This is a genomic window from Butyrivibrio sp. XBB1001 (assembly GCF_000424505.1).
Lineage (GTDB): Bacteria > Bacillota > Clostridia > Lachnospirales > Lachnospiraceae > Butyrivibrio.
Map to the genome: position 1 here is coordinate 1 of NZ_AUKA01000008.1, position 57671 is coordinate 57671.

The window sequence follows — 57671 nt, forward strand, 5'->3', positions numbered from 1 at the left end:
GCCTGGTCAACTTCGTATTGAGATAACGGAAAGCGCATATGTCGAAAACTCCGATACCATCATCAAAACAACAACCAAACTTCGTGAAGCAGGCTTTGAAGTTGAAATGGACGACTTTGGAAGTGGTTACTCATCACTGAATATGTTAAAAGAAGTTATCCTTGATCGCATAAAGCTTGATCTTCGATTTATTACCGGTTCAGGCGACCAAAAGATGGGTCGGACAATACTTAGCTACATGGTCCAGATGATCCATGCTATTGGAACTTCTATTATCGCAGAAGGTGTTGAGACACTGGAACAGGCTGATTTCCTCGGAAGTCTTGGATGTGAGGAAATGCAGGGATATTATTTCTACAAGCCTATGCCGGTAGATGAGTTTGAAGCATTAACAGCATATCCCTCAAAGAAACAAAGTCAATAGAAACTAATGCCAGGCAAGGGAACACCTCTCATGCCTGGCATTATTGTTATTTCGTTAAATAATCTGATCAAGGGGTACACAGTGCTTGTCGTTTATGTCACACACTTTTTTGACTCTGTTTCTGTACTTCTCTTCCATGAGTGGCGCAGTGTTTAGCCATGTCTTTACAACCTCCATAGCCATAAGACCGCCAATTATCTTGGCTCCAAGGCACAGGATGTTTGAATCCGTATGCTGGCGAGCTAATGTGGCACATAAAGGATCCTGGCATACGGCGGCATAACAGCCATTTATCTTGTTTGCAATAAGGGCGCTTCCATAGCCCACGCCATCACAGAAAATGCCTCTCTCGCACTCCCCTTTAGCAACTGCAAGCGCTGCAGGATATACAAAGTCAGAGAGATCACAGCTCTTTTCATCATAGGTCCCGAAGTCCTCAACTTCATAGCCTTCTTTTATGAGATAAGCCTTGATTTCGTTCTTCATTGCGGTGCCAGCGTGATCGTTTGCCATAGCAATCTTCATGGGTTAGCCCTCCTAAGCTTTTCTTTGATTATATCATGGGCTAAGCCTGGTATGTAGCTTGGCAGACTTCCAGGTATTAGATTCATGTTTTTAAAGTTGGTTTTAGGTTGAAGCTGTATTATATGGCTATAAGGATATACAGATCCTTACCCCACACATACTTTCATAACACTTTTGGGCTGCCTTCGTGGTAGCCCCACCTCTCAAAATTAGTCAGGAGAGCCAGGCTCTTATCATAAAAGAGAAATAAGACATCAGTTTTCGCTGATGCGGATATGTAAAAGCATATCGATGAAGCATAGAATAATACAAACAGAGCATTGTAAGGAAAATCAATGCCGATGATAAAAGAGGTTAAAGATATGGACAAGATCAGACAATTTGGTAATCAGATGCAGTACAGGATGGCACAGTTCATGTATGGCCGCAACGGGTTTGATACACTGGCGCGGACATGCAATGGAATAGCGATCTTTCTGTTGGTAATAAACCTGTTTGCTCAGAGCAGGATAGTATATCTCTTGTGGCTTGTATTCTTTTCTTATGCATGCTTTAGGGTATATTCAAGAAACATATCTAAAAGATATGCTGAGAATCAGAAGTTCCTTAATATGACTGAGGTTCCAAGAAGATATGTTAAGCTATTTAAACTTCAGTGGCATGACAGAAAAGTGAGCAGATATTACATCTGCAAGAACTGCCATCAGCAGATAAGAGTACCAAAAGGAAAGGGCAGGATTGAGATCAGATGCCCTAAGTGCAGCGAACGTTTCATTAAAAAGACCTGATCGGTCTGGAGGATAATGTTATGATGATGGATCCCTACAAGGTTCTTGGAGTAGCCCCGGGGGCTTCAGAAGAAGAGATCAAAAAAGCACACAGAACGCTTGCGAAAAAGTATCATCCGGACTTGAATCCCGGAAATGCAGCAGCTGCTGAAAAGATGAATGAGATAAATGCAGCTTACGATATTCTTACAAAACCGGGTGCTGAGAGATACAGACAGGCACAGACATATACGCAGGAGCGTACCTATGCCGAGAAAGAGGAGACTCCTTTCGAAGAGTACGGAACATACTGGCAGTGGGGTACTCAGGATCTTGGCAGAGGCTATAACAGACCGGAAGAGAGCTGGAATACCTGGAACAACTGGACCGGTTGGAACAGGACTCCGGTATATGGCACCTCCATTCTTGGAAAGATCTTCAGATGGTTTATCATCCTGCAGCTACTGTCAATGTTCTTCAGGATGTTCATGTTCTTTTAACGATAATGAAATGAAGTCAGCTGATATGCATTCTTTTATGTGTATCAGCTTTCTTTTGCGAAAAAAGAAAAATAAGGATAGGCTTTTCTGCTAACCGGATATGTATTACCAATATGGGCAGACATATAATCATCTCATAAGAACAAAACAACCAGATTCATTTATAAGAGGTGTGGGTTATGACTGAAAAGAGATTATATAAAAGTGCAGATAAAAAGATATCAGGTGTATGTGGTGGAATTGCTGAGTACTTCGGCATAGATCCTGCAATCGTAAGGATCATCTGGGCATGCACATTCCTGTTTACAGGCGCTGGGTTAATTGCATACATTGTTGCAGCAATAGTGATGAATGAAAATCCTGGATATGAGGAAGATCACAGCGAAGACAGGTACACATATTCTTATGACTCAGAAACTATCAAAGGCTTCAAGCCGGAAGTATAGTTCTGTTCATATATCAGGCCCTCTGGTCAGATGACCAGGGGGTTTTTTATGTTTTTAGGTAATTTATAGGTTTGTACGGTATTGTGAACTTGTCAGGGGACATGGGTCCGCCTGATCACACACATTCATAACACATGGGTCGCCCTTGATTGGGCGGCCACCTCCAGACTTTACGCCTCACTTATGTGGGGCTTTTTTCATGAAATGGCGGTGCTATATTGCGAAAGCACCGGAGCTTTTGCTTAGTGGCACCACTTTTTAAGGGCATGGAAGGCGCGGAAGGGGAGAAGTAGAGCGCACCTTTGAATTAAATGGGGAACCCCTCGCCCCCAGACCCGTTCCCCAAGCCCTTCCCGGCAAATTCGTATGGTGAAGGCGGGATGTTAGCGGCTTTTCTCTACTGTGCGGCAATATGCACGTATTCAATGGAAGGCGCAAGGTGGGATAATAATGTGCGCCTTTTATCCTATAAGGGAACCCCAGACACCCTCTCCCGTTCCCTTAGACCTTCCCAATTATTCTTCGTCCCAGTCGTATTTAAATTCGTAGCCGTCCTCTGGCTCGCCTATCTCATAGCCGAGTTCATCGGATAGCTTCTCTTTTAATTCCGCGAACCAGTCGTCCCATATTTCCTCTGGTACATCTCCATAGAACTGGATCCCTGAAGGCTCTACTGAGGCTTCTATGTTTATTCCTTCTCCTGTCCAGAGTGGAGTATCTGAAGTCTCGTCATAGTATTCCATGCTTCTATAGACCTCATCTATCTTTTCCCATACCCAGTCTGGTGCTGTATAGTGGATGTTCAGGTTTGCATTTACTATCATGGGGCCTCCTTACAATGGGTTTTTGTCATATTCTTATAATGCGTTTTTTATTCCTTCTCTTTTTACTCTAGCATACTATTTGACTTTCTCTATGTTCTTTCTTTTCTTGTGGTTCTATTATTTTCTCTAATATGCTTTCTTATAGATATTCTAATACATTCTTTTGCGGGGCTTTTTGCGTGGGCTTTTGCATTGGATTTGCTTACAAGAGATCTTTTTTCTGGATCATTTGTGTACCATTCCGAGCAGCTTCGCAGGTCTGCCCGAGCTCCCAGACCAATATGCCCCTGACTTCCACCAAGGAAGTCTGAATACGTGGCATACAAGGAATTATTATAGTCCCCTTCTCCAACGGGTTCCCGGGGGAACCCCCTCTTTTTTCGTGCGTATTTTCCTGGTGCTTTCCTGCCTTTCATGTATAAATGCACTTTCCCAGTCCACCGCCTATCGGTTTGCTGATGTGCATCGTAACAGTGTCAGTCCCACCAGCAAGGGCTGCCCTACGGCGTCTCGCTTACTTGTCCCTTGCAGGTGGTCCTGCCACTGTTCCTGAAGATGCACGCAAACCCGATAGATAGGCGATGAACTCAGAAAGCACATTTATTAACACATGAAAGGATGGAAAAAAGCACATGGAAAATATCGCACGAAAAAAGGATCGCTCCCCTCCAGAAAAGCTCAGAATCTTGAAAGCACATTTCAAGGGCTTTGAAAGCCTGAAAACAGAAAACCAAAATCAAAACATATATAAGGAGAAAATGACAATGATTACAAAGAACATGATTATCGAGGGACTTGAAAACAGAGGTTACATCGTGGATGCACACACTTGCATCAAGAATGGAATTGAGAAAGAGGGTCTTTGCATCAAGAAGAATGCAGATGATACAATCGCACCCACTGTTTACGCTGATGAACTTATCGAGAGAGCAGAACTTAGCGGAATGGGAGTTGAGCAGGTCATTGACAGTGTTGTTGCCATGATTTCAAGGGAGTTTACTTTTGACGTTGAGAAGATTAACGACGTGGAGTATTTCAAGACCAATGCACGCATCGGAGTGCAGAGAGAGGGCAGCGAGGACCTTGTAAAGAGACCCACACAGTTTGAGGGCATCGAGGAATACATCTACATTGCTGATGAACACGAGGGAGAGAGCTTTTCAATCAAGGTAAGACCGCAGATGCTCGATATGTGGAGGATTGACGAAGAGACCGCTTTTGTAAGGGCAGAGGAGAACACCCACAAGGACACAAAGATAACACCACTTGGCGATGTGATAAGGAACATGATGGGCGATGATTTTGCTGATGAATTTGGAGAGGAAGCAAACAGTGTTGCGCCGATGTATGTTATCAGCAACAAGAGCCAGGTCAAGGGAGCAAGTGCGATGCTCGATACAAAGGCAATCAAGGAACTTGCGGACAGAATAGGGGTTCACGAGTTTGTACTTCTTCCGAGCAGTATCCACGAGTGCATCTTGGTTCCCAAGTTTGAGGATATGAGCCTTGATGTATTCAATAACATGGTAACAGAAGTCAACGAAACGACTGTTGACCCCATGGACAAACTCGTTGACAGAGCATATCTTCTGACCGCATAAGGCTAAAAAGACATAAAGCAGGGAGAGGGGAAACCCTCTTTCCTTCGGAAAGGAGAACGAGGAAATGACAAACGAACAGATTATATTTAACAACCGCATGGAACTTATGAAAGAGGGTATAATAGGAACCACCGGCAAGAACATCGTTATCGAGGATGAAGAGGGAAGAAAGACCCTCACCAAAGAGCCGGAGCAGATACACACTTACATGGAATGGAAAAGGCGGGGTTACACCGTAAAGCACGGAGAAAAAGCCGTTTCCGAGATCCCCATTTGGAAGTGCATGGGAGGACATAAAGGAAAGGAGGGAGAAGAACAGGGGAAGATGTTCATGAAACAGGCTTTTTTCTTTAAGGCATCCCAGGTAGAGCCGACAGAAGAGAGCAAGGCAGTTTAATACGGAGAAAAAAATGCAGCGGGCGGGAATTTATCACAGAAATCCTTTTGGCACCTGGCTGCATTTTTTGGTGGGGGAGCCGAGCCTGCCCTTTCCCCCACGCCCCCTTCCCCACACGGATAGCTGGTCCGCGGATCGGGAGAATTTAGTGCGTCCCAGCTATCCGTGCATCGGGCGGCGATGGAGACGGGAGAACTAAGTTCGCCGCCCGAATAAAGTCAGGAACCCCCCGACACCCCGGCCAGAAAGAAGACTGATTGGCCGCGCCCGGTTCCCGACACCCTCCCCAGGCAACGCCCCGCGGGGGCTAAAAAGCAGAAGATAGCCAGTCTGCTAAAAGGGTATGATCAGATGCATCCTGGCTATCAGATGCGGCGGTCGGCGATTGAAAAGGGAGAATTAAGCTCGCCGCCCGAACAAAGTCAGGAACTCCCCCGACACCCTGGCCATAAAGAAGACTGATAGGCCACGCCCGGTTCCCGACACCTTCCCCAGGGAGCGTCCCATGGGGACTTAAAGAGCGGCTAAAATCCGATTGAATCAGATTTTAGCCGCTCAGTTTTCTTTTATATATACCACACAGGAACTATCAGGTTATTGCTGTCTACTGCTGACAGCTCAGGTCTCATGCATATGATCGCGCCAGAGCCTCTTGGTGTTGTTGCTTTGTCTAATACTGAGAAAGCACCTACCAGCTCAGTGCCGGGATTGACCGATCTTTTGACCTCTATTGGATGGAGCATTCCATCACTTTCAAGGATCATATCCACTTCTTTATTGTCTTTATCCCTGTAATACCAGAAGAGGCAGTCCTTGGCTGCGTTTTTATAGGATTTGATGATCTCCATTACAACGTAGTTTTCAAGGATATGTCCTGCCAAAGCGCCATTTGCAAGGATCTCTGGTGATGAATATTTTGTCAGGTAAGCCACAAGGCCGGTATCAAAGAAATACAGCTTTGGTGTCTTGATCGTTCTATGGAGCAGGTTGTTGCTGTATGGCCGAAGCAGTGTGATGATCTCTGACTTTTCCAGTACCTGGAGCCAGCGCTTTGCGGTATCATCGTTTATTCCGACGTCTCCTGCTATGGCATGTACATTAAGCACCTCGCCTATCCTTGATGCAGCTGACCTTATGAAGTCCTGAAATAAGAGCTTGTCTACTCCCTGGATCAGGTCGCTTACATCTCTTTCGATATATGTCTGGATGTAACTGCTGTAGTAAACATCCCTGTCAGTAAACTTTCCGCTGATAAGACCGGGCATTCCACCCATCCAGATGCGTTCATATATTTCATCTAGTGTTGCCGGAGCATGTGTCTTTTTACGCTTCTTGAGTTCGTTAAGATCGACAGAAAATGGTCTGGAGACATCTTTTCCATATGCCTCGTGCTGGGAAAGTGGAGGGAGCCTTAGTATCGCTACTCTTCCTGCTAATGACTCCTGTGCCAGGTCCATGAGCTTGAAGGCTTGAGACCCTGTCAGCCAGAATGATCCCGGGGCAGCACCCTTGTCTATTGCGATCTTGATATATGAAAAGAGCTCAGGAGCATACTGCACTTCATCGATCATGACAGGAGGTTCGTGGATCTGCAGAAACATTGCAGGATCTTTCTTGGCAAGAGCACGCTCTTCCAGATCATCTAATGTGACGATCTCCCTTTCTTCTCCATGTTCCTTCATGATGGTCTCGAACAAAGTGCTCTTCCCGACCTGTCTTGCACCTGTGATCAGGATGGCCGAGTACTCTTTGTTAAGCTCTATTATCTTGGATTTAAGATCTCTTTCGATATGTCTCATGATAAATCCTTTCGGCTAAAATATGATTCAATCATATTTTAGCCGAAAATGATTGCCATATCAATAGGGGTGGGATATTAACAATTTGTTCAATCTATGTTAAAGGCATGTTAATGCTCTTTTGATACCATGTCTTTAGACAGTTAAGCAAATACTTTTTCTTTTTCATAATCGGGCGGCGCCAGAAGGCACCGCCCACCTCCTTTTTATGGGGAGATGGGAACTGCTATCAGATAAGAGATGATATACGAACGTATATGAAAGTGATATGCATTTGTATATAAAAGATGAAAACGAAGATACCTGGGATGACAGGCATCTTCGTTTTTTGTTAGGTAAAAAGCACCGCTCCGGGGTGCGTAAGGTTTAAATTGGTTCAGAATATTATAACTGCAAATGCTGCAAACAGGCTGCTTACAATGGCAGATGCAGATGCGATCATAATGACCTTTTCTTTGACAGCAGAAGCGTCAAAGTATTTATCATGTATCCTTATGGTATTTATGACCTTTGGGGAATTCTTGTGATAGTAACATGTTGATGAGCTTGAACTGTACATGGGCATGTCCTCCATAGTACAAAGAAATAAACTTACCGTGTGACTCGAAACAGTGAAACTAAAATACAATATATTGTGTCATCTAAGAGTATTATATACTAGATATTCTAAAATTAGTGTTAACAATTCGAAAGAATTTATTAAACGTTTTAGCAGTGATAATGCAGGGTGGCATCGTCTTTTTTTACATGACCAGGCTGCTGTCGCGCCATTTTGATAAGATGGCTCAAATACTTTTTTGAAGGGAAATAGCTATGGAAGAGCGGCTGGTATGTGAGACTTGCGGATGTACTTTCTTTGACCAAGAGGATGAAGGATATTATTGCTCAGACTGTGAGCGGTTCTATTCATTCTACGAAGCATTCGAGTTAATGGACAGGCAGGCTTATAGGGAATATGAAGCTGCTATTGAGGAAAGTACTGTGCTCTTCTCGATCGCGTGGGTGTTTAGATGGGATACATAGCGTTTTACAGGAAATTCAGACCGCAAATTTATGACGAGGCTAAGGGCCAGGATCATATCGTTAAGGCACTTAGGAATCAGGTAAAACATGACGTGGTCTCTCATGCATATCTTTTTCATGGTACAAGGGGAACAGGCAAGACCACGATGGCCAGGATCTTTTCGAAGGCGATTAACTGTGAGAACCCAGTGGAGGGTAATCCTTGCGGAGGGTGCGAGTTTTGCAGATCTATCACGGATGGAAGTAGTGCAAATGTTATTGAGATAGATGCGGCTTCTAATAACAAGGTCAGCGACATCAAAAGGATCCTTGAGGATGTTTCGTATCCGCCAATAAATGGGAAATGGAAGATATACATCATTGATGAGGTCCATTCGCTTAAGGGACAGAGGGGAGAGGCTTTTGATATGCTTCTAAAGACCCTGGAAGAGCCTCCGGCGCATGCGGTTTTCATCATGGCAACGACAGATCCTCAAAAAGTTCCTGCGACCATTCTATCCAGGTGCCAGCGGTATGAATTTCGGAGGATCTCAGTTGACCTTATAAAGATGACGCTTCAGAGTGTGGCGGCCTCTGAAGGGATAGATGCTGAAAACAGGGCGCTGGAATACATTGCGAGAGTGGCAGATGGGTCTATGAGAGATGCGCTGAGTATATTGGAGCATTTCGTGACAATAGGCGAAGATAGGCAGCTTACGTACAACTTTGTGGTTAAGGCTTTGGCTAAGAGTGATATGGAGAAGATGCATAAGCTGTTTCAGGCGCTATATCACAAGGATCTGCGGACATCAATACTGATCTTGTCAGAAGCTAATAGCAACGGGATCAATCTTTTTGAGTTTGTAAACGACTTCGTCTGGTTCCTTAGAAGTATTATGATTGCGCAGGTGACGGAAAATCTTGAGGATTTCTTTGATGCACCGGAGGAAACAATAAGATCTGTAAAGGAACTTGCTAAGAGCGTTGATCAGTATACAGTTGATGGTCTGGTAAGGCATTTTTCGGACCTGTCTTCTAACATAGCCCGCTCAGACCAAAAGAGAGTAATGATAGAAGCTCTGTTTGTCCGTATCTGCAGGAAGGACGATAGGCAGTCTGTTGAGAACCGGATACGGCTTCTTGAGGAGCATGAAAAAGACATTAGAAATCAAATAAGCATATAGATCAGGCGGGCTCACGAGCCTGCCATTTTCATGCGCAAAAATTTCCACATGCCTTCTTTTATCATGAAATCACAAGAACAGAAAACATAAGAGTTTATCAAAGATAGGAGCAGATGATATGGAGAATGTTAAATTTGTTCGTTCTGAAGAAAAAGGTAGAATCTTATATCTTTATTTTAAGATTCATGATAGAGTAGCCGACTTTATCAGGAAGCATACACATTATTATGAGGCTCTGCTGAGTGATTTCTTGGATACAGACAACATATATAGATATTCACTGGATGGAACTGAGTGTTCTGATGAGCTTAGGGAGCTGCTGATAGAGACCATTGAAAAGATAAGTAATGAAGGCTCTGATGACTACTTCTGTAACCATCTGATTACCAACAATGGACGAGACGTGGCTCCCAGTAAGATACATGAGCTTATGCGCGAGAAATATGGCCTTGCAGACATTGATGCAGTTGAAGATACAGAAGACTATGATCAGGGTCAGGTAGATCTTGAATGGTGGACGGCCCATTTCTTTATTTCACTTAAAAACGTAATCTTTGATGATCCTTATCCATTTGAAGGAGATGATGAGGCTCAGCCTGAGGCGATGTGCCATGAGACACTATCTTTTTCTGAGGTTTCAGATTTTCTAAAGATACTTAAATCCATCGATAAGATAGTGGTTGTCGATGATGTAAGAAAGTATGGTCCTGAAGAATTATCGAGGCTTTGTGAAGAACTAAAGGAAGATGATAAAGAGAACTAATTGATTGTTATGGAAAGGAACAGGTGATGATATGCAGATATCTATGGGAATGACGATTTTATCGCAAAAAAAGATTGAAAGGTCTGAATTTGACAGACGAATGGAAGAGCATGCTAAGTGGCTTAAAAATAATGAGGAAGGAAAGCGTGCAGACTTTAGCGATGTTGACCTCAGTGAGATGGATCTGTCTGGGATGGATTTTTCATATGCAGACATGACGGGCGTTAATCTTGGAAGCTCCAATCTTACTGGAGCTAATTTGTCTAATGCAAACTTCTGGGGAGCATATATGCACAATGCAGATTTGACGAGGGCTGTAATTGATGGCACCACTTTCTACAATGTAAACTTAACGCTCTCTAAACTCAATGAGTGCAAAGGAGAAAAGACATGTTTTAGCTTTTCTTGCATGTGGGACTGTGAGATAAAGAATGCTGTTTTAAAGAAGGCAAATTTCTTTGCGGCAGAAATCTGTAATTGTGATTTTTCCGGATCGGATTTAGAAGAAGCGCGCTTTTGCTGTGCTGACTTTGATGATTCAACATTCGAGGATACGAGGCTCTGCAATGCCGATTTCGATTTCGCCAGAAGGACGTACTGGACCGATTTTACAAACTCTGATATGACGGGACTTAGCACCGCTGACATCGATTTGGATCCTGACAATTTGAAGGGAGTAAAGGGGCTTCACATGCCTATATTCTGCCCGGAAGAGGGATCATTTATTGCATGGAAAAAGTGTAGGGAAGGAAAGATTGTGAAGTTACTGATCCCTGAGCACGCAAAGAGGAAAGGAAGTACGTTTCATTCTTGCAGAGCATCTGAAGCAGTTGTCCTGGATATTTTTGACAAGGAAGGGAATCCTGTTGATGAAGCAGTAAGCCGTGTGGACAAAGAATTTAAGTATATCAAAGGAGCTACTGTTACAGCGAAGGAAGTTGATCCTAACCGACATGGCGATGTTTCAGGAATATACTTCGAATTATCACGCGCGGAGGCTGAGGCTCTTACTGATAAGGATGAGGATGAAGAAGATAACGACTAATTCTTTATCTGCGATGCATTGCTGACATGCTTCAAGATTCTTTATGATTTCTTAATTTGTCTATGTGGAAAAAATTGCCCATAATTATTAGTAGAATGGTAGCTGACAAAGAGATCCAAATCCCGGTAAAAAGGAGCTGACATGGGCACAAAACAATCAAAAAAACTGATGCTTTTTAACCTTTTGGACATACTAAGGAAATATACAGATGAGGATCACAGGTTAAGCCAGAAGGAAATAGAGGAGCGGCTTAAGGAAGAATACGACATGACGGCTGACAGGAAGTCTATTAAGACAAACCTGATGAAGCTTGAAGAATTTGGCTATGAGATCGCCTATAGCGAGTCGATTCGTATGGTCAAAAACCCAAAGACCGGAGAGCTGGAAGAGAATTATATTCTTAGTGACTTTTATCTTGTGAGGGATTTTGAAGACAGCGAGCTGCGCCTTCTTATTGATGGACTTCTTTTTTCCAAGCATCTGCCTTACAGCCAGTGTAAAGAGCTTGTTGAAAAGATCGAGAAGCTTTCAAATATCTATTTTAGGTCCAGGGTTAAGCATATTGCTACAATGCCAAAGGACAGGACAAATAATAAGCAGCTATTTTATAACATAGACGTCATTGATGAGGCTATCAACGAAAAGAAAAAGATAGCCTTCAAGTACGTGGAATATGGAACAGACCTTAAGCAGCATCCAAAGAAGGATGATAACGGGAAGGATCGGGTATATGTTGTAAGCCCCTACCAGATGGCTGCTAAAGAAGGGAAATACTATCTTATCTGCAATTATGACCAGTACGAGGATATATCTAACTACCGTGTGGATCGAATCGTAGATATTGAGAAGTTGGATGAGACGGCGAAGTCCTTTAGTAAGCTCAAAGGTGCGAACGGACAGGCCTTGGACCTTTCAAAGTATATGAAAGAGCATGTTTATATGTATAGCAGCGATACTTCCAGGGCAAAGCTCAGGATAGTCAATGCCATGATAAGCGATATTGTTGATATGTTTGGAAGTGATGTTCGTTTCTATGATCAGGATGATACTCATGTAAGCGTTGCAGTAAATGCCAATGAGACGTCGGTGCTGCAGTTTGCAAAGAACTATGCTCCGGATGTAGTTATTTTAGAGCCAAAAGAATTGAGAGATAGAGCGATTGAGGATTTGAAGAAAGGACTGAAAGGGTATGAGCAAAAATAATAAGGATGGTTTTTATACCTTAGATTTTGATGAGCATGGAATGCTGATACTTAATAGAAAAAATGCACAATTGATCAATGCGTGTATAGCGATTGATTCTAAATATGCTGAAGCCAGCAACGAGGAGAACAAGGAATCCTCGTGTGCTTATATCATAGAGAACCAAGATAATTTGTTGGATTTGAAAATAATGAAAGAGATATGCAGGCGATTGGATAAAGAAAACTCAACGCATCTGGCTGCTTCAGGCAGTAAAAAAGGCGATAATAAAGGTATTGATCAAACTACTGAGACTATTTGTAATATCCGCAATTTGAAGCAGAGGCTAAAGGATGGCGATGCAGAGTTGGTGACAACGATCTCTGAAGCCGTTCGTGCTTCTGATGGTAAAATACGTAATACATTTAGCTTTGCTTCTAAGTTTTGTACTTTTCTATGTAGGTACTTATTCGAAGGCCAAGAAGCAGACAATTATTCAATATATGACAGTGCTTTGGAATATGTAATCCCATATTATGCATTGGTTTACTTGAATGATTATGACCGCGAAATGGTTAAGAATAAGCATGTAATCAGGAGAACTTTTTTTGATAAGCGTAATTATGATGGTTACAGAAAACTCATAGATGATATACGAGAGAAAGCACACCCCGAGAATGAAGAAAAATTAAGCAGAAAAGATTTTGATAATGTACTTTGGTATTACTATAAAGGGCGGGAAAGAACGGTAAAAAATGTATTGCAGAATCTCCGCTAAGGAATGTAGAGTTTATGAGGGGGACGTACATGCAAGAAAACGGTGGACATTTTTTGTCCATGACGCTTTGTATTATGGGACGATGCAGTTTGCATCGTCCTTTTTTACTTCAACCAGACTGTTGTCGTGATGCTCTGATAGGATTAGCAAAACTGAAAACGATTATGGAATGGCGATTTTTATGTACAAAAAATTCCCCACAGGGACATTTATAATGTGACCATAAGATAGCAGAGAAGCACTAAAATGCAGGAGTTTACTATGAGCAAGGAAGGAATAAGAGGAGTGTTCTGGCTGGTAGAAGATGAGCTGGTTATTGTCAGATATGAAGAAGGAGTAACTGAAGGACTATCCAAATCAGGAAATAACTACAATCATGAGAGGCTTTGGGAGAGCGTTAAGCCAAAGGGATGCAATAAGAAATATGATTATTATCCACGTGGAAGAGTAGAGGTTTCAAATAAGGGAAAGCCCGTTGTTTATATGAGCCCTTACATAGGAAATGAACAGATACAAACTGTTCTGAAGACGCTTGGGATAGATGTCGAGCCCATTATACATATAGATGGCAGCAAGCATTACCATTGTCACTTTGATGAGGAGAACTGAAGGCGCTACAGCAGGAGGTAAAGAGATGGTTTTTTATGAGTTTTTATATAGCTATACAAGAAGGGAAATAGTTGAAGAAGCTGAAGAAAATGTATCTAAAGCACGTAAGAATAAGCGGAACGAATTTGCGGATTTTGTGAGTGATTTAAATTCGCAGCTCGGGCCAGAATGCGGCTTAGAGGGTAATATATCTATGCTTATTGTTGCTGTAAATGAAAATGAGCTGACCGTTCTTGCTGGTTGTAGCCTTGAAAATGTATCTTTGAAAAAATGTAAGGATTTTGTTAGCAAGACATTAGCGGATTCTGATAAAGCTATTGAAAATGTGTCATTTAAATCGCAGAAAGAAATATGCCCTTATGAGGTCAATGAACTGTATAGGAAGGCCGATCGTCAGGATTTGATACCATGGCAATGTAGGAACTTTACTGATGAACTTCTTATAGACTATTTCCATGGTGCAAACAATTTCAATGTCAAAGAAAAGTGTATCAGTAAAAAAATGACGTATAAGCAGGCTGTAAAGAAAGCAGAAGAGCTGATGGCAGATGATACGCTGATAGAGGAATTGAAGAGGATATATTCGAACGATAATTCCAGGAAGTACTGCGGCAATCCTGTTCATTACAAAATCATTGTTGGCGATTACCAGGCTGCAGAATCAATCAGCGAGCTACTTATCAGCGCACTTTGGTCAAACAACCGCGTTTTGGGTACAAGAATAGAAAAACTGACATCTATTGGTGAACGGGCATATCGAAATGAAGATGAACTGGATAAGATTTTTCAGGTTGCACAGGGAAATGCTGTTTCAATCGATATGTCAGGTGATGATGGAATGCATGGAGTATATGCATCTGCTTACGAGCAGGTTACGGAGCAGCTTAACTCTTTTGTAAAAGATTATGGACTGTATACATTGTGCTTCTTTATTGAAAACACATCTAACCCGGGCTTCTCTAATGCTATGATTTCTAAGGCGGTTGAGAATATAAGTATCATAGAGCTAAAAGAAGGAGCGGGAGATTACAATAAGTCCTTCAGATTCTTTCAAAAGCTTGCAAAAGAACATGATAGTGTTGTGACGGAAGAAGACTTTTATAGCGTACTTTCTAAGAAAAAGCTTTATACCGTTGCAGAAGTTTATAAGGCGTTCAATACCTGGTACGGAAGAAGCCTTAAGGAGCGGATTTATAAAGCCTATAAGGCTTGTGATGTGGTTAAGGTGGATAAAAAAGGACCTGAATCAGAACCATATAAAGAGCTTAAGGAAATGATAGGTCTTTCAGAAATCAAGAATGTTGTCGATCAGATAATCGATTCTGGAAAGGCCCGAAAGTTAAGGTCAAAGATGGGACTGGATACATATTCGAACTCTATGCATATGATATTTACTGGCAATCCTGGTAGCGCTAAGACTTCTGTAGCAAGACTTCTAGCCCAGATATTAAAGAAAGAAGGTGTCCTTGAGAGCGGAAATTATGTGGAAGTAGGACGTGCTGATCTTATTGCCAGGTATGTAGGATGGACAGCAAAGACTGTATGCGAGAAGTTTAGAGAAGCTAATGGAGGAATTCTCTTTATTGATGAAGCGTATTCTCTTGTTGATGGTTCAAATTCTTTTGGCGATGAGGCAATAAACACTATAGTACAAGAAATGGAAAACCACAGAGAAGATGTGATTGTGATTTTTGCTGGATATCCTGAAAAAATGAAAGAGTTCCTTGATAAGAATGAGGGCCTTAGAAGTAGGATTGCATTCCATCTTGACTTCCCGGATTATAAAGCTGATGAAATGTGGCAGATCCTGAAGCTAATGGCTGAAAAGAGAGGATTTATGCTTTCTGAAGACGTTGAACCAAAATCTATGGAGATATTTAAGGAAGCATGCTCCCACGAGGAGTTTGGTAATGGACGATTTGCCCGTAACCTATTAGAACAGGCAGAAATGCGTCAGTCACAGAGGCTCTTTAGGGAAAACAAGGGCAAGAAGATCTCCAAAGAGAAGATTATGCAGCTTAAAGCGGAGGACTTTGAAACAGTAGCTGGCAACCAGTTTAAAGAGAAAAAACAGGGAATTGGTTTTGCGGTATGATAGGTGGACATTTATTGTCCTCGATGTATAGTAGAGTATTATAAGGTTTTTTAGGGGGCATTATGTCAACGTACGCGGTGGCAGATATACATGGACAACTGAATACTTTTCTTGCTGGGCTTAAAGTGATTGGGTTTTCTCCAGAAGATAAGATATATGTCTTAGGTGATGCCGTAGACAGAGGCCCTGACGGGATAAAGGTTCTTCAGAGAATCATGGCAGAGCCTAACATGGACCTAATCATTGGAAACCATGAGTTCATGATGCTTAATTCTGTGGATTCCAGCGGCAAAAATGAGTGGAACGGAAGAGACTGGGACCTTTGGTTATTCTACAACGGTGGCGATAAGACGTTTTCACAGTACGAGACATTAAAGAAAGCCGAAAGAAAAGAACTATTGAAATGGCTTAATGACCGGTATGTCATGATGACAATGGAAGTGGAAGGCAGAAAAATTTGTCTTTCCCATTCATATTATAAGAATGGTCTTGAGAATCTGAAGTACAAAGAGATGAGCTACAAAGATGTTTGGAACATTGTCTGGACTTCAATATACCGTGATGATTATGAGACTCAGGGTGAGAACATCTATGGTGACTATGACTATACATTTGTCACAGGACATGTTCCGGTACAACGGATTCGCAAATGGATCGAGGTTGAGGAAGACTTTGGGTGTTTGAAGTCCTTTAGAAAAGGCAATCTTATCGATATTGATGGTGGATGCTCTTTCGGAGAAATCGAAGAAGTTGATAATGGACTGATCTTCTTGCGTCTTGAGGACATGGAGGAATTCCCGGTTTCATTTGTCAGTTGATTAAAGCCAGGTCTCCCTGGCTTTAATGGTTTAGCTTGGCTTATGAAGCAAAAACTCTGGAATCTGCAGTTGGACAGGCTTGGCTTTTGGCTTTGGTTGAATGTTTGAGATGGTTGGAATGTCCGAAGCCTGTTTGGCATTTTTGAGAAAATCCAGATTAGGGTTTATCTGAGGCAATGGCTCTTTAGGAGTGGAAAGCACCTTCGATGTAAACTCTTTTGGATCAGGAGTTGTAGTTTCCTGAGCAGTAGAAATCTGCTTCATTCCTGTGGCAATGACAGTGACAACTATATCTTCAGCTGTTGGGTCTCCGCTTACTGTGCCCCAGAAGATGTTAACGTTGTCGCCAGCCTGTTCTCTTATGTAGGAAACAGCCTTGTTGAGCGCAACAAGGTCAACTCTGCCGCTGGTGTTCAGGAGAATATTGGACGCGCCGGTTATTCTGGTGTCAAGAAGTTGAGAGCTGATGGCCTTTTCTACTGCTTCAACGATTGTTTCTTCTCCGGAAGCTATTCCAATGCCGAATAAGCCATAGCCTTTGTCTTTTAACGTGGAACGGAGATCATTAAAGTCGAGATTTATGGTTCCGTGATTGAAGATGATGTTAGTGATACCTTCAATTGTGTATCGTAGAACAGAATCGCACAGGGTAAAGGCCTCATCGAGAAAGAACTGCTTATCAGTGATTGTGAGGAGCTTATCGTTAGGGATTACCAGAAGGGTGTCGATGTTCTGCTCAAGCTTTTTTAGTCCGGTCTGAGCTGCATAGACTCTGGGCTTGCTTTCAAAAGAGAAAGGCATTGTAACTACAGCGACTGTAAGGATTCCCAGATTCTTGCATATCTGAGCTACGACAGGAATGGCGCCGGTCCCAGTACCGCCGCCCATTCCGCAGGTTAGGATTACCATATTTGCATCATGGACGAGCTCTGCGATATCTTCCTCGCTCTCTTTTGCGGCGGACTCCCCTACAGTAGGGTCGCCGCCGGCACCAAATCCCTGAGTGAGTTTTGTGCCGAGTTGAAGCCGTTTTGTTGCTGGGCATTTATCCAGAGTCATGGAATCAGTGTTAAGTGCTGCATATGTAACATAATCGGATGCCTTTTCAATCATCCTTGTTATGGCGTTGTTTCCCCCACCGCCAATGCCAATGACCATGACTTTTGGCATGGTTTTGCTGTTTGCAAAAGATTCTTTTATCTCAAGCATGTTTACCTCCCGTTTGCACAAGTGCAAGTTTGGCGTAATGGCGATTTGCATTTATGCAAGTAATATTATGATTTACAATATAGCGTTTATGCAAATCAATGTCAACAATAATTTGCATAAATGCAATTTTTGGTGTATGATGTACCACAGACGAGGTAACGCATATGCAGATTGGTGAAAGACTTAAAAACAAAAGAAAAGAACTGGGAATATCTGTAGAGAGCATTGCAGAGCAGCTTGGTGTGTCCTATACGACCATATATCGCTACGAAGCATCAAGTATAAGCAAGATTCCTGTGGAAACATTTGATAAGATTTGCAAGATCTTAGGTGTCACACCGGCTGAACTGATGGGGAACGAGGAAGCCACAGATGCTGACAAGGAAGAGATTGCGAAGCTGCCAAATCACTTTGAGAATCCGCAGGAAGCAATTGAATTTATATTAAAAACACCGACGCTTGCTGCGTTTGGTGGTTATGACCCTAACCAGATGGATGAGGAGACAATTGTCGAATTTGCAAATGAGCTACTGGGCCATTTAAAAGTTATGAGTCATAGATATCAGACAAAGGGGGCTCCGGGGGATGAGAAAGCAGGAAATCGTTGATTTTGCAAATGGACTGAGGAATACATATCATACCAATGATCCATTTGAGATAGCCAAGATCTGGGGAATAAGGATATTAGAGCGTGATCATGGATTCAAGGGCTTTAAAGCGCAGGCTGTTAAGTTTCGTGGGTACGCTCCATACATAGCTATAAACTCTAATTACACGGAGGCATCAAAAAAGATCTTATGTGCTCATGAACTGGGACATATCTTTTTACATGATGAGACACTGAACTACTTCGCTGATATTGGCGGAAAGATTAATATGCAGTCAGAATATGAGGCAAACCTCTTTGTGCTGGCTCTTTTGGAGGACCAGGCAAGACTGAAGGTGGATATGACAGAGATTCCGCCGTATCTACTTCAGAATATTGTAGAACAGAGCATAGAGCTGAAAAAGTGAATATTTGCAAAGTCCTATTCGGGGCATGCGACAAAAAAGTCGCATGCCCCTTGTTATTGTGTGGAAAAGGGAAGAAACAACCAGGAGGAGTGAAGTGCAGAAAAAGCAGCCACCGTACTTGAAATATGTTCAAACCAGTTACTGGAGTCAGATTGATAACAAGGATAGATTTGAGGATACGCTTGTTATTTGCATTAAGAGTCAGCCTATTTCTCTGTCAGAATTATTGAAGATGGACTACTGGGCCATTGCTTATTTCATGTTTTGGACAGAACGTTATGCTGCAGAGTTCGATAAGGCCGAGGATTTTTTTGAAAGAATAGCGAATGAGGTTTTACCTGAGTATGATCTTGGCTATTGCTGCTTATCTGGAGGCGGTGGGTCGCATGAACCCATAATGGAGATAGATTTTAAGAGGAACTACGTTTATTACAAAGAGTACAGACTGGTTATGGTTATAGAAAAACGATTTACGCTAGTTCCGTTTGGCAGAAAGAAGAACGATGAAGATCCCCAATGTATCTATGCAAACGAGAAAAAGCTTAGAACATATGAGGAATTGGAGGCATATATAAGGGAGTGGCTTGCGAAGATAAAGAAAGATACAGACCCCTGTAAATCTGATAAAGAAGGATGCAACCATGAGGATAAAGAGGAAAAAGCGTAAGGTTAGGCAATTTACAATTCATATCCTTGCCGTTCCGGCATTTTCTGAGGATATGTTTGATGTCCCGCATAAACAGTGTGCGATTATTCTCCTCACGACTAGAACTACGCCGTTTCTTGATAGAACCGACATACCTAAGTTGGTCATCGATATCATTGATGTTGAAGATGAGAAGGAATATGGGGCCTTCAGGAGATACCATGCTAAAAGAGTTATTTATTTTGTAAGGCATTTACCCAAAGAGGTTACCGATTTATATGTATCGTGTTCTAAAGGGGGCTCTCGGAGCCCCGGGTGTGCAGCCGCGATAATGTTAATGTCAGGGAGAAGCGACAAAGATGTTTGGCTGAATCCATTTTATACACCCAATGTGCTAGTGTTTAAGGTCCTGTGCCGTGAATTCGGATTATTCATGCCTGATATACTGGTGGCAATAAGGCAACATATGAATGAACAGGCCTATAGAAAAGCGCAAAAGTTCAAGAATGCAGGTAAATATGAACGGTGGCAGATTCTGTGGTGATATCTTCAGCGTGATTCTAAAAGATTCACGCTGAAATTATGATGGCTTGTCATTTTCAATTGTATTTGCAATAGAACGGAAGCGCTCTTTAGTCATAAGTACTTGTATATGGTGGTTGCCAGCAGCAATGCTTACCACACCTGCTTCGCTAAGCTGATTCATGATTCTTTCAGCTCTTCTATAGCTAATCTTGAGCATTCTTTGCAGCATTCCTATAGACGCTCTTTGCCTTTCTGTAACAAGGATTCCGGCCTGGACAAAATATTCATCTGGATCTGAATTGGTATATATTGCTAAGTCAAGATAGTAGTAGTCGCTTTCATCAAAATGTATTTTTTTTATCTCCTGTTCTATATCCTGGTCATAAGGTGAACAGAATGCTTCTTTTTTAAGAAAATCAATGACATTCTTAATCTCTGTATCTGATACATATGCGCTTTGGATTCTCATCAGATGATGACTAATTCCTTGTGAAAAAAGAATATCACCATTTCCTATGAGTTTCTCGGCACCATATTGATTTAAAATAGTTCTGGAATCATCTTTGTTGGACACGGCAAATGCTAGTTTGCATGAAATATTGGCTTTAATAAGGCCGGTAAGGACATCTACCGAAGGGCGTTGAGTTGCGATTATCAGATGGATGCCTGCTGCTTTTGCATGCTGAGTTAATCTACATATGGCGTCTTCGACTTCGTAGGCGGATAACATCATAAGGTCAGCTAACTCATCTATTACGATTAGTATTCTTGGTATTGTTTTAATACTTAAGTTGTTACTTGCTCGAATATGATCGTTATATGCATTAATGTTTTTAACTCCTGAATTAGCAAATAATGTGCATCTTCTGACCATTTCACACACTGCCCAGCGCAAAACGTCAATTGCTTTAACTGGATCTGTAACTACAGGAAGTAAGAGATGAGGAATTCCATTATAGACTGAAAACTCGGCTATCTTAGGATCAATCAGTACCATCCGTATATCTTCAGGACTCGTACTAAAAAGAATACTCATGATTATTGTATTTATCCATATAGACTCTCCTGATCCTGTGGAGCCACCAACGAGAAGATGCTGCATAGTAGAAATGTCTGAAAACACGGCATTTCCAGCGGGATCCTTTCCTAAGGCAACGGTAAGTTCTGATGTGGAGTTCTTATGCTCAAGCAATTCTAATAGCTCTCGAAGTGCAACTATATGCTTTTTTTGATTGGGGATTTCAAGACCAATAGCAGCCTTTCCAGGAACAGGGATTTCCATTCTTATGTTTTCCGTAGCCAGATGAAGTTTTAATTCATCCTCCAAACTTAGAATTTCACTGATTCTAACGTCAGGTTCTGGTTTTAACTCAAAGCGTGTGACGGTCGGGCCTTGACTCATCTCTAAAATCCCCATCGGTATATTGAATGCTTTGAGTATGTCTTGTAGTTTATTTGCAGTTTCTATCAGCTCTTGTTTACTAGTAGGATTACTAACTTCTTTTCCTTTTTCTAGAAGGTCAAGAGGGGGATAAATATATTCATTACTCATTGTTGATTCTCCTTATGAATGCTATATGAATGAATACTAATTTATAGCATGCGACAAAAAAGCCGCATGCCCCTTGTTATTGTATAGAAAACGACAGAAACACTTAAAACGTATAAAGAAAAGAGAGGAGACATTCCATGATAAAGATGACATCTGCATATGCGAACAAGCTTATTAAGAAACTAAAGGAAGACAAGGTATATTGGAGAGAACTGGAAAATGCTAGGCACAAGTACATTGTAGGACAGGGAGAAGAAGCAATAATCCCTGAGTATGATTTCCTTGAGGTTCATAGAACTATTGCGGAGATTGACGACAAGATCATTAAGATCAAGCATGCACTGAACGTATCTAATTCAATTAATACCGTTGAGGTTGAAGGAGAGAAATACACCATAGATATGCTTCTTGTGAAAATGGCGCAGATGACAGAAAGAAAAGCTGTGCTGGGGGCGATGAGAAAACTTACGCCTAAGACAAGAGTGACAGAATCTGGCTATGGTAGGTATAGCAAAACATACACATCGGATATCCAGTGTATTAACTTTGATATGGATGTGGTTAAGGCCGAATATGACAACATTGAGACCTTTATGAATGCGCTTCTGCTTACCCTTGATAAGTACAATCAGACTGTAGAATTTGAAGTCGATATTTAAGCATTTTTCCGGGCTGTAGTCATTGAAGTTTCTTTTACCCAGAATAGGGCTGTTTGTGTTAGGTTCAAATGTTAGTGACAATGATTATTCTGTTATTTGTTATCATGTATGGTTTATTGTTCAACAAACCCCTTCAGTATTTACAACTTCACTGCCTATGTGCCAAAAACTTCCTCCTCCGTGGAGGTGGCATGGAAGTTCGGTTATACATGCCAATTCTCATTACTGCATGGACAGCATTTGTCCGACAAGCATTCTATACTAATGCTTAGGAGACATGGATATATGAGGAAACTAATCAAATCAAAAGACAAATTTATTACCTGTCCATTAGAGAATCTGTCTCTAAGAGCAGTTTTAGGAGAGCACTTTGTTCTGGATGAAGGTGTGTACAAGGTTTCGGACCCGCTGTTTAAGATTGTCCCGGGTACTCCTGAAATTTTAGATGGAAACCTGACACCATTGGATATAGATCTTTTCATATATGGTGGTTACTCCTGGTACATTTCGTATTATGGAGAGATGGAATCATCTGAAAGTGGCTTTGAACCAAGAAAGATTTATGCAATCTCCGCGTTCTATGAAGAGGACGGGCATGGAAATAAGATGACATTTTTGGCGAGGAGAATTGTTGCTAAGGATGAAAAAGACAGGCAGGCCAACATTAATCTTAAGGACGATGTAAGTAGAGCCCTGTATGAGCATCTTTCATATCTGCGGGATAAGCGTGTTGGCTGGGTTGAGGCTGCGGGTGACTTGGAAAAGTGCGTCAGTATGGTATATCCGCTAATGGATATCATTGATCCTGAGGACCTGAAGTTTGAACGTGGCTTTGAGGAAATGCTTATTAGTTTGGATCAGTTTCATTATGATAGAACCTTAAGAAATGGCGACGTGACCTCTTGGCTTATTGCCTATGGGAATAGAGGCTGAAGAAGAGGACCTGGATATGAGTACAATCAAACGGGGAAATTCCTGCTTTGAAGAAACTACCCGGTATCAAAGGCTTCACGAAAAACCTACGAACAAGGTGAAGCGATGGATAAAAAATGCTAAACATGTTTATCAACGTGCCAGGTATGGTTTTTGCGAGGCGGATATCTGGGAGATGGACACATGGTTTTTGAAGACTGTACCTGCCATGCTTGAGCATCTTAAGGAATCGCATTTAGATTATCCTCAGAGAATCTATGAATACATGACTGTATCTGAAGATTATGATCCTAATGGTGAGTTGGCATTTCAGCGATGGGATGAGATTCTATCTGAAATAATCAGGCTTTTTGATGAGGTATACGCATATGGAGAAAAAGTATCTGCGACGCATCCGTTCCTTGGAGATGAGGAAAAAGAGAAGCAGCGAGAAGATATTAAAAACAAGGCATTTACATTGTTTTCTGAGTGGTTTTTTGATTTGTGGTGGTAGCATCTGATGTGTGGAATAGAGGTTTCATGCATGCTTCAGGTATGTGAGTGATGAAAAGTTTATTAGATGACGTGGTGGACACTTTTTGTCCATCACGTTTTTTATACTGTTCCGTACAAAAACCGAAAAAGCTCATACGAGAGGGATAAAAAATGACATATAAAGTGCTGGTAGATGGGAGAGAGCGTATTGTTTATGTTCACTGTAAGTCTTTTGACAATGCATGGAATATAAGGGCTAGAGTGGGCGTGATGCGGTATTTTTTAATCAACGAAGGCGCTAAAGATGTTGAGGTGCTTGATTATGATTTATCTGACAGTAGGCATGGAGAGCATCTTGATATTAGTTTTGAAACTCCTTGGGATGGCTTCTATGCCCTGCAAAAAGAGGAAGTTGCAAAAACTGAAGAAGAAAAAAGAGTATGCGATATGCTCTATGCGGGCAAAGGCTATATAGATTGCATGCTCGCATCTACTATGTCTCATGATGAATTTCGCGATTTCTATCAGAGGCTGGCGGATTGGGAAATTGCGCATTGCGGGAAATAGTTGTTGTGGATAAATGAACAATAGCACGTGAGGATTTTAATTGTTTTTTAATAATACAGAAAGACTATAAATAGTATGATTGTTGGTAGAAAGGATTGAGACATGAGCGTTAATAGCAATGATATCCTAAAAGGACTTAATCAAATATTTGATTTTCTTGGACCATACGGAGGGAGAATAACTATTGATGAGGACTGGGAATTTATCTGTAAGGTCTATATTGTAGATGGAATGTATGAGGTGAATATGTGGTCTTACGGTGGGGAAGAACACTGGAATCTTATAGATCCGTCTTTTAGGATAGAGGTGACTTTTGATGAAGATCGAAAGAAAATTGTAAGTGCTAAACCTATCGAATATTTCTCACAGTGGTTGGGTGGCGATCTTCTTATGAATGTGTATGATAACGCAGACAAGTATGAAGGTGACTGCGAAAGCATGGAGGAAGATATTAAAGAGCGGCTTTTAAGCTATATTGGAACGATAACCATAATAAGGCCATATCTAACAGATCCAAAGACAGTAGAGCGATATGAGGAATATGAAACCTCTTGAAATGGAGACCTATGACTGACATTAGAATTTATCAGGGCAATCAGATAGGCGGATGTGTTACCGTCATAACAGGAACTTATAAAGGTAAGACGCACAGGATAATGATTGATTACGGCTCATCTTTGGTTGGAAGCGAAACCAAGAAAGATTTTGAATACCCTTGGGATGATGAGCCTGTTGATGCTGTGTTTTTTACTCATTATCATGGCGACCATGTAGGAAGAATCATGGAGATTCCAGAGAACATTCCACTATATATGGGACCAATTGCGCAAAAGGCCATGATAAATATTCAGGAAGCGTTGGGGCATTCTGATAGGGTTCCGAATGCAGAAGAACACTTAAAAGAGGCAGAGTTACTGAAGAGCAAGCATGTAAGGTGCTTTCATTACAATGGTTCATACTACGATATTATCAGGGATATACCGGGTTTCTCTATTGAGCCCTATAGCGTGGACCATTCAGCATATGATGCCTACATGTTTTTAATAGAAACTAATGACGAGAGTAGAGACACTGGAAAATACGTAACTCTTCATACCGGGGATTTCCGTGGACATGGAAGACGAGGGCAGAAGATGATAGCTCTTATAAAGTCTTATGTTCACAAGTTTGGTAAGAGAAAAGTAGATGCGCTTGTAATAGAAGGAACTATGATGAGCAGGTCGAAAGAGAAGGTATTATCAGAGCCGCAGATGCAGTATAAGGCAGCCGAATACCTCAGTAGGCATAAGTATGCTTTTCTTGTGTGCTCGTCTACTAATGTTGACTCTCTTACAAGTTTTTACCAAGCGGCACAAATGGCGGCATATCCCGGAAAAAGATATATGTATGTATATAGCCCGTATTTCTTAAAACAACTGAGGCTATACAGTGATACTGCGGGGGCTTTTTCAGAAGTATACCGTTTTGAACATGTTGATTTGATCAATTTTAAGGCAGAATACAAATATGGACCATTTGATGATTCCATTACTCAGCTGGAAAGCATGAAGAAATATGGCTTTTTATTTGTTATCAAGCCTGAAGACTTCTGTGAGAAGTATGTAGATGCCTTTGTGGAGGCAAAAAAGGCAGGAGAGATAAAGGAAATGCCTGTTATCATCTATTCTATGTGGGATGGGTATATAGAAAAGGGCAATAAGGCAGCTAATCCTGAGTGGATCGATTTCTTCGAAAAGCAAGAACAAAAAGGAATTGAGGTTTATCATCTTCATACCAGTGGTCATGCGACACCCAGGATGCTTGCACAGGTTATAAATGCTGTTGATCCACAGGATGAGATAATCCCAATGCATACGGAGAAGCCAGAGGAGTTTAAAAATCTTCCGATTAAAGAACAACTCAAGGAAAGAATTCGGACATGAGGTAGCTGTTTAGCAATTTGCGTTATATCTGATAATTACGGCTAACAGTAAGAGCAAAATGAAACGATGATGAAAATAACAATGTTTTCTCGTCCTAGAAGGAGGCTTGATATGGGTATGGTAGAACGAAGAGAATTAAGTAATCATGAGAAAAATGTTTTGGAAAGCATGCCTGACCACAGATCCATTTCTGATCCATTAAAAACGGCTTTTGTTTCGGGAGGATTGTTTGAGTTTAGGAAATATGTTTTAGGTAAAAATCACGATACAAGTGACAAGCATAAAAGAATAGCAATATTACTAAGAGGAAATAATAATAGGATAATTTTGTATAAATATAATCATAAAATCTCAGAATTATCGGCTCGAGAAATACAAGGCAAGGTTATTTGTACTGTAAAGTTTGATTTTAATCATGCACGATATACAGATGATTGGTACAAGAAGTGGTGCACTCTTGAAAATCTAGGCTTTAGCATAGGCGAGAGCAAAACTGCTGAATATCTTCCGCAAGAGCTTACGGAAAAGGCAACAAATGGTCTTATTGCTAAGAAACTTATTAAAGTAACAAGAAACAAACATAGTGTGGTTAATGGTGGTGAAATCGGAACTATTAGTTGTTCAAGAGAGAGATTCGATGATAAGTTTGTTGAGAAATGTCTTGGTATTTTTGAAGAATTAGTCGAGGACTTTTTTGCAAGCGCAACAATGGATTATTTCAGAGAAGCAGTTTCTTTAAAGTATCCGGAAGCAAAAAACATATCAGGAAATGCAGCAAGTGTTTTTGTTGAGAAACGTTGGCAGCAAAGACTGCTATTCCATTTCAATAATCTGCAAGATGGCTATTACGCTTATGATTTAGAGTTTGCACAAAAGTTTCCAGATAAAGATTTTGTGGATAAACTTGCGCGAAAACTTGAAAATGATGAGTATAAAAAAGTTAAGGCAGCTGATATTAAAGCGGCGCTTGGTACGAATGAGCCAGACATGCTTGCTATAAGATATGAGGGAGGGAATCCTAAGGCTTTAGTTCTTATAGAAGTCAAGTCAACAGAAATTGCCTGCATGGGTGATTCTAGTGTTGAGAAGCATATGCAAGGAATGGCAGAATATGCCAAGCAGAGTATTTTCATATCCAAGAGAGTAACAGATGCTTATGAATCATTGAAGCAATATAAGGAAATGGGAATAATTGAATCAGGAGTTGAGATTAAAGGGCTTCCGGAGAATCCACCAGTAGAAAAGGTTCTATTGTTAACAAATTCTAATATATCAATCAATGAGTGCGGTAGCACAAAACCTAGTGCGTTGGATTATTATAAACAGAATAAGCAGTCGATTAAAAAATGGTCAGACGAATATAAGTGTGATGTGTGGATTACAGAGAGTAATTATTTTGATAACGACATAAAAATACAACCAGCCACCTATTAATGCTTTTAGAATAAAAATTTGGGTGACAACCCTGTTGTCGCCGGGCAATGATAATCTAAGTAAAACGATACAGAATTGAGGAAGCAGATATGATGACCATTAACGGGTTAAGCAAAAACTGGGCCAGACTGATCCAGTGTTTTGGGCTGACCGATGACCAGGTAAAAGAGGTCGAAAAGAATGTCCCAACTGGAAGCTGCGAAGTTATGAAGGTGGATTGTTTTACAGATATCATTGCAATGCCACAGATGGTGGCGATTGTTGTCTGGGATGAGATGTCTGAGATAGACAAAGGTTCTTTTGATGAGTTCTTTACTGAGATATCACCATTCCCCGAGACTCTGGTAGTGATTGGTAATGCAGATTTGAATTCAGAGCTGAAACGGCAGGTGCAAGAGTATGATTCCTATGAATCGTTGGCGCAGAACCTTAAATATGTTCTACTTGGAGCATATAAGAAGACCAAGAAGAACGAGAACTTTAGCTCTAACATAGCAAATGCATTATTCATCCTAAAAGAGATTAAGAACAGACCTTATATTACAACAAAACAACTTGCTGATGCCTTGGAGCTATCTCCCAGGACAGTTCAGCGTTATATTGAGACACTTCGAGTGGCCGGTGAGTGGATAGAATATGACACGTCCCATAAAGGCTGGAAGCTAGGGGCTTGTGAGTCGTTTTTCACAGAAGGCGTGTGGGAAGATTGATATGATTAAGTGATGAGGATGCAGCTATTGCTGCATCCTCATCATCGCTTAATCATTCTTACAAATTTGAATCACGTCTCGCCCATTGGATTCAGCATACTTTATTGTTTCAAGGGTGCCGCCTGGAGCTCCGGTGTATACCGCTATAACCCTTGACGAATGGTCGACCATCCACTCGTTTCTAGCATAGAAAGCCGCTCTTCCGGGCTTGTTTCTAACAAATACATGGTCATCTGCCAGTTTGAAAATATCATTATACCTCTCAATCCAGTTGCTTTCCCATTGCCTTTCCATTCCAGGGAACGCACATGCGGCAAAGAGCCTTATATTCTCGTGCTCTTTTTTCTTCTTAAGGACTATCTCTGCCGCCCAGATATCAACTCCTCTTTGCATACCGCTAATAAAATCGGTATATCCATTCTCAATCGCGGCATCTATCTGCTGGTCAAGCCAATTGACAACCTTCTCTTCACTGTATTGATTTAGGCGTTCCGGTCTATGACCGGTAAATGAACAAGCATGCTTTACATCTATTTCTTTCATCATCAGGTCCCTCCTTGTCAGAGAAGGGTATCAAACACTATGTGAAAAAATTTGTTCATGCCGCCAAGTATGATAAAACCGAGGTTCTATAAGTGGACCAAAAAATAACAACAGTAATGAATGTGAGTGGCCAGAAGTTGTCCACCTCATTTTCTATACTAAACAATGGGTTTTATCACCCTTTGTTTTGAGGAAGAATGCCGTATTTATGCGGCTTGGAGGGGTTATGGGTAGAAAGAAGGACAAGAGAAAATGGGATCCTGACGAGATTGAATTTGATCTCGATAAGCTCTCGGAATATATGAAAAATCTTAAGCCCGGGCAGTACGCTGATGTGGACGATATGGTTGCTCAGTGTGCGTCTACAGATTTTAATCTGGAAAAACTCTCCAGATATGTCAGTGGGATAAGGCCTGGGGAATACCTGGTGTTTGATAAGCTTGTTATTTCGTGTTCCGAGGATGGTTTTGAAATACAGGAGATTGATGTTGAGGGGGAAAATGATTCATGAATAAGCCTTTTCTGCAGGCATTTCCAACGCTTGCGTTGGATGCATCTACAAAAGACATCTTTAAAGATGTCGTCATAGATAAGATCTCATCAACCAGAAAGCAGGATTTTATTCGTATTTATATCTCCAGCAGCATTCTGATCGAGAAACCAGAGATATATAAGGTAGAAAAAGAAATTAAAGACCAGCTCTTTTCCGGGCTGTCCGTTACAGTAAAGATTTACGAGAAGTACAACCTGTCCTCACAGTATACTCCAGAGTATTTGTTTGAACTGTACCGTGACAGTATCTTTGTCGAGCTCAAAGCCTATGACCCCATAGAATACACACTGGTAAGAAAGGCTGACTTCTGGTTTGGCGAGGATTATAAGGTTGTCATTTACCTTGAAGATACTGTTATTGCCAGGAAAAAAGCTCAGGATATCGCTCGCGTCTTTGAAAAGATATTTAACGAGCGTTGTGGACTGGGAGCTTCTGTGAGCGTGGATTATAAAGAGGCTTCAGAAGAGACAACCAGAGTCAACTACTCAGAAGAGGTAGTGGTGAGGGCTGTTAAAACGGAGGAAGCGGCAGATAAAGAAAAGCCTGAGGCTGAACCCAAGGAAAAGAAAGACTCCAAGGCCAAAGGAAAGGGCTTTGGAAATGGGAAGGGCTCTTATAAGAACGGATCCTTTGTCAGATCCAAGCTTCCTGATGATCCCAACGTTATATATGGAAAGAACTTTGAGGATGAGGCTTCTGCGATTGAGAATATCCTCGGCGATGGAGATGAGGTAACTATTCGAGGCAAGGTTCTAAGCTATGAATGCAAGCCATATAAGCAGAATGAACGTGCGATTCTTATGTTTGTCGTATCGGATTTTACTGACAGCATAAAGGTCAAAATCTTTGTGGCGGCTGAAGCTGTGCCTGAGCTTGAGAAAAAGATTTATCCTGGAGCCTTCCTTAAAATCAAGGGAATGGCACTGATGGATAAGTTCGATCATGAAGTGTCTATGCAGAGCATTACCGGCATAAAGACGATTCCTGATTTCACAGAGAAAAGAGTAGATAACTCTGCGAAAAAGAGAGTTGAACTACACTGCCATACAAAAATGAGCGACATGGATGGTGTATCAAGCGCAGGCGATATCATAGCTCAGGCATATGCATGGGGGATGCCTGGTATAGCCATAACAGACCACGGTGTTGTTCAGGGACTGACAGAAGGATATCACTACATTCAGAAATATAAGGACAAGCATAAGGATTCTGATATTGACCAGTTCAAGATGATTCTAGGAGTTGAAGGCTACCTTGTTGATGACTTTTTCAAGATAGTTCTTAACAACAAGGGACAGCAGTTGAAGGGCAGTACCCTGGTCGTATTTGATCTCGAAACCATAGGATTGTCTCCTGTAAAGGGCAAGATAATCGAGATTGGGGCGGTGAAGATAAAAGAAGGAACAGTGATCGGGCGCTTTTCGCAGTTTGTTGATCCCAAGATTCCGATACCGCCCTACACAACCAGGCTTACCAGCATTACAGATGACATGGTTATTGGTGAACCTACAATAGAGCAGGCTTTGCCAAAGTTCTTGGATTTTTGCGGAGACTGCGTTCTTGTAGGCCACAATGTTTCTTTTGATATCGGTTTTATTAAGGAAAACTGTAAGCGACTTGGGATTGAGAATGAGTTCACTTGTATAGATACTATGGGCCTTTCCAGAGCTTTTTATCCGGAGCAGGCAAGACACAATCTTGATGCTGTGTGTAAAAAGCTTGAAGTTGTAAATGAGCACCACCACAGAGCAATAGCTGATGCTGAGTGCACTGCGCAGATATATGAAAAGTTTGAGCAGAAGCTTTTTGAAAGAGAAATCTTTGACCTGGAGAAGCTAAAAGAATTGGAGGAGCTTAGCCCAGAGGCCATAAAGAGACTGCCGTCTCATCACGTAATTCTATTGGCGACTGACGTTATCGGAAGGACTAACCTGTATACCCTTATCAGCAAATCCCACCTGGATTATTTCCATGGAAAACCGCGTATGCCAAAGAGCGAGATCATGAAGTACAGGGAGGAACTGATCATTGGATCCGCGTGTTGCGCAGGAGAGGTGTATGAAGCTGTTCTTGGAGGAAAACCAGAGGATGAGATTGCCAAGATAGTAGAATTTTACGATTACCTTGAGATTCAGCCGATTGCCAATAACCGTTTCATGATTGGCAGCGAGAAATTCGAAGGGATTACCTCAGAGGAAGATCTTAGAGATATTAACCGCGAGATAGTTGCACTTGGAGAAAAGTATGACAAGCCTGTTGTCGCAACCTGTGACGTACACTTCTTAAATCCGGAGGATGAGATATACAGGCGAGTCATCATGAAGATAAAGGGTATGGATGATGAGGAACCAGCACCGTTATACCTTCGCACCACAGAGGAGATGCTTAAGGAGTTCGAATATCTCGGGGAGGAAAAGGCCAGAGAAGTTGTAATAGAAAATTCTAATAGAATTGCTAATAGATGTAAAAATATAGCTCCCGTAAGGCCTGACAAATGTCCGCCTGTTATCGAGAACTCTGATGAGACCCTCAGGAAGATATGCTACGAAAAGATTCACGAAATCTATGGCGAGCAGCTTCCGCCAATAGTTGAAGAGAGACTGGAAAAAGAGCTTAAGTCCATTATAGGCAACGGCTATGCGGTTCTTTACATTATTGCTCAGAAGCTCGTATGGAAATCCTTGGAAGATGGATATCTCGTTGGATCCAGAGGATCAGTAGGGTCATCTTTTGTGGCCTTTGCAGCTGGAATCACTGAGGTTAACTCTTTGCCGCCGCACTATCTATGCCCCAACTGTAAATACAGTGACTTTGACAGTGAGGACGTTCTGAAGTACTCAGGAAACTCAGGTTGTGACATGCCTGATAAGATGTGTCCGAAGTGCGGTACCAAGATGAAGAAGGATGGCTTTGACATTCCATTTGAGACATTCCTGGGCTTTAAGGGAGACAAAGAGCCTGATATCGACCTTAACTTTTCCGGCGAATACCAGGCCAAAGCCCATAAGTACACGGAAGTTATCTTTGGAGAAGGCCAGACCTTCAGAGCCGGAACTATAGCATCTGTTGCGGACAAAACAGCCTATGGATATGTAAAGAAGTACTTTGAACTTGAGAACATCACAAAGAGGAACGCAGAGGTAGAGCGTATCGCTCAGGGATGTATTGGTGTGCGCCGAGGAACCGGCCAGCATCCGGGAGGCATTATCGTTCTTCCTGTGGGAGAGAACATACACAGTTTTACACCAATTCAGCACCCGGCTAATGATGTGCATACGCCTATAATCACTACACATTTTGACTACCACTCGATAGATCATAACCTGCTGAAGCTAGATATTCTTGGACATGATGATCCAACGATGATCAGGTTCCTGAATGATTGCACAGGACGAGATCCGCAGGAGGTGCCGCTTGACGATGAGAAGGTAATGTCTCTTTTCATGAATACAGAGGCGTTGGGTATTACTCCAAAGCAGATAAGCGGTACCAAGCTTGGCTGTTTGGGGCTTCCTGAGTTTGGAACAGACTTTGCCATGAACATGGTTATTGATGCTGCGCCTCAGTCCTTTTCCGATCTTATAAGGATTTCAGGTCTTTCTCATGGTACTGATGTATGGTTGGGCAATGCGAAAGACCTTATAGAAGCTGGTACAGCAACTCTTAGCTCCTGCATTTGTTGTAGAGACGATATCATGGTCTATCTGATCCATATGGGACTTGATAAGTCAGAGTCCTTCAAGATCATGGAGGCTGTGCGTAAAGGAAAAGTTGCTGCAGGTAAGGAGAACAACTGGGAGGATTGGAAGAAAGACATGCTGGATCACGGTGTCCCTGAATGGTACATCGAGTCCTGTCAGAAGATCCAGTACATGTTCCCTAAGGCTCATGCTGCGGCCTATGTAATGATGGCTTGGAGAATCGCTTATTTCAAGGTTTACATGCCGGAAGCATTTTATGCTGCATGGTTCTCAATAAGAGCGAAGGCAATAAATTACGAGAGGATGTTCCAGGGGCTTACGACCTTGAGGCGACATATGGCCGAGTACAGGGAAAAAGGGGATGAAATGACTGCCGCTGAGGAGGATGAACTTGCTGCTATGAGGCTGGCAGAGGAAATGTATGAAAGAGGAATTGAAGTAGAGCCTATCGATATCTATAGGGCTGATTCCAGGTCTTTTAAAGTATTCGGAAAAAAGATTATGCCGAGCCTTAAGAGTATCGACAAGCTTGGTGAAAAGGCTGCAGATCAGATAGTTGAGGCTGCGAAGAACGGTCCATTTACATCAAGGGATGACTTTAAGGCAAGAACCAAGTGCCCACAGGTTGTCATGGATACTATGCATCGCCTTGGTATGTTTGGAGATCTTCCAGAATCGAGCCAGCTCAGCATCTTTGATCTGATGGGGAAATAGGGAATTAGGAGAAGATCATGACTGATGATGTTTCAATAAGCAATCGAATAGAGGAAAAGTGGGATGAAATAAAGCAATTAGTCAGAAAGGAGTGTTGTCTCACCAACATATCCTATGGCACATGGATAGAGCCATTGGAGTTCTTGCGATATACAGATGGCGTGGCTTATGTTCTTCTTCCGCAGAACAATGCTATGGCAATGGACTATGTGAAAAACAGGTTCTACAGCTTTTTTGTTGAAGCTATGGCTGCTGCTGCGGAGCTGGACGGCCTGATAGATGAGTTGTCAGTGGAATTCACGTTTGACGCTGAAGAAGTAACAGCGAGAAACGAAGAAAAGATGTCTGAAGAGAAACTGGCACAGCTAAGGGCGAGCCTGAAACCCAAGTTTACCTTTGAAAGCTTCGTTGTTGGAGGTAGCAACAGGTTTGCTTATAGCGCTGCTGTGGCTGTAGCTGAAGACCCAGGGGCTATATACAATCCGCTGTTTTATATGGAGGACCAGGGCTTGGTAAGACACATCTTCTTCAAGCCATAGGTAATTACATCTGTAGAACGGCGCCTGAGCAGAAAGTCTTATATGTTACTTCTGAGGATTTCACCAATGAGGTTATTGAGTACATCAGGACAGGGCAGGTAGATGAACTGCATGAAAAATACAGGACGGTAGATGTACTGTTGATTGATGACGTTCAGTTCATAATTGGCAAGAAGGCTACGCAGCTTGAGTTTTTCCATACCTTTAATACTTTATATCAGGATGGGAAACAGATAGTTCTTTCCTCGGATCGTCATCCAAAAGAAATAGAGGCTCTGGATGAGAGATTCAGGTCGCGCTTTGAGATGGGATTGACTTCAGATATCCAAAAGCCCGACTACGAGACCAGAATGGCAATTTTGCGAAAGCTCCATGAGGGAAAAATTCTTGATATTGATGACAGCGTTTTTGAGTATATAGCAAATGGGGTTGTTTCTAATGTCAGGGAGCTTGAAGGTGCTTACACAAAGGTTGTTGCTTATTCAAGGCTTAATAAGCTGGAGCACATTGGAGAAGAAGAGGCAAAGCTCGCTCTCCGGGATGATATCGAGGTTGGAAGAGCAAGAAATATCCCTCCGTCAGTAATCATAAGCACTGTAGCAGAGCAGTATAACGTGAGTGTTGATCTTCTTAAATCCAAAAAGAGGAGTAATGATATTGTTCTTCCAAGGCAGCTTGCAATGTATTTAATCAGGGAATATACGGATACAACGCTCGCTGGCATAGGAAAAGAGTTGGGTGGAAGAGATCACTCAACAGTAAAGAACAGTATTGAGAGGATAACCGACATGCTCTCCACAGATGAAGATGTCAATCAAAAGATAGATGTTATCTGTATGAAGCTGAACCTCAACAAAAAGGAGTAGTTATGTATGCGAGAAATAGAGTGTATACATTTGAAAACTTTGACGTAGACAGAAGAAATAAGTTTGCGTTCGAGGCAGCTAAGGAAGTCACAAACGAACCAGGTGGCAGATTTAATCCTCTTTATCTGTATGGGAAAAGATATGACGGCAAGACACATCTGTTAAAGGCAATGGAGCGAGACCTTCGCGAGAAAAAGCCTCTTTTGGATGTCCTATATGTAAGAGGTGAAGATTTTGATAACGACCTGCTAAGCGCAATTTCTTCAAACCAATATGGGCTAGGAATCAAACTGTTCCGCGAAAAGTACCGAAATGTAGATGTGCTTCTGGTGGATGACATTGATTATTTTATGGAAAGACGAGTGGTCCTAAATGAACTCATAAATACCTTTGATTCCCTTTATTTACAAGGAAAACAAATAGTCTTTTCAGCAGACAGGAGGCCTACTGACCTGGGGGAGATGGACAATCTGTTCAGAGGAAAGCTTGAAATGGGACTGGTAATAGGGATAAGGAATTAAAAAATAGTATACGAGGGAGGAAGACAATGAAGGATGAAAATGTATTGAGGCGGGTTCCGCCGAATAATCAGGAAGCAGAGCAATCTGTAATTGGGGCAATGATACTTGACAGAGGCGCAATCAAAACAGCTGCTGAAATACTGATTGAAGATGATTTCTATTACAGACAGCTGGGAACGATGTTCTCTACGATGGTAGAGCTGGAGAAAGAGGAAAGCGCTGTTGATCCGGTTACTCTGCAAAACCGACTCAGAGAAAAGAATGTTTTTCCTGAGGTTTGTAGTGGCGAGTTTATCGCAGGGCTGGTAGAAAAAGTACCGACATCAGCCAATGTAAAGTATTACGCCAACATCGTAAAAAATAAGTCTATGCTACGTAAGTTGATTAAGGCATGTAATGATGCTGAGAACGCGTGCTATACAGAATCTGATAATGTGATTGGGGTTTTAAACGATGCTGAGAAAACAGTACTAGATGTAACTCAGAAGAGAAGCGCAGGGGATGTTGTCCCTATCGACCAGATTGTTATGGATGCGCTTAACCTTATGGAAAAGGCAAGTAAAATGCAGGGGCATGTTACCGGTGTTGCAACGGGCTTTACGGATCTGGATTATAAGACCACCGGGTTTCATTCGGCTGATCTAGTGCTTATAGCTGCTCGTCCTGCCATGGGAAAGACTGCTTTTGCCTTAAACATGGCAGAGTACATGGCGCTACATGATAACAGATGCGTTGCAATCTTTTCTTTGGAGATGCCAAGAGTACAGCTGGTCAACAGGCTTATTGCGATGGATTCCCGTGTTAATTCAGAAAATATTAAGAGTGGAAACATGTCCGATGGAGAATGGAGCAGTGTTGTTGATAGTGCCAATGTTATAAGTAAGTCCAAGCTCATTATAGATGATGCCCCAATAATCACTCTTCAGGATATTCAGGCAAAGTGTAGAAAATTCAAGGCACAATCCGGATTGGACGCTGTCTTTATCGACTATTTACAGCTTGTGAAATATAAGCAGGGTAGAAATGGCCCATCTTCAAGGCAGGAGGAGGTTGCAGAGATTTCAAAATCGCTAAAAGCGCTTGCCAGAGAGCTTGAAATACCGATTATTGCTCTTTCGCAGCTGAATCGTGATACAGAGAAGAGAACGGATCATATCCCGATGCTGTCTGACCTTAGAGAATCAGGATCTATCGAGCAGGATGCTGATATGGTGATGTTTATTCACAGGGAAGATGTCTATGATCACGACTGTGAAGAAAAGAACGTTGCCCAGATTATTATCGCGAAGCAGAGAAGCGGCCCTACAGGAACGGTAAAGCTGGCATGGCAACCAGAGTATACGAGGTTTGCAAATCTTGCAATGGAGAGAAAATAGTTTATCAATTTCGTGAAGGAGATAACATGCCACTTACTAACAACCAATACAACAGTATTATGCAGCAATATGAAGATTTGCGCATTCGCCACAGACGTGAGCGGGAGGAAAAGCTGCAAAAAATATATGAGACCGTCCCCGGATTTAAGGAGCTTGATGAACAGACTTCTACTGCCAGCGTGGAGTTTGGCAGACGAATCATATCTGGGGAGAAATTGAATAAGAGCTTCTTGGATTCAAAATTAAGTGCTTTAGCTGGTCAAAAGGCAGAACTTTTAAAGAAAGCTGGCTATACAGCAGACTACCTGGACTTCGAATACAAGTGCAAGGATTGTAAGGATACAGGATACATAGGGAATGAAAAATGCCATTGTTTTAAGCAGAAAATAATCGAGACTTTATATGACAAGTCAAATCTTCGATCACTGACCCAGGAATGCAATTTTGCAAATATGACTGATTCGTATTACAAGGGCGAGGATCTTGATAGATTCAGAGGCTTAAGAAAGGTTGCGGAAGAGTTTATTTCTTCCTTTAACACTGACTATCAGAACCTTTTCATATATGGCCCTGTTGGTACGGGCAAAAGCTTTATGACCATTTGCATTGCAGATGAGCTTTTAAAGAGAGGAAACTCAGTTATTTACTTTGGCGCCATTGGCTTATTTGAGCTTATTTCGGAATATGCATTTGATTTCAAAAACAAGGCCTGGTTAAGGGCGGTATATGATGATCTGTACGACTGCGACCTCCTTGTTATTGATGACCTTGGGACAGAGATAACAGGCAATTTCGTGAGCAGAGAACTTTTTTCTCTGCTTGAAGAACGGAAAAATCGCAAGAAATCAACAATCATTACCACAAATTACTCTCTTGAGGGTCTGCAGAGTATTTATTCTGACAGGATTTTTTCTAGGATCACTGGGAATTATAAGATACTCAAGCTTTCAGGACCGGATATCCGTAAGGAAAAGAAACTTGCCCAAAAAGACCAGGGAAGTGAGAAAAGAACGTAACAGATATTGTTCTTTTGAGGTTTTAATATGGACGATAATTACGTACAAATGTCTATATTTGATTTGGTACAGGACGGCTCGATGGAAGGAGACTCTTCCAACATGGAGCTGTCCTTCGGCATGCCCGAAACAGGTGATGTGGATCTTTCCATGGATTGGGAAAGCCTCATGGGAGCAGATGTTAAGCCTTTGGATAAGGGTGGAGAACCAGTTGATGATGCTCTGATCAAATGTCTTAATCAGCGCGGATATGTGGATCTTGACTATATTTCTGCTATTACAGGGAAGGATTGCAGTGATGTTATTGATGAGCTAGGGGATGCAATATATCAGGACCCGGAAATGGCCAAGGGAAATCCTTATAGCGGATGGGTAATGGCGGATGAGTATCTTTCGGGGAATGTTAGAAAAAAACTGTCACAGGCAATTTATGCAAATCAGAAGTATAACGGCCTTTTTAAGAAGAATGTGGATGCCTTGGAAAAGGTTCTTCCTCCATGTGTTTCAACAAGTGATATATATGTAACTTTAGGCTCACCATGGGTTCCCAAGTACATAATTGAAGATTTTTTCAGATATCTTGTCAACCCGAAGAGGGGCCAGAAGTTCGGCTGTACCGTAAAGCATGACATGATAACAGGAACATGGGAAATCAAGGTAAATTCGGGCACAGAGAATTATGTCCTTTTTGAGTTCCGGGAAAAATATGGAACGAAAAGGATGAAGGCCATTGATATCTTTAAGAGAACTCTTAACATGAGACCCATTGTTGTGATGGATGAAGTGCAAACGGATGCTACTAAGAGCAAGGTGAAAAAGATCGTAAATCAGGCAGAGACAGCATTTGCACTTGAGAAGCAAAACCTCATGATATCAAAGTTTCAAGAATGGGTCTGGAGCGACATAAAGAGAAGGGACGAGCTTACAAGAATCTATGATGAAAACTATGGATGTATAAGAAGCAGGCATTATGACGGTAGTTTTCTTACTCTTCCAGGGCTTTCTGAAGGTATAAGCCTGTATTCCTATCAGAAGAATGCCGTAGCAAGAATACTTTTCTCCAAAAACACTCTTTTGGCCCATGAAGTGGGATCAGGTAAGACGTTTATCATGATTACTGCCGGGATGGAGCTAAGAAGGCTAAAACTGCGAAAGGTTGAGGAGAAGATTCTTTATGTTGTTCCCAATAACCTTCTCGGACAGTGGAGCGCTATGTTTGCAATGCTTTATCCGGAAGCAGACGTCTTTACAGTTGGAGCGCCTCAGTTTACCCCGCAAAGACGAAATGAGACTTTAAGGATGATAAAGGACCATAGCTTTGATGCAGTCATTATGTCACATAGCTGCTTTTCAGAGATAGAGATGTCACAGCTATGTCAGAGGAAGCTTATAAACGATGAGCTTCAACGAATTGATAAAGATGTTGTGTGCATCGTCAATCAGACTAAGGCCTTATCACATTATGTTCAGGGACTGCGTGATAAGAGAAGCAAGTTGTCTGCTTCCTGTGATGACCCAGACACGGTTTACTTTGATGATCTTGGTATCACCAGACTCTTTGTAGATGAAGCGCATTATTTTAAAAATGTGCCGATAGCGACTAAGATCCAGAATGTGATGGGAATCAATAGCATTGGATCCGCTAAGTGCAAAGATATGCTGGATAAGGTTACCTTTATTCAGAGCGAGAACGATGGCGGTGGCATAGTATTTGCCACTGGAACACCTATTACCAACTCAATTACTGACGCCTTTATCATGCAGAAGTATCTGCAAAGCGCGCAGTTATCACTTCTTGGTCTTGAGAATTTTGACAGCTGGGTAGGTATGTTTGCAGAAAAGAATACTGCCTTTGAAATCGATGTAGACACAAGCACCTATCGACTGGCGACAAGGTTTTCAAAGTTTCACAACATCCCGGAGCTTACAAGTATGCTGGCAAATATCGCAGATTATCACGAAAATGATGATACCTCCGGTGTTCCTGATCATGACGGGTATAAGGATATTGTGATTCCAAGAACAAGTGAGTTTTCCGCCTATCTGCAGGATATTTCAAGAAGAGCAGATGATATTCGTCATGGAAGAATCAACCGGCAGGAAGACAATATGTTAAAGCTTACAGTTGATGGCAGGAAAGCTGCTTTGGATCTTAGACTTGTAGGGAATTATAACTTTACAGCCATGTCAAAGGTCTTTAGATGTGCTGAGATAGTCAGCAGAATCTATAAAGAGACTGCTCAAAGTAAGAGTGCACAACTCATTTTCTGCGACACTTCAACACCGGGACTTGGATTCAACATATATACAGAACTCAAAGGTTTGCTAGTACGAATGGGAGTTGATCCTAATGAGATTTCTTTTATTCACGATGCAAAGAGTGAGAAGAAAAGAGACTCTCTTTTTCAGGAAGTGCGGGATGGAAATGTCCGGGTCCTGATTGGTTCTACCTTTAAGCTGGGAATCGGTGTGAATGTTCAAGATAAGCTTATAGCACTACATCATCTTGATATACCTTGGCGTCCAGCAGATATGGTGCAGCGTGAGGGCCGAATCCTAAGGCAGGGAAATGAGAATAAGACAGTAGAGCTGTATAGATACATTACAGAAGGAAGCTTTGATGCATATTCCTGGCAGCTTCTTGAGACAAAGCAGAGATTTATCACTGATATATTATCGGGAATTGCAGATAAAAGGACTGGGGCCGACGTAGACGATACAGTACTCAGCTATGCAGAAGTGAAAGCCCTTGCTATAGGAAATCCGCTTGTCAAAAAGCGCGTAGAAACTGCGAATGAGCTTTCCAAGTACAAAATTCTCCAGAATAAGGCCATAACAAAGGCTCTTGAATATGAAAAGCTTAAGAGCGAACTTCCAGAAAGAATAAGGAGAAGCCGTGATTACCTGGAACAAGTAGAAGAGGATGCTGAGCACTTTGAACTAAGCAGGAGAGAGTATTCAGTTGAGGAGCGTAAGATAATTGCACAGCTTGTGTACGATGCAATAAACGTGGATGAGCCAAGAGAGAACGACGAGGTGATCTGTGATTATCAGGGATTTACACTTGTAGTTCCTTATGAGAGTTTTGTCCTAAATCCGCTTCTTGTTATAGAGTACGTGGGCAAGTATACCTTAAAGATTGGTAACAATGTCATCGGCTACATGCCGAGAATAGACAATTTCCTTCTGGGACTTGACATTGAGAGGCAAAAAGCCGTGGGCAGGTACAAGGCCAATCGGCAACAGCTTACTTATATAAAGAAGGAACTGAAGGCCCAGGAATCCTATTCTGAAAGGATTGAGGAACTGAAAAAGCAGCTTGATGAGCTGGACGAGAGACTAGGAGTGAAAGTATAACCAATGAGTAAAGAGCTAACACTAACAAATATACCATCCATGTCTGTTGGGAAAGTGGTGGATCAATTATCGGAGGCATATGTGACTGTAATAGAGAAGGATTTGCCTATAAAAACAATGCCATCAGTCATGCTTTGGGGACCACCCGGAGTTGGTAAATCTCAGGCTGTGAGGCAAATTGCAGGCAAAATTCAGGATAAAACCGGAAAGAAGACTGTTGTAACTGATGTCAGACTCCTTCTTTTTAATCCAATAGACTTAAGGGGCATACCTACTGCAAATGCTGAAAAGACTCTGGCCATATGGCTAAAACCTCAGATTTTTCAGATGGATGATAGTAGGGATATAGTAAATATCCTGTTTTTGGATGAAATATCGGCTGCACCGCAGTCTGTGCAGGCTGCAGCCTATCAGATAACACTGGATAGGGTTGTTGGCGAGCATAGACTTCCAGACAACTGTATAGTTATTGCCGCCGGAAACAGAACCACGGATAAATCTGTAGCGTTTAAGATGCCAAAGGCTCTTGCTAACAGATTGTTGCACTTGGAAGTTGATATAAGCTTTGAATCATGGAGATCCTGGGCGGTTAAAGCAGGGGTTCATCCTTGGGTTATAGGTTATCTGTCTTATAAAAAAGATGCTCTCATGAGTTTTGATGCTAAAGCGGAGGAACTTGCTTTTGCTACGCCACGTTCCTGGGAGATGGTGAGTAATGTCTTAAATGCAATGGACAGGGATTTTGACAGTAGTTTTCTGCTTGTGGCAGGCCTTGTGGGAATCGGTGCTGCTACTGAGTTCAGAGCCTGGGTAAATGTCTACAATGAATTACCTGATATAGAAGACATATTTAAGGGACGGACCCAAGATGTACCCAAAAGAACAGATGCACTATATGCCCTTACTTCAGCAATGACAGCATACGCGAGAGCGCATCGTGATGATTTGGACCAGATTAGGAATTCCATTGTTTATGCGGGCAGAATTCCTCCGGATTTTTCAGTAATCCTCATAAAAGACTATCTGGGTATTGAGGATGGCTATGACAGAAAGCTTATGAAAATTCCTGAGTTTACCATGTGGATGCAAAAGAAGGGAAGTCTTTTGAATGGAAATATCTGAGGATAAGATCAGGCTATATACTAAAAGACTTATGATGGCCAGAATGAAGCTTCTTATGAAGAATGGCTTCTATGGTCTTCTTCTCATGCATGTAAAGATGGGAATGAGCTTTGAACATGAGACTGCCTGGGTGGTAAAGGGGGAAAAGTTTTGCTTTAATCCAGAATTCCTGGAAAAACTAAATGATACTGAGCTTGAATATGTTCTTATGCATCTCACATTTCATCTTGCTCTTAAGCACCTTCAGAGACGTGAGGGATTTAATGAGGAAAGCTACGATGAGGCCGCTGATATAGTTGCTAACTCCAACATACTAAATAGTTACTCCGGGGACGAGGAATTTATCACACTCAGCGGTTTTGGAGGAGTGCAACCACATTTTACTCCTGAAGGAAATGAGGGAGCAGACTATACCGTTGAAGAGGTTTATCAGATGGTATATGTGAAAGAGCAAGCCGAAGCTCAAGATGACTCGGATGATGAAGATTCTGATGAAAAAGAAGAAGGCCAAGATAGTTCTGGGGAGGGGGACGGCAACGATAAGGATGATCAGGAAGAATCCGAGGATCAGGGTGAAGAAAGCGAGAAATCTGGGAAAAAAGAAGGTGATACGGGCAAGGCTAAAGGTAAGGAAACGGGCAGAAACCAAAGCCAAGATGATTCACAGAATGGATCTGGTAACGGAACAGATAAAGAGGAGAGGTCTTCAGGTGGTAAATCAAATAAACCTCCAAAAGGCTGGGATTATCATGACAAAGATGATTCTGAGGACCCGATATCAGATGCGGAGTGGGTTGGAAAGATTGAAAGCGTGATTAATGCCATAAAAGGTAACGAAAGGTGGGGCCAAAAGGCAGTTGGGAGCATTCCTGCTCTGATTGAACGCTATATTGAGGAATTTAAAAATCCCCAGATTGACTGGCGAACTGTTCTTGATGAGTTCGTCCAGGAAGAGGTTGTTGATTACTCTTTTTCTCCACCAGACAGAAGGTTTGATGACAGCCCATTCTTTTTACCTGATTTCAACGACACGGAATTCACTGTTAAGAAGATTCTTTTTATGATTGATACTTCAGGATCCATGTCGGACCAAGAGATTACACAGTGCTTTTCTGAGATTAAAGGAGCCATAGATCAGTACAATAATAAGCTTGAGGGCTGGCTTGGATTCTTTGACGCCGCGGTGGTAGATCCTATTCCGTTTATGGACGAGGAAGAGTTCATGATAATAAGGCCGCAGGGCGGAGGAGGAACCAGGTTTGACATTATTTTTGAGCATATAAGAGAAAAAATGGAGGATGATCTTCCGGTAAGCGTAGTAATACTGACTGATGGCTATGCACCTTATCCGGAAGAGGCAGAAACCATGGATATTCCAGTGCTTTGGATAATCACAAATGAAGATGTTACCCCACCTTGGGGTAGGATTGCCAGGATAAAATGCCAGGTAGTATAGTTGATATATTAGGAGGTATTTGTCATGGACAGTAACTATGATTTTCAGAAGTTTGCCGATTTTATGAATGATTGGGATATAATGGAGGAATTTAGCGATTCAGTACTGAAGGGACTGAGGTTTTCTGTGATTTTCCTTGAAGGAGAAGGAGCCTTTTGCGACTGGATGGTTAGCTTTACATCAAACAAGAAAATGCAGCTGGCTGAAGCAGAAGAGACCAGAAAAGAGAGCCTTAGAAGGATATTTGGTGGCTATGATATCGAGTACAATCCGGATGATTATTTCCTTGAAGTAGATGATGAAGAATTCATAGAAAACGCTGTGGATGAGTATAACGTTGCACCAACTGTAGAAGAGCTCATAGATACAACATTTGAGGCTCTTATAGATCTGGCGAAGAGCACAGCTTTTGATGATGATAATGCCAAGGATGTTGAAAAAAGGCTACTTGGTAAGAAGGCTGAGGCGATTGAAGCTATCGGTTGAGTGAAAAATCATAAGAATAATGTAAAAATGCGCAGAGTGGTCAAAATATGTCCACTCTGTTTTTTATACTCTAAGGGGATGTATACATTTTAGAATTGTTGGGAGAAATGAGGTATGAAAACAGAAGAACGTAACGAGCTTATAGTTAGGAGTAAGGACTATAAGAAGTCAAATGAACTTATTAATGCGATGGGCATAGGTACTGCTCTCAGCCAGAAGCTCTTTGCTGTTGGAATGCTTAATATGCATATAGATGAGACCAACAACGTTGTGGCAACAATACAGGGGACGCAGCTTAGAAAGCTGTTTAATTCAACCTCTGGGTCTTTGTATCAGCACATTGAAGAACTGTGTGACCAGCAGATTAAAGGATCTACTATTTTTCAATGGCAGTTGCTCTTTAAGGACAAGGAAAATGGGAAGATAGAGGCGCACCAGGTCGTAACTGATGCAATTTTCGAAAAGGGCGTTCTTACCCTAAGGTATAACAACTACCTTACTGACAAAATTACGAATTTGAAGAAGGGCTATACTACACTAAGCCTTGCAGAGACGCTTAGCCTCAAGAGCGTATATTCCTTGAGAATGTATGAAATCTTCAAATCGGCCTATGATTATCAGAAAGCCTTAAAGAAGAATATTAACGAATGTGTCCTGGAGTATTCGCTGGTGGAACTCAAGCTTGAGCTTGGAATAATCACCACCGGAGGAAACAAGGAGATCAAGGCAGAGCTCGAGAAAGAATACCCCAACTACGAAAGGATTGGAGAAATCGTAGACTCCATGGGGGATAAGGCCAATAACAAGTACAAGGAGTATAAGGTATTTAACAGGAATGTTCTAAGCAAGGCGAAAGAAGAGCTTAATGAGAAAACCTGCATTCAAATGGACTATGAGCCTATGAAGAGCGGTAAAAAAGCTACCGGAGTGAGGTTCTTCATTGCCAGAAAAGATCTTGTAGAAGAACCTATAGAGCAGAAAGCTACATTGACTGATGATCTTTTGGACGAGTTATATGACCTGATGCATGAGAACTTCAGGCTCAGAGAGATTCGCGAGATAGCAGCAACTGCAGAGTATGATGCTGAGAAGATCCGAAAAGCATACAACTATATGCTGAACTATAGCAATCCTATTGATAATGCCATCGCCTTCATGAAGGATTGCATCAAGAAGGAATACTATAACCAGGAAAAGAAGCCATTTTTCTCAAAGAAGAATTCATTTGGCAATATTATGCAAAGAGACAACATCGATTTTGATGAGATGGAAAGACTGTTAGTAGATAACTGAAAAGAGGTTAATTATGGCAAGTAAATCATCTATGTTAAGACAAAGCAGATTTCATAAAGGACCACGCGCTGGAATGAAAAGCAGGGGTGTCTATGTGGAAGATACTCGCGAAGGGAAGACATCTGAATGCTATTCATCAACTGTGACGAGAGCCGCGGCAGTCCCACAAAACAATGTCGGGAAGCGTGGCAAACATAAATACATGACCTTTTGGATGGATTTCGATGGTCAGAATTTGTTTGACCAGTACATTGATATGTCCTATCTAAGTGATGAGTTTGAAGACGCTAATTTCTATTTGGTTGACGCAGATTCTAAGTATGATGCTGCTCGGCAGTTTGTGACTGGAATATATAATGACCTGGTGAGACGAAACAAGAGATCTGAGATACAGAATATGTGCCTGGAATATATCTTTGAGGAATTATCGGAGGGCGAACATGTTCAGGTAGAAGGCAAGATCGGACACCTGATAAGTGCAATAGAGAACCTTATGGAGGCTTATGAAATTGATGATGCTTCCTCTGAGGACATGGATCCGCTTAAGGCATTTTTCAATAAGAGTAATGTAAGCGAGCTCTTTACACCTGAAGTAGAGCTGGAACTGTTCATACAGGAAAACATCCTTAATGTGGGCGTTTTGGAGCTTAAGAGTTTTGCAGAGAAGAACATAGAAATATAGATTTTTAAAAATCTTGTTGACATGGACACATAATGTCCGATATATATGATAGTGTATTATCAGAAACAACAAACAAAGATTTTTCATGATTCTAAAATGAATTTCAAGAAAGGAGGACGATCATGAAATACACGATGAATACTAACAACATAGCAGCAATAGACAACAGGGGCATGATTGTCCGCCGTCTTTATTTCTAAAACTATTTCACACAAAGAAAAAGGACTGGTATAAGGACAAGACTTTAGGCCTCTGAGGATTAGAGGTGTTTTTTGTGTACTCATTTACACAGGCACCTGCAACGGAGGTTTTATTTTGATACCAGTAAAAGGAAAATATTCAGATGCCATGATTATGTGCATGGGAGACGTCGCTGACGGAAATGTTGACCAGTATGCGATTGCGCAGGTACAGATGATCAGCGACATCGAAGCTACAAAGGGTAGCAAGATCCGTGTAATGCCTGACGTTCACCCAGGAAAGGTTGGACCCATCGGGCTCACAATGACAGTGACAGATGCAGTTCTTCCTGCACTTATCGGAATCGACATTGGCTGTGGTATGAGCATGGTAAAGATTGGAAAGATCAGAAAGGATTTCCAGAAGCTCGACACAATCATCAGAGACAACGTTCCGGTTGGATTCAGGGTAAGAAACACTGTTCACAGGGATGCATCAGATTTTGACCTCGGAAGACTCAACTGCTTTAAGCACATAAGAGATGATAAGGCAATGCTCAGTATCGGAACTCTTGGCGGAGGAAACCACTTTATTGAGCTTGATGCAGACGAGAACGGAGAGGGATATCTGATCATTCACAGTGGCAGCCGTCACCTTGGCAAGGAAGTTGCTGAGTATTACATGGACAAGGGACACAAGTATTTAATGGAGCATGGAAAAGAGGATGTTCCATATGAACTTACATACCTTACAGATGAGCTTCTTTCAGACTATCTTCATGATATCCAGGTGGTTCAGGAATATGCTGAGCTCAACCGTCACATCATCATGAAGGAGATCTGCAAAGGAATGAAGTGGAAGGTAACAGATGAAAAGAGCTGCATCCACAACTACATTGAGGAGACTACTGGAGCAGCTATCCTTAGAAAAGGTGCCATCTCCGCTAAGGAGAATCAGGAGGTGATCATTCCAATAAACATGAGAGATGGCGTAATCCTTGGAATCGGCAAGGAAAACGATGAGTGGAACAGCTCAGCACCTCATGGCGCTGGCAGAATCTCATCCAGAGAGAAGGTTACAACCAGCCACACAGTGTCTGAGTTTAAGGCTTCCATGAAGGGAATTTACACAAGCTGCATTAGCAAGGACACACTTGATGAGGCACCCTTTGCCTACAGGGATATTGACTACATCAAAGAGGCTGTAAAGGAGACTGTTGAGATCACAAAGCTCCTTAAGCCGGTTTATAACTACAAAGGAGGCAATGCTTGAAAATAAAGTTCGATAAGTATCATATTAGGTTGCGAAATGCCGAGCATACGATACTTATTCCAAGAAATACCTCTGGTATTCACTGGAACGCTGTTGGCGGTGAATGGGGAAAAGAGCTTATCGGTGACCGGGAAGCTTTATATGCACTTTTATACTCATGTGCAGTGCTTACATACGATCACAACAAGATAATCTATTTCCCCATTAAGGGAAACAAGCTTAACGAAGAGGATTTTCTTAACTACAAGCATGATGTCGTGTTAACTACATACAAGAGCGGTCTTCATGTCAGTGACTGGAAGGAATACAGGCAGATCATCAGAAAGATGACACCACAGACTTATACCTTCGATTATGACAGAAAAAGAATTGATGCTCATGCAAAGGAGGTAGAGGACCAGGACTTCTGGCACTACAAAGTAAGAGAAAGAACATGCGTTGGATATGAGAAGGATGCATTTGACACATGGTTCACAGCCCTTGATGGTCAGGCTTATCTTTCTGGTTATGGAACACTCAGAAAGATGGCAGACAGACCACTGGAAAATGAATTTGTGAAGTGCCAGGATTATCCACCGTATGAAACATTTCTTACGTATGAGCCCGCGACAAGGCATGGAGGCAGCTATAACGAAAAGTACTGCTATGGATTTATGTTTTACGATACATCACTGGTTCCGGCTATGAAGGCATATATGGAAAAGATCCGTAGTGAGAAGAAGTTTGACGAGAAAAAGAAAAAGCTCGTAGTGAATGAACACGATACAACCAAGACCAAGAGCGACCTCAGGAATATCAGGGTTGCAAAGAAGAAAAAGACAAAGAAAGAGGTAGTAGATACATGATATTACAGATCAGTTCTGGAATGGGCCCAGTCGAATGTAGAGCAGCTGTAGGCGGCATTTTCAGAGCATTACAAAAGGAATTTCCAGATATAGAGATGATTACAGGCGTGAAAGGAGAGGTAGAAGGAGCCTATTCATCAATTATTTTTACTTCAGAACAGGACTTGTCCGCCCTTGAAGGCACAATGCAATGGGTATGCAAGAGCGGTTACAGACCGGGCCACAAGAGAAAGAACTGGTTTGTGGACGTAAGCATCATCGAAGAGCCTGATGAAGTGGATGAGAAGATTACGGAAGACAAGATAAGAATCGAAAAGTTCCACAGTGGAGGACCAGGCGGACAGCATGTCAACAAGACAGAGTCTGGAGTTAGGATTATCCATCTTCCTACAGGCATTACAGTGTCCTCCACCAAGGAAAGAAGTCAGTTCATGAACAAGCAGGACGCACTGAAGAAGCTTTCTGCAGTTCTTAAACAGACAAACGTAGATAGTAAGGATAAACAGAAAAACAGCGCGTGGAGTAAACATGCCCAGATTGTTCGTGGCAATCCCGTGCGCATTTACGAAGGCGAGAACTTTAAGCTTACCTTCGTAAAGGAAGAAGAGGAGAACGAAGATTTATGAATCTACCAGTAACAGTAAACCAGGAAGAATTACTGGATATTCTGCTTAATATTGCACCAGCAAGACCCGTTTTTATCTGGGGAGCACCAGGAATCGGCAAGTCTGCTCTTGTAGAGGAATTCTCTATGGAAGTTGGACTTGAGTGCGTTTCGCTTCTTGGAAGCCAGCTTGCACCTGAGGATATTATCGGTATCCCTCAGATTAGAGGAGAGACATCAGAGTTTCTCCCTCCAAAGATGATTGCAAGAAAGGAGCCATATGTTCTTTTCCTTGATGAGCTCAATGCATGCTCTCAGGAGGTACAGAAAGCCTTTTACAGCCTTATCTATGAGAGAAGGATTGGTGAATACCACCTTCCTGAAGGCAGCATTGTCATCGGCGCAGGAAACCGAACACAGGATGCAGCAATAGTCAAGACAATGTCCAGCGCACTTATTAACAGAATGTTTCATGTTCAGCTCAAGCCTGACGTAAAGAGCTGGCTCACATGGGCTTATGGAAATGGTATCCATAGCTGGGTAACTGACTATATCAGCCAGAGACCTGATCACCTTTTTTCAGAGCCTCCAAAGACAGAAGAGCCATTCTCAACACCAAGGTCATGGCATATGCTGAGCGACGCACTTAAGGAATTTGGAGCCGGGGAAAAAGAGATCCCGATCGAGACTATCAGAATGCTTGCTTACGGAAGCATCACACCCAGCCATGCCGGGATGTTTGCTGCATTCGTAAAGCAGCTTGATAATAAGTACCTTCTTGAAGACATCATCAAGGGAGATGCAAGATGGCCTGAGAAGCCTGAGGACAGAGATGTTCTCTATTTCCTTGCACAGTCTTTCAGAGCAAGACTTCTTCATGACCTTCCTGAGAAGAAGGCTGAGATCGACAAGAAGAACCAGTACTTTGCACACAGAGCAAAGTCTCTTTTAAAGAAACTTGCACAGCTCAACTATGAGCTTGCACAGATGGTAGTATCTGCTGATGACGGAAAGGTACTTCCTGAGTGGTTCATGATTGAGATTGTAAGAGATCTTCCTAGGCTTGTAGCACAGGAGAAGAAAAAGGATGGGAAAACAGCATAAGGAAAGAGAAGACCCTAACCTTGTTCAGCTTAGAAAAGGAATAGACCTTGTATATGAAAATGAGGTTTTCAGCCATTTTGCAGCCTATTACCTTGAGATGGCAGGGAAGGGTGAGATTGGGAAAAAGACACCCGCATGTTCAAAAGCAGATGGCACAATCATTGTAAACAAGCAAATCAGCCTTGCACCAAAGCAGTGGGCTTTCGCTATAGCTCACTGCATTCTTCACAACTGCTTTGGACACTATGACCTTGATAAGGTACCAGGATATATGGTGGAGGATGCATCGGGAAAGAAGATTAAGAAAGCAAGTTTTAATCCGAAGCTTTGGAATATTGCCTGCGATATCTACGTAGATAGATTTCTTCATGACATCAAGTTCGGAGAGCCTTTTAATCAGTCACCGGTAGGAACAATCCCTTTCAGTATCATGGAAGATGAGTACAAGATTTACGACTATCTTGTAAGGGAACACTGGGATGAGAACAATAACATCTATGGCGTTGGAGACCTTGATTCCATGGATATGATTGGCCTGGATAAGCCAATTGAGTATGGTATCGACAGATGGGGCAGACAGGAAAAGAATGAGTTTGCCAGTGATTTTGCGTATTATCTTGCAAGGTCCGTATCAAACGCAATCGACTATGTTTCTGATCATGAGGAGGAAAACTCTTTTGGAAGAAGCATAGCCAGCTGGTTTATAAATGCATTTCCGCTTCTTGGTGCTATTGCAGCATCATTCAAGGTGGTTGATGACATTGAAGAATGCAGAAAGTACGACATCAGCATAGCTGCTGTGGATGCCTATGAAGGCATAATCTACATCAATACTTCCAAGAACATGTCAGAGGAAGAGTGGAGATTTGTCATGGCGCATGAGTTTCTTCATGCAGCACTTCTCCATCACAGAAGATCTGCTGGGAGGGACCCATATCTTTGGAATATTGCTACTGACTATGTGATCAACGGCTGGCTTTTTGAGATGCAGATAGGCGTTATGCCTGAGGGCGTACTGTATGATCCTGCGCTTAAGAATAAGTCTGCTGAAGAGATTTACGATATGATCTGCCAGGATATGAGGACTTTCATGAAGATGAACACCTTCAGAGGCAATGGCCAGGGTGACATCATGGGCAGAAGAGCTCCAAGTATGTTTGACGGCTCAGGAAGAGGAGTATCTCTTGATGAGTTTTACAGGAATGCGCTTACTCAGGGACTTGAGTACGAGACAGGCAGACGAGGCAGAGGTTTCATACCAGCAGGACTTGTTGAGGAAATCAGAGCACTTGCTGTTCCGCCGGTACCTTGGGATGTAAAGCTTTCAGAATGGTTCAATTCGCATATCAGACCTCTTGAGAAGCACAGAAGCTATGCGCATCCAAGCAGAAGACAGAGCTGCACACCGGATATTCCAAGAGCAAGATATGTTGTTACAGAGAGCAAGGAAGCATCAAGGACTTTTGGAGTAATCATCGACACTTCAGGTTCTATGGCTCCTTCAGATATCGGTAAGGCACTGGGTGCCGTAGCAAGCTATTCTGCAGCAAGAGATGTCCCCGCAGCAAGAGTAATCTTCTGCGATGCTGACGCTTATGACGCGGGATACATGACACCGGAAGACATTGCCGGAAGAGTAAAGGTTATTGGAAGAGGCGGCACCAGGCTTCAGCCTGCGGTCGATATGCTTCAGAACGCAAAGGATTTTCCAAAGGATGGTCCAATACTCATTATCACAGATGGTGAGATTGACCAGCACCTTGATATCAAGAGAGAACACGCATTTATCATGCCAATGGGATGCAGGCTTCCTTTCAAGGCTAAGGGAGAAGTCTTTTATATGTAAGACAGTATAATATCTGTAATGCCAGGTAGATACTGACGTTCAGCGTGCTGCAAATTTGATGGTGGACATATTGTGTCCGTGATGTTTTGTATAATAAAAATATAAGGAACTGACAATGCGCATGAAGAGGAGAGAAGAATGTTAGGAGCTATTATCGGTGATGTATATGGAAGTATCTATGAATTTGATAATGAAAAAGACAAAAGCAAGATCAAACTGACCAGATTCAGTACCCCGACAGACGACAGCATAATGACAATAGCTATATCTAAGGCACTTCTCATATGCTACGATGAGCTGGTTAATAAAACTGAAGGCTACGAGCAGCACTTTTACGACAAATGTGAAGAAATAATGGCTGCATATGGTAATGCATATTTCCGGAAGGGTTACGGTGGTAGATTTAGAAATTGGTTGGCTGATCCAAACAGAAAGCCTTACGGAAGTTATGGGAATGGCTCCGGTATGAGAGTATCAGCGGTTGGATGGATGTTTGATTCCTTGGAAGATACCCTTAACATAGCAAGGATAACAGCGGAGCCTACTCATAATCACCCAGAGGGAATAAAGGGTGCGCAGGCAATTGCGGCAGGAATATATCTTCTTAGGAGTGGTAGAACCAAGGAGGAAGTGAAGGCATATATCTCAGAAACATTTGACTATGACCTGGACAGAAAGCTGGATGACATCAAAAAGGACTATAGATTTGAGGTTTCATGTCAAAAATCTGTTCCAGAAGCAATCATTGCCTTCTTAGAAGGCGGGTCATATGAGGAAGTCATTCTCAATGCCATTTCTTTAGGCGGAGATAGTGACACGATAGCATGCATGGCAGGTGCTCTAGCAGAAGTCATATATAAGATTCCGGATCATATGAGAATGGGCGTGATCGAAAATATAGCAAATCAGCATGAGCTGAAGCCAAGAGACTTTGAGTTCTACAATAAAGTGGTTGTCAAAAAGAAAAACCCTGATTTCCACGAGTCACCGGTTGAGTTTGAGTATAGTAAATTCAATCCTTTAGAGTACTTGAAGGAATTGGGATTAGGAAGGAATCTGGAATGAACGCAAGTGATGTTATAAATAGGATAACTGAATACTTTGACAAGGAAGAATTGAAATATGATTACAATGAAGAACTAATGCGTTTTGACTATGGTTTCTGCATAGATAACGAGATCGTTCAGAAGGCGGATTGCCTAATCCTTGTTGATTCAGACGGAGATGATTGCCAGATTGTGGGATATCCCAACGTAAAGGCTAAGCCAGAAACCAAAAAAGAATTGGAATCACTTTTGTTTGGTATTAACTGCAATATGTTTCGTGGTATGTGGCAGTTATGCAAAGATGAAGTCCGCTACATAAGGAGTCTGGCATTGGAAGGAGATGCAATTCTTACGGATGAGATGCTTGATATGGCTGTATTTAGCGTACCAAATATCATAGCGAAATATGCAGATTCCATGATAGCAGTAGTGATGGGATATTCTACTGCAGATGATGAACTGAAAAAGTTGTACGAGGAAGAGGATACCGAAGACCAGAGTGAAGAGGCCGAGGAAAACTCCAATCAGACAGAGTGCGACTTTGATGAACTTGAAAGCATTTTATTATGGGTAAAAGGTGATAAGAATGAAGGAGATAACAGGAAAGTATAATACTGCAAAGGTTTTCACAGATAACTGCGAAGATGTTTGCGTTGAGCAAATAAGAGACCTGTTGGATCAGGAGCCATTTCGTGATTCGAAGGTAAGAATTATGCCTGACTGTCACGCAGGAAAGAGTTGTGTTATTGGCTTCACGGCAGATTTGGGAGACAAAATAATTCCTAATGTGGTAGGTGTTGATATTGGCTGCGGAATGCTGACAGTAGAACTTGGCAAGGAAGCCATTGATTTTGACAGGCTGGATAAGGTAATAAGGCAGTATGTTCCTTCCGGAAGAGAAGTAAATGAAGGACGTCTTATGAGATTTCCGAAGCTTCAGGAAATGAAGTGCTACCGTGAGCTTCAGGACACTAAGAAGATGGAAAGAGCTATTGGCTCACTTGGCGGAGGAAATCATTTCATCGAGATCGACAGGGATGATGATGGCAACCATTACCTTGTAATCCATACCGGAAGCAGAATGCTGGGAACAAGAGTCTGCGAGATTTATCAGAAGATGGCAGTAGGCCTCCACACTGGCAAGGAAGCACTTTGGGATGAAGAGGACAGGATCAAGAGGGAATATAAGGTAGCCGGAAGAAGATCAGAGATTCAGGAAGTGATCAAGGAACTTCATCGCAATTTCAGGCAGACTGCTCCGGATCTCCCACTAGATCTTTGTTTCCTGCATGGTAAGTACAGCCAGGATTATTTATATGATATGAAGATTTGTCAGGAATTTGCAGATGAGAACAGACATATGATTGCCAGAATGATCATTGATAACTATGGTTTCAAGCCTCTTGGCGAGTTTACAACTGTTCATAACTATATTGATCATGACAGCAACATTGTAAGAAAGGGCGCTGTATCAGCAAAGAAGGATGAAAGGCTCATTATCCCAATTAATATGAGGGATGGATCACTTATCTGTGTCGGAAAGGGTAATGATGACTGGAACCAGTCAGCTCCCCACGGTGCTGGAAGAAGATTCTCAAGGACAGAGGCTTTCAACAGATTCACAGTAGAAGAGTTCGAGAAGGCAATGAGCGATGCAGGAATCTACACTACCTGTGTTAACCATTCAACGCTGGATGAGAGTCCGTTCGCATATAAGGGCATGGGCGATATCGTAGATAATATCGAGCCTACAGCTGATATTGTTAAGGTGGTAAAGCCAGTTTATAACTTCAAGGCCAATAGTACCACAGTCAAGAAGACAACAAGGCAGATTGAAAAGGAAAACGAGAACGACAATTCTGGAGACGAATGATGCTCGTTAATGCGTCTACTGATTTATAGAAAAATGAATGCTTTAAACTATAAATAAATTATAAAAAATGATTATATTACTCTAAAGAAGCGGCTTTGCGGGCTGTGCTGCATTGACACATTTTGTCTATCTCAATAATATTATTTTATAGGAATTCTTGGCAAAGCAGCCGAAAGACTGTGACGCAAAACTATTAGGGCCTTTAACATGGTAGCCAGTTGTTAAAGAATTTTGCACCGTCAGGAATGGCGGTGCTTTTTTGTTTTGGGAGAGATAATTAACAACCAGAATAGCCAAATCACAAGCGTTACATTTTTTTGCTTTTGCAAATAATTAGAAATGAAAAGTATGGTGCCTTACATACATCGTACGGAAAGGTGAATATGGAAACATCAAAAAAAGATTTATATGGCATTTTTGAGGGATTACTTCAGAAATATGAAGAAAGCGAGACACAGGTTAATTCATGTCTAAAAATGTTACAATCCGAACACATTGGAAAGGTGGATTTTTCTGAGCAGAAACGCACCATAAAACAGCAAATGGCAACTGCACAAAACAAGTTTACTATTGCCACTATAGGTATGTTTAAGGCTGGAAAGTCAACAACATTAAATACTTTATTGAATTTACAAGGCGAAACGGGATTAAGTTGTGAGTTTGAACCAGATACTGCAAAAGCAATACGAATAATGAAAAAGTCCGAAAATCAAAATTTTGATGCGGAAATAGTTTACAGGGATGGTGCGGATTATAAAGATGAAGAAATGAGCTGGAGCGAAGCAAAACAATACACTAGTCAAGTCGCGTTAAATGATAACCCTAGTTTAAAGCGTAAGGCAGAGCAAATCTCAGAAGTTCGATACTATATTGATTCAGACATTCTGGATTCATGCGATTTTTTAGATTTGCCTGGACTGGGAGTGAATCCAAAACATGATCGGGTGACAATAGAGAAAAGTAATGAATGTGATGCTGTGTTTTGGATTGTATCAAATACCGAGGAGGTAAATAAGGACACTTTGTCACAGTTGCAGTTGATAAAGCATAAAATGATTCCAATTATTAATGTTTGGTACAACAGCGACACTAAGAAAATTGTTGGTGATTTTAGCTATGATGAAATGAAGGATATTCTTCTGAATAATTATAAAGCATATATTGGTGAGAATACTAGAATTATGAAGTACTGTGCCAAAGCTATAGAAATGGCTTTGGATAAAATTGTTGATGGAGCAGATAAGGAAGAAGCGTTCGAAGACAATGTTGATGATGCTTGGGGATATGATGCAATGCAAGAATGTCTTCATGATTTGGTTTATGGTGAAGGTGCTGATTTAGAGGAAGAAAAAAAGGAAAGACTAATTAGCAATGTGCTAGATGCATGTTCAGATATGGACCAAAAATTGGATGGTACGATTTCTGAAATAAAGAATGTAAATAATAAGTTAGATAATCAAGTACGCTCAAATGAGTTAATAAAAAAGAAAATATCAAAAGCATATCATTCAAATCAAATCGAACTGAAAGAGATAGCAAGTAATTCAGTGGACGAAATAATTCAAAGAATAAACGAAGCGTGCGAACTGTTTATTGATGCAAAAATGTCTAGCTTAAAGATAGGAGTAGCTCTTAAAGCTTTATCTCAAAAGGGGAAAAAACAGCTACAAGAAGATTATAGACGAGAGTATATTTCAAAATATCTGGAAATCGATAATTTTGAAAAAGGAGGAACATGGATTAATTCTGTTATGAACGAGTTTAAGGATGACCTGACCTCAATTTTTGAAAATGAGTATTCTAAAGCCGGGTTAGATATGGATGATCTGGAAGGAAATCTTGATAATAAAGTTCGATTAGATTTGAAGTTTTTTGATGCAATTGGAGAAAACATGAGTATTGCTTTTGAGCAAATCTGCAAAGAGTTTTTACCAACAATTGTTGCAGGGATACTTCTTTATATTCCAGGACATCAGATAGTGGATCTTTTGCTGATGCTCGGGTCACTAACTGGCATAAAAAATGGTAGTGGTGAAAGTAAGCTTGAGAGACGTGTTAAAGAAACTAAACGACGAGCTAGACTCTCAGTGTCGTTTCAAAGGGTTAAGCTTACAGATTATTTCAAGCAACTAGGCAGAAGCTACAATGAATCATATCGTAATAAAATTAATGAGCAACTCAATTTAAAAAACGAGCAAATTGATCAACTTATAGCCACTACTGAGGAAATCTTTACAATTCAAGAAAGTTTAGATGAATATCATAAGCAGTG

General features: G+C 41.7%; 55 protein-coding genes, 1 pseudogene and 1 riboswitch (1 of these 57 running past the window's edge). Of the genes and pseudogenes, 48 read left to right on the top strand and 8 right to left on the bottom strand.

Going from position 1 to position 57671, the window contains the following annotated elements; genetic code table 11:
- A partial coding sequence (locus G631_RS18585) for an EAL domain-containing protein (protein ID WP_026512539.1) occupies positions 1-424 on the top strand: 424 nt, incomplete at its 5' end.
- Between the two features lie 54 nt (positions 425-478).
- Here G631_RS18585 and G631_RS0108510 read toward each other — a convergent pair.
- A complete protein-coding gene (locus tag G631_RS0108510) occupies positions 479-949 on the bottom strand; it encodes an RpiB/LacA/LacB family sugar-phosphate isomerase (protein ID WP_022769249.1) in 471 nt (156 codons plus the stop codon).
- A gap of 362 nt (positions 950-1311) precedes the next feature.
- On the opposite strand from G631_RS0108510, the gene G631_RS0108515 reads away from it, so the two are divergent.
- The 3 genes from G631_RS0108515 (at position 1312) to G631_RS18595 (ending at position 2662) form a co-directional block, all read left to right on the top strand.
- Positions 1312-1737, top strand: a complete 426-nt coding sequence (locus G631_RS0108515) for a hypothetical protein (RefSeq protein WP_155828067.1) — start codon at positions 1312-1314, stop codon at positions 1735-1737.
- Between the two features lie 20 nt (positions 1738-1757).
- Positions 1758-2216 (top strand): DnaJ domain-containing protein, encoded by a 459-nt coding sequence (locus tag G631_RS20165; RefSeq protein ID WP_026489094.1) that lies wholly within the window; start codon positions 1758-1760, stop codon positions 2214-2216.
- Between the two features lie 179 nt (positions 2217-2395).
- Positions 2396-2662 (top strand): PspC domain-containing protein, encoded by a 267-nt coding sequence (locus G631_RS18595; protein ID WP_029232577.1) that lies wholly within the window; start codon positions 2396-2398, stop codon positions 2660-2662.
- Between the two features lie 515 nt (positions 2663-3177).
- On the opposite strand, the gene G631_RS0108530 is transcribed toward G631_RS18595, so the two are convergent.
- Together G631_RS0108530 and G631_RS0108535 are read right to left on the bottom strand one after the other, a co-directional pair.
- Positions 3178-3486 carry a hypothetical protein gene (locus tag G631_RS0108530; RefSeq protein ID WP_022769245.1) on the bottom strand — a complete coding sequence of 103 codons (309 nt, stop codon included), beginning with the start codon at positions 3484-3486 and terminating at the stop codon, positions 3178-3180.
- An 89-nt stretch (positions 3487-3575) separates the two neighbouring features.
- Positions 3576-3902 carry a hypothetical protein gene (locus G631_RS0108535; protein ID WP_026489095.1) on the bottom strand — a complete coding sequence of 109 codons (327 nt, stop codon included), beginning with the start codon at positions 3900-3902 and terminating at the stop codon, positions 3576-3578.
- A gap of 348 nt (positions 3903-4250) precedes the next feature.
- Between G631_RS0108535 and G631_RS0108540 the strand changes: the two genes are divergently transcribed.
- Together G631_RS0108540 and G631_RS0108545 are read left to right on the top strand one after the other, a co-directional pair.
- Positions 4251-5087, top strand: coding sequence for a DUF5688 family protein (locus tag G631_RS0108540; protein WP_081647148.1), 837 nt, complete (start codon positions 4251-4253; stop codon positions 5085-5087).
- Between the two features lie 64 nt (positions 5088-5151).
- Positions 5152-5484, top strand: coding sequence for a hypothetical protein (locus tag G631_RS0108545; protein WP_022769241.1), 333 nt, complete (start codon positions 5152-5154; stop codon positions 5482-5484).
- Positions 5485-6050: 566 nt separating this feature from the next.
- Here the strand turns inward: G631_RS0108545 and G631_RS0108550 are convergent.
- The gene (locus tag G631_RS0108550) at positions 6051-7283 is read right to left on the bottom strand and encodes an ATP-binding protein (RefSeq protein WP_026489096.1); all 1233 of its coding nucleotides are present in this window, start codon (positions 7281-7283) and stop codon (positions 6051-6053) included.
- A 376-nt stretch (positions 7284-7659) separates the two neighbouring features.
- Complete coding sequence (locus G631_RS0108555) at positions 7660-7842, bottom strand: hypothetical protein (protein WP_026489097.1); 183 nt, start codon at positions 7840-7842, stop codon at positions 7660-7662.
- A gap of 254 nt (positions 7843-8096) precedes the next feature.
- Between G631_RS0108555 and G631_RS0108560 the strand changes: the two genes are divergently transcribed.
- From G631_RS0108560 to G631_RS0108600, 9 genes are all read left to right on the top strand, one after another.
- Positions 8097-8306 carry a hypothetical protein gene (locus G631_RS0108560; RefSeq protein ID WP_026489098.1) on the top strand — a complete coding sequence of 70 codons (210 nt, stop codon included), beginning with the start codon at positions 8097-8099 and terminating at the stop codon, positions 8304-8306.
- Entirely contained in the window at positions 8294-9469 is a 1176-nt protein-coding gene (gene dnaX, locus G631_RS18600) for a DNA polymerase III subunit gamma/tau (RefSeq protein ID WP_035789576.1), read from the top strand. The genes G631_RS0108560 and dnaX overlap by 13 nt, the downstream gene beginning before the upstream one ends.
- 118 nt (positions 9470-9587) lie before the next feature.
- Entirely contained in the window at positions 9588-10232 is a 645-nt protein-coding gene (locus G631_RS0108570; protein ID WP_026489099.1) for a hypothetical protein, read from the top strand.
- A 4-nt stretch (positions 10233-10236) separates the two neighbouring features.
- A complete protein-coding gene (locus G631_RS20170; protein WP_051197060.1) occupies positions 10237-11277 on the top strand; it encodes a pentapeptide repeat-containing protein in 1041 nt (346 codons plus the stop codon).
- Positions 11278-11418: 141 nt separating this feature from the next.
- Entirely contained in the window at positions 11419-12480 is a 1062-nt protein-coding gene (locus G631_RS0108580; RefSeq protein ID WP_026489100.1) for a helix-turn-helix transcriptional regulator, read from the top strand.
- The gene (locus G631_RS0108585) at positions 12467-13237 is read left to right on the top strand and encodes a hypothetical protein (RefSeq protein WP_026489101.1); all 771 of its coding nucleotides are present in this window, start codon (positions 12467-12469) and stop codon (positions 13235-13237) included. The genes G631_RS0108580 and G631_RS0108585 overlap by 14 nt, the downstream gene beginning before the upstream one ends.
- A gap of 261 nt (positions 13238-13498) precedes the next feature.
- Positions 13499-13846, top strand: coding sequence for a hypothetical protein (locus G631_RS0108590; protein WP_026489102.1), 348 nt, complete (start codon positions 13499-13501; stop codon positions 13844-13846).
- Between the two features lie 25 nt (positions 13847-13871).
- The gene (locus tag G631_RS20175; protein WP_051197062.1) at positions 13872-15941 is read left to right on the top strand and encodes an AAA family ATPase; all 2070 of its coding nucleotides are present in this window, start codon (positions 13872-13874) and stop codon (positions 15939-15941) included.
- A 62-nt stretch (positions 15942-16003) separates the two neighbouring features.
- Positions 16004-16759: a metallophosphoesterase gene (locus G631_RS0108600; protein WP_026489103.1), complete on the top strand. Its 756-nt coding sequence runs from the start codon at positions 16004-16006 to the stop codon at positions 16757-16759.
- Positions 16760-16789: 30 nt separating this feature from the next.
- Here the strand turns inward: G631_RS0108600 and ftsZ are convergent, their stop codons facing one another.
- A complete protein-coding gene (gene ftsZ, locus G631_RS0108605; RefSeq protein ID WP_026489104.1) occupies positions 16790-17968 on the bottom strand; it encodes a cell division protein FtsZ in 1179 nt (392 codons plus the stop codon).
- 164 nt (positions 17969-18132) lie between these two features.
- On the opposite strand from ftsZ, the gene G631_RS20180 reads away from it, so the two are divergent.
- From G631_RS20180 to G631_RS0108625, 4 genes are all read left to right on the top strand, one after another.
- The gene (locus G631_RS20180) at positions 18133-18576 is read left to right on the top strand and encodes a helix-turn-helix domain-containing protein (protein WP_026489105.1); all 444 of its coding nucleotides are present in this window, start codon (positions 18133-18135) and stop codon (positions 18574-18576) included.
- The gene (locus G631_RS20185; RefSeq protein ID WP_051192350.1) at positions 18554-18982 is read left to right on the top strand and encodes an ImmA/IrrE family metallo-endopeptidase; all 429 of its coding nucleotides are present in this window, start codon (positions 18554-18556) and stop codon (positions 18980-18982) included. Before G631_RS20180 ends, G631_RS20185 begins: the two co-directional genes overlap by 23 nt.
- A gap of 94 nt (positions 18983-19076) precedes the next feature.
- The gene (locus tag G631_RS0108620; protein WP_026489106.1) at positions 19077-19649 is read left to right on the top strand and encodes a hypothetical protein; all 573 of its coding nucleotides are present in this window, start codon (positions 19077-19079) and stop codon (positions 19647-19649) included.
- Positions 19624-20172, top strand: coding sequence for a hypothetical protein (locus tag G631_RS0108625; RefSeq protein WP_026489107.1), 549 nt, complete (start codon positions 19624-19626; stop codon positions 20170-20172). Before G631_RS0108620 ends, G631_RS0108625 begins: the two co-directional genes overlap by 26 nt.
- A gap of 36 nt (positions 20173-20208) precedes the next feature.
- On the opposite strand, the gene G631_RS18630 is transcribed toward G631_RS0108625, so the two are convergent.
- Complete coding sequence (locus G631_RS18630; protein WP_051197064.1) at positions 20209-21705, bottom strand: DNA translocase FtsK; 1497 nt, start codon at positions 21703-21705, stop codon at positions 20209-20211.
- A 137-nt stretch (positions 21706-21842) separates the two neighbouring features.
- Here G631_RS18630 and G631_RS0108635 point away from each other — a divergent pair, with 137 nt between their 5' ends.
- From G631_RS0108635 to G631_RS0108670, 8 genes are all read left to right on the top strand, one after another.
- Positions 21843-22364, top strand: a complete 522-nt coding sequence (locus G631_RS0108635; RefSeq protein WP_026489108.1) for a hypothetical protein — start codon at positions 21843-21845, stop codon at positions 22362-22364.
- Positions 22365-22649: 285 nt separating this feature from the next.
- Positions 22650-23297, top strand: a complete 648-nt coding sequence (locus G631_RS0108640) for a hypothetical protein (RefSeq protein ID WP_026489109.1) — start codon at positions 22650-22652, stop codon at positions 23295-23297.
- 16 nt (positions 23298-23313) lie between these two features.
- Entirely contained in the window at positions 23314-23790 is a 477-nt protein-coding gene (locus G631_RS0108645; protein ID WP_155833901.1) for a hypothetical protein, read from the top strand.
- A 152-nt stretch (positions 23791-23942) separates the two neighbouring features.
- Entirely contained in the window at positions 23943-24338 is a 396-nt protein-coding gene (locus tag G631_RS0108650; protein WP_026489111.1) for a hypothetical protein, read from the top strand.
- A gap of 102 nt (positions 24339-24440) precedes the next feature.
- Complete coding sequence (locus G631_RS0108655; protein WP_026489112.1) at positions 24441-24893, top strand: hypothetical protein; 453 nt, start codon at positions 24441-24443, stop codon at positions 24891-24893.
- A gap of 11 nt (positions 24894-24904) precedes the next feature.
- Positions 24905-26260 (top strand): MBL fold metallo-hydrolase, encoded by a 1356-nt coding sequence (locus G631_RS0108660; RefSeq protein ID WP_035789566.1) that lies wholly within the window; start codon positions 24905-24907, stop codon positions 26258-26260.
- Between the two features lie 111 nt (positions 26261-26371).
- The gene (locus G631_RS0108665; RefSeq protein ID WP_026489114.1) at positions 26372-27694 is read left to right on the top strand and encodes a hypothetical protein; all 1323 of its coding nucleotides are present in this window, start codon (positions 26372-26374) and stop codon (positions 27692-27694) included.
- A gap of 89 nt (positions 27695-27783) precedes the next feature.
- Complete coding sequence (locus tag G631_RS0108670; RefSeq protein ID WP_081671295.1) at positions 27784-28404, top strand: HTH domain-containing protein; 621 nt, start codon at positions 27784-27786, stop codon at positions 28402-28404.
- 48 nt (positions 28405-28452) lie between these two features.
- Here G631_RS0108670 and G631_RS20190 read toward each other — a convergent pair whose 3' ends face one another.
- Complete coding sequence (locus tag G631_RS20190) at positions 28453-28950, bottom strand: SLOG family protein (protein ID WP_051197066.1); 498 nt, start codon at positions 28948-28950, stop codon at positions 28453-28455.
- A gap of 223 nt (positions 28951-29173) precedes the next feature.
- Between G631_RS20190 and G631_RS0108680 the strand changes: the two genes are divergently transcribed.
- The 21 genes and pseudogenes from G631_RS0108680 to G631_RS0108780 form a co-directional block, all read left to right on the top strand.
- Positions 29174-29458 (top strand): hypothetical protein, encoded by a 285-nt coding sequence (locus tag G631_RS0108680; protein WP_026489116.1) that lies wholly within the window; start codon positions 29174-29176, stop codon positions 29456-29458.
- On the top strand, positions 29455-33915 hold the full coding sequence (locus tag G631_RS0108685) for a PolC-type DNA polymerase III (RefSeq protein WP_026489117.1): 4461 nt from the start codon (positions 29455-29457) through the stop codon (positions 33913-33915). Before G631_RS0108680 ends, G631_RS0108685 begins: the two co-directional genes overlap by 4 nt.
- A 17-nt stretch (positions 33916-33932) precedes the next feature.
- Positions 33933-35320, top strand: a pseudogene (dnaA, locus tag G631_RS20660) (chromosomal replication initiator protein DnaA).
- 2 nt (positions 35321-35322) lie between these two features.
- Complete coding sequence (locus tag G631_RS0108695; protein ID WP_026489118.1) at positions 35323-35841, top strand: DnaA ATPase domain-containing protein; 519 nt, start codon at positions 35323-35325, stop codon at positions 35839-35841.
- Positions 35842-35867: 26 nt separating this feature from the next.
- Positions 35868-37217 (top strand): replicative DNA helicase, encoded by a 1350-nt coding sequence (gene dnaB, locus G631_RS0108700; protein WP_026489119.1) that lies wholly within the window; start codon positions 35868-35870, stop codon positions 37215-37217.
- A 26-nt stretch (positions 37218-37243) separates the two neighbouring features.
- Entirely contained in the window at positions 37244-38233 is a 990-nt protein-coding gene (locus tag G631_RS0108705) for an ATP-binding protein (RefSeq protein WP_026489120.1), read from the top strand.
- Positions 38234-38260: 27 nt separating this feature from the next.
- Positions 38261-41590 (top strand): SNF2-related protein, encoded by a 3330-nt coding sequence (locus tag G631_RS0108710; RefSeq protein WP_051197072.1) that lies wholly within the window; start codon positions 38261-38263, stop codon positions 41588-41590.
- Between the two features lie 3 nt (positions 41591-41593).
- On the top strand, positions 41594-42712 hold the full coding sequence (locus tag G631_RS18645; RefSeq protein ID WP_081671296.1) for an ATP-binding protein: 1119 nt from the start codon (positions 41594-41596) through the stop codon (positions 42710-42712).
- On the top strand, positions 42699-44168 hold the full coding sequence (locus G631_RS20205) for a vWA domain-containing protein (RefSeq protein ID WP_051197076.1): 1470 nt from the start codon (positions 42699-42701) through the stop codon (positions 44166-44168). The genes G631_RS18645 and G631_RS20205 overlap by 14 nt, the downstream gene beginning before the upstream one ends.
- Before the next feature lie 24 nt (positions 44169-44192).
- Entirely contained in the window at positions 44193-44654 is a 462-nt protein-coding gene (locus tag G631_RS0108725; RefSeq protein WP_026489122.1) for a hypothetical protein, read from the top strand.
- A gap of 114 nt (positions 44655-44768) precedes the next feature.
- On the top strand, positions 44769-45947 hold the full coding sequence (locus G631_RS0108730; protein ID WP_026489123.1) for a replication initiation protein: 1179 nt from the start codon (positions 44769-44771) through the stop codon (positions 45945-45947).
- A 13-nt stretch (positions 45948-45960) separates the two neighbouring features.
- Complete coding sequence (locus G631_RS0108735; RefSeq protein WP_026489124.1) at positions 45961-46629, top strand: hypothetical protein; 669 nt, start codon at positions 45961-45963, stop codon at positions 46627-46629.
- Positions 46630-46983: 354 nt separating this feature from the next.
- Positions 46984-48081 (top strand): RNA-splicing ligase RtcB, encoded by a 1098-nt coding sequence (locus tag G631_RS0108740; protein ID WP_035789586.1) that lies wholly within the window; start codon positions 46984-46986, stop codon positions 48079-48081.
- Complete coding sequence (locus G631_RS0108745; protein ID WP_026489126.1) at positions 48078-48926, top strand: hypothetical protein; 849 nt, start codon at positions 48078-48080, stop codon at positions 48924-48926. The genes G631_RS0108740 and G631_RS0108745 overlap by 4 nt, the downstream gene beginning before the upstream one ends.
- On the top strand, positions 48923-49552 hold the full coding sequence (gene prfH, locus G631_RS0108750) for a peptide chain release factor H (protein WP_026489127.1): 630 nt from the start codon (positions 48923-48925) through the stop codon (positions 49550-49552). The genes G631_RS0108745 and prfH overlap by 4 nt, the downstream gene beginning before the upstream one ends.
- Positions 49549-50634 carry an AAA family ATPase gene (locus tag G631_RS0108755; RefSeq protein WP_026489128.1) on the top strand — a complete coding sequence of 362 codons (1086 nt, stop codon included), beginning with the start codon at positions 49549-49551 and terminating at the stop codon, positions 50632-50634. Before prfH ends, G631_RS0108755 begins: the two co-directional genes overlap by 4 nt.
- The gene (locus tag G631_RS0108760; RefSeq protein ID WP_026489129.1) at positions 50618-52480 is read left to right on the top strand and encodes a vWA domain-containing protein; all 1863 of its coding nucleotides are present in this window, start codon (positions 50618-50620) and stop codon (positions 52478-52480) included. Before G631_RS0108755 ends, G631_RS0108760 begins: the two co-directional genes overlap by 17 nt.
- Before the next feature lie 138 nt (positions 52481-52618).
- A complete protein-coding gene (locus tag G631_RS18660; RefSeq protein WP_081671297.1) occupies positions 52619-53545 on the top strand; it encodes an ADP-ribosylglycohydrolase family protein in 927 nt (308 codons plus the stop codon).
- A complete protein-coding gene (locus tag G631_RS0108770; protein ID WP_026489130.1) occupies positions 53542-54138 on the top strand; it encodes a hypothetical protein in 597 nt (198 codons plus the stop codon). The genes G631_RS18660 and G631_RS0108770 overlap by 4 nt, the downstream gene beginning before the upstream one ends.
- Positions 54113-55399, top strand: coding sequence for an RtcB family protein (locus tag G631_RS18665; protein ID WP_081671298.1), 1287 nt, complete (start codon positions 54113-54115; stop codon positions 55397-55399). Before G631_RS0108770 ends, G631_RS18665 begins: the two co-directional genes overlap by 26 nt.
- Before the next feature lie 149 nt (positions 55400-55548).
- A riboswitch (cyclic di-GMP riboswitch) is annotated at positions 55549-55625 on the top strand.
- 157 nt (positions 55626-55782) lie between these two features.
- Positions 55783-57671, top strand: the 5' portion of a protein-coding gene (locus G631_RS0108780) for a dynamin family protein (RefSeq protein WP_026489131.1). It continues 37 nt past the right edge of the window; the window shows 1889 of its 1926 coding nt (coding positions 1-1889); it begins with the start codon at positions 55783-55785; its stop codon lies off the right edge, out of view.

Excerpts from the sequence above, each read along its gene's own strand:
- G631_RS0108665 (WP_026489114.1), top strand. The coding sequence starts at position 26,372 with ATGGGTATGGTAGAACGAAGAGAATTAAGTAATCATGAGAAAAATGTT.
- G631_RS0108740 (WP_035789586.1), top strand. The coding sequence starts at position 46,984 with ATGTGCATGGGAGACGTCGCTGACGGAAATGTTGACCAGTATGCGATT.
- G631_RS0108515 (WP_155828067.1), top strand. The coding sequence starts at position 1,312 with ATGGACAAGATCAGACAATTTGGTAATCAGATGCAGTACAGGATGGCA.
- G631_RS0108685 (WP_026489117.1), top strand. The coding sequence starts at position 29,455 with ATGAATAAGCCTTTTCTGCAGGCATTTCCAACGCTTGCGTTGGATGCA.
- G631_RS20175 (WP_051197062.1), top strand. The coding sequence starts at position 13,872 with ATGGTTTTTTATGAGTTTTTATATAGCTATACAAGAAGGGAAATAGTT.
- G631_RS0108550 (WP_026489096.1), bottom strand. The coding sequence starts at position 7,283 with ATGAGACATATCGAAAGAGATCTTAAATCCAAGATAATAGAGCTTAAC.
- G631_RS0108650 (WP_026489111.1), top strand. The coding sequence starts at position 23,943 with ATGACATATAAAGTGCTGGTAGATGGGAGAGAGCGTATTGTTTATGTT.
- G631_RS20190 (WP_051197066.1), bottom strand. The coding sequence starts at position 28,950 with ATGATGAAAGAAATAGATGTAAAGCATGCTTGTTCATTTACCGGTCAT.
- G631_RS0108705 (WP_026489120.1), top strand. The coding sequence starts at position 37,244 with ATGCCACTTACTAACAACCAATACAACAGTATTATGCAGCAATATGAA.
- G631_RS0108725 (WP_026489122.1), top strand. The coding sequence starts at position 44,193 with ATGGACAGTAACTATGATTTTCAGAAGTTTGCCGATTTTATGAATGAT.
- G631_RS0108600 (WP_026489103.1), top strand. The coding sequence starts at position 16,004 with ATGTCAACGTACGCGGTGGCAGATATACATGGACAACTGAATACTTTT.
- G631_RS0108560 (WP_026489098.1), top strand. The coding sequence starts at position 8,097 with ATGGAAGAGCGGCTGGTATGTGAGACTTGCGGATGTACTTTCTTTGAC.
- prfH (WP_026489127.1), top strand. The coding sequence starts at position 48,923 with ATGATATTACAGATCAGTTCTGGAATGGGCCCAGTCGAATGTAGAGCA.
- G631_RS0108590 (WP_026489102.1), top strand. The coding sequence starts at position 13,499 with ATGAGCAAGGAAGGAATAAGAGGAGTGTTCTGGCTGGTAGAAGATGAG.
- G631_RS0108545 (WP_022769241.1), top strand. The coding sequence starts at position 5,152 with ATGACAAACGAACAGATTATATTTAACAACCGCATGGAACTTATGAAA.
- G631_RS18630 (WP_051197064.1), bottom strand. The coding sequence starts at position 21,705 with ATGAGTAATGAATATATTTATCCCCCTCTTGACCTTCTAGAAAAAGGA.
- G631_RS0108655 (WP_026489112.1), top strand. The coding sequence starts at position 24,441 with ATGAGCGTTAATAGCAATGATATCCTAAAAGGACTTAATCAAATATTT.
- G631_RS0108670 (WP_081671295.1), top strand. The coding sequence starts at position 27,784 with ATGATGACCATTAACGGGTTAAGCAAAAACTGGGCCAGACTGATCCAG.
- G631_RS0108510 (WP_022769249.1), bottom strand. The coding sequence starts at position 949 with ATGAAGATTGCTATGGCAAACGATCACGCTGGCACCGCAATGAAGAAC.
- G631_RS0108645 (WP_155833901.1), top strand. The coding sequence starts at position 23,314 with ATGAGTACAATCAAACGGGGAAATTCCTGCTTTGAAGAAACTACCCGG.
- G631_RS0108770 (WP_026489130.1), top strand. The coding sequence starts at position 53,542 with ATGAACGCAAGTGATGTTATAAATAGGATAACTGAATACTTTGACAAG.
- G631_RS0108760 (WP_026489129.1), top strand. The coding sequence starts at position 50,618 with ATGGGAAAACAGCATAAGGAAAGAGAAGACCCTAACCTTGTTCAGCTT.
- G631_RS0108540 (WP_081647148.1), top strand. The coding sequence starts at position 4,251 with ATGATTACAAAGAACATGATTATCGAGGGACTTGAAAACAGAGGTTAC.
- G631_RS0108660 (WP_035789566.1), top strand. The coding sequence starts at position 24,905 with ATGACTGACATTAGAATTTATCAGGGCAATCAGATAGGCGGATGTGTT.
- dnaX (WP_035789576.1), top strand. The coding sequence starts at position 8,294 with ATGGGATACATAGCGTTTTACAGGAAATTCAGACCGCAAATTTATGAC.
- G631_RS0108710 (WP_051197072.1), top strand. The coding sequence starts at position 38,261 with ATGGACGATAATTACGTACAAATGTCTATATTTGATTTGGTACAGGAC.
- G631_RS0108735 (WP_026489124.1), top strand. The coding sequence starts at position 45,961 with ATGGCAAGTAAATCATCTATGTTAAGACAAAGCAGATTTCATAAAGGA.
- G631_RS0108530 (WP_022769245.1), bottom strand. The coding sequence starts at position 3,486 with ATGATAGTAAATGCAAACCTGAACATCCACTATACAGCACCAGACTGG.
- G631_RS20180 (WP_026489105.1), top strand. The coding sequence starts at position 18,133 with ATGCAGATTGGTGAAAGACTTAAAAACAAAAGAAAAGAACTGGGAATA.
- G631_RS0108695 (WP_026489118.1), top strand. The coding sequence starts at position 35,323 with ATGTATGCGAGAAATAGAGTGTATACATTTGAAAACTTTGACGTAGAC.
- G631_RS0108625 (WP_026489107.1), top strand. The coding sequence starts at position 19,624 with ATGAGGATAAAGAGGAAAAAGCGTAAGGTTAGGCAATTTACAATTCAT.
- G631_RS0108635 (WP_026489108.1), top strand. The coding sequence starts at position 21,843 with ATGATAAAGATGACATCTGCATATGCGAACAAGCTTATTAAGAAACTA.
- G631_RS0108640 (WP_026489109.1), top strand. The coding sequence starts at position 22,650 with ATGAGGAAACTAATCAAATCAAAAGACAAATTTATTACCTGTCCATTA.
- G631_RS0108680 (WP_026489116.1), top strand. The coding sequence starts at position 29,174 with ATGGGTAGAAAGAAGGACAAGAGAAAATGGGATCCTGACGAGATTGAA.
- G631_RS20205 (WP_051197076.1), top strand. The coding sequence starts at position 42,699 with ATGGAAATATCTGAGGATAAGATCAGGCTATATACTAAAAGACTTATG.
- ftsZ (WP_026489104.1), bottom strand. The coding sequence starts at position 17,968 with ATGCTTGAGATAAAAGAATCTTTTGCAAACAGCAAAACCATGCCAAAA.
- G631_RS0108555 (WP_026489097.1), bottom strand. The coding sequence starts at position 7,842 with ATGTACAGTTCAAGCTCATCAACATGTTACTATCACAAGAATTCCCCA.
- G631_RS18645 (WP_081671296.1), top strand. The coding sequence starts at position 41,594 with ATGAGTAAAGAGCTAACACTAACAAATATACCATCCATGTCTGTTGGG.
- G631_RS18660 (WP_081671297.1), top strand. The coding sequence starts at position 52,619 with ATGTTAGGAGCTATTATCGGTGATGTATATGGAAGTATCTATGAATTT.
- G631_RS18665 (WP_081671298.1), top strand. The coding sequence starts at position 54,113 with ATGAAGGAGATAACAGGAAAGTATAATACTGCAAAGGTTTTCACAGAT.
- dnaB (WP_026489119.1), top strand. The coding sequence starts at position 35,868 with ATGAAGGATGAAAATGTATTGAGGCGGGTTCCGCCGAATAATCAGGAA.
- G631_RS18595 (WP_029232577.1), top strand. The coding sequence starts at position 2,396 with ATGACTGAAAAGAGATTATATAAAAGTGCAGATAAAAAGATATCAGGT.
- G631_RS20165 (WP_026489094.1), top strand. The coding sequence starts at position 1,758 with ATGATGATGGATCCCTACAAGGTTCTTGGAGTAGCCCCGGGGGCTTCA.
- G631_RS0108570 (WP_026489099.1), top strand. The coding sequence starts at position 9,588 with ATGGAGAATGTTAAATTTGTTCGTTCTGAAGAAAAAGGTAGAATCTTA.
- G631_RS20185 (WP_051192350.1), top strand. The coding sequence starts at position 18,554 with ATGAGAAAGCAGGAAATCGTTGATTTTGCAAATGGACTGAGGAATACA.
- G631_RS0108730 (WP_026489123.1), top strand. The coding sequence starts at position 44,769 with ATGAAAACAGAAGAACGTAACGAGCTTATAGTTAGGAGTAAGGACTAT.
- G631_RS0108585 (WP_026489101.1), top strand. The coding sequence starts at position 12,467 with ATGAGCAAAAATAATAAGGATGGTTTTTATACCTTAGATTTTGATGAG.
- G631_RS0108580 (WP_026489100.1), top strand. The coding sequence starts at position 11,419 with ATGGGCACAAAACAATCAAAAAAACTGATGCTTTTTAACCTTTTGGAC.
- G631_RS0108755 (WP_026489128.1), top strand. The coding sequence starts at position 49,549 with ATGAATCTACCAGTAACAGTAAACCAGGAAGAATTACTGGATATTCTG.
- G631_RS0108535 (WP_026489095.1), bottom strand. The coding sequence starts at position 3,902 with ATGAAAGGCAGGAAAGCACCAGGAAAATACGCACGAAAAAAGAGGGGG.